Source organism: Pseudomonas sp. BF-RE-21 (assembly GCF_019947305.1).
GTDB lineage: Bacteria > Pseudomonadota > Gammaproteobacteria > Pseudomonadales > Pseudomonadaceae > Aquipseudomonas > Aquipseudomonas migulae.
Window position 1 is genome coordinate 57,672 of the sequence record NZ_JAGYGF010000006.1, and the last position, 57,671, is coordinate 115,342.

General features: G+C 55.5%; 50 protein-coding genes and 5 pseudogenes (2 of these 55 cut by a window edge). 22 read left to right on the plus strand and 33 right to left on the minus strand.

The annotated features are described in order from the left end of the window. The 15 genes and pseudogenes from KGB25_RS06650 to KGB25_RS06720 all read right to left on the minus strand — a co-directional run. Positions 1-560 carry the 5' portion of a GntR family transcriptional regulator gene (locus KGB25_RS06650; protein WP_032828923.1) on the minus strand. The gene continues 154 nt to the left of window position 1, outside the view, so the window shows 560 of its 714 coding nt (coding positions 1-560); it begins with the start codon at positions 558-560; its stop codon lies off the left edge, out of view. Between the two features lie 212 nt (positions 561-772). Then, entirely contained in the window at positions 773-1,741 is a 969-nt protein-coding gene (gene araH / locus KGB25_RS06655) for an L-arabinose ABC transporter permease AraH (protein WP_032828927.1), read from the minus strand. Between the two features lie 12 nt (positions 1,742-1,753). Further along, positions 1,754-3,298, minus strand: coding sequence for an L-arabinose ABC transporter ATP-binding protein AraG (araG, locus tag KGB25_RS06660; protein ID WP_008040877.1), 1,545 nt, complete (start codon positions 3,296-3,298; stop codon positions 1,754-1,756). Between the two features lie 65 nt (positions 3,299-3,363). After that, entirely contained in the window at positions 3,364-4,368 is a 1,005-nt protein-coding gene (locus KGB25_RS06665) for a substrate-binding domain-containing protein (RefSeq protein ID WP_008031628.1), read from the minus strand. Between the two features lie 125 nt (positions 4,369-4,493). Next, the gene (locus KGB25_RS06670; RefSeq protein ID WP_008031626.1) at positions 4,494-5,312 is read right to left on the minus strand and encodes an SDR family oxidoreductase; all 819 of its coding nucleotides are present in this window, start codon (positions 5,310-5,312) and stop codon (positions 4,494-4,496) included. 199 nt (positions 5,313-5,511) lie between these two features. Further along, complete coding sequence (locus tag KGB25_RS06675) at positions 5,512-6,387, minus strand: SMP-30/gluconolactonase/LRE family protein (protein WP_223434641.1); 876 nt, start codon at positions 6,385-6,387, stop codon at positions 5,512-5,514. Positions 6,388-6,518: 131 nt separating this feature from the next. Continuing rightward, entirely contained in the window at positions 6,519-7,235 is a 717-nt protein-coding gene (locus KGB25_RS06680) for a FadR/GntR family transcriptional regulator (RefSeq protein WP_223434642.1), read from the minus strand. 200 nt (positions 7,236-7,435) lie between these two features. Further along, positions 7,436-7,996, minus strand: a complete 561-nt coding sequence (locus KGB25_RS06685; protein WP_008040881.1) for a DUF1285 domain-containing protein — start codon at positions 7,994-7,996, stop codon at positions 7,436-7,438. A 16-nt stretch (positions 7,997-8,012) separates the two neighbouring features. Continuing rightward, complete coding sequence (locus KGB25_RS06690; RefSeq protein WP_008040882.1) at positions 8,013-8,621, minus strand: DUF4823 domain-containing protein; 609 nt, start codon at positions 8,619-8,621, stop codon at positions 8,013-8,015. A gap of 169 nt (positions 8,622-8,790) precedes the next feature. Beyond that, a complete protein-coding gene (locus KGB25_RS06695) occupies positions 8,791-9,759 on the minus strand; it encodes a GTP 3',8-cyclase MoaA (protein ID WP_150631722.1) in 969 nt (322 codons plus the stop codon). 138 nt (positions 9,760-9,897) lie between these two features. Beyond that, positions 9,898-10,536: a TetR/AcrR family transcriptional regulator gene (locus KGB25_RS06700; protein ID WP_008031613.1), complete on the minus strand. Its 639-nt coding sequence runs from the start codon at positions 10,534-10,536 to the stop codon at positions 9,898-9,900. 342 nt (positions 10,537-10,878) lie between these two features. Then, a complete protein-coding gene (locus KGB25_RS06705; RefSeq protein WP_008040884.1) occupies positions 10,879-11,664 on the minus strand; it encodes a TatD family hydrolase in 786 nt (261 codons plus the stop codon). Between the two features lie 15 nt (positions 11,665-11,679). Further along, on the minus strand, positions 11,680-12,036 hold the full coding sequence (locus tag KGB25_RS06710) for a PilZ domain-containing protein (protein WP_192227904.1): 357 nt from the start codon (positions 12,034-12,036) through the stop codon (positions 11,680-11,682). A 42-nt stretch (positions 12,037-12,078) separates the two neighbouring features. Beyond that, entirely contained in the window at positions 12,079-13,065 is a 987-nt protein-coding gene (locus tag KGB25_RS06715; RefSeq protein WP_008031605.1) for a DNA polymerase III subunit delta', read from the minus strand. Continuing rightward, positions 13,058-13,396, minus strand: a pseudogene (locus tag KGB25_RS06720) (dTMP kinase); the annotation flags it as partial. The gene KGB25_RS06715 and the pseudogene KGB25_RS06720, both read right to left, overlap by 8 nt. A gap of 116 nt (positions 13,397-13,512) precedes the next feature. Here KGB25_RS06720 and KGB25_RS06725 point away from each other — a divergent pair. The 8 genes from KGB25_RS06725 to KGB25_RS06760 all read left to right on the plus strand — a co-directional run bounded on the left by KGB25_RS06725 (position 13,513) and on the right by KGB25_RS06760 (position 24,241). Then, positions 13,513-14,346: a deoxynucleotide monophosphate kinase gene (locus KGB25_RS06725; RefSeq protein ID WP_223434643.1), complete on the plus strand. Its 834-nt coding sequence runs from the start codon at positions 13,513-13,515 to the stop codon at positions 14,344-14,346. Further along, positions 14,347-16,572 (plus strand): hypothetical protein, encoded by a 2,226-nt coding sequence (locus tag KGB25_RS06730; RefSeq protein WP_223434644.1) that lies wholly within the window; start codon positions 14,347-14,349, stop codon positions 16,570-16,572. Beyond that, positions 16,565-18,757, plus strand: coding sequence for a tyrosine-type recombinase/integrase (locus KGB25_RS06735; RefSeq protein ID WP_223434645.1), 2,193 nt, complete (start codon positions 16,565-16,567; stop codon positions 18,755-18,757). Before KGB25_RS06730 ends, KGB25_RS06735 begins: the two co-directional genes overlap by 8 nt. Further along, complete coding sequence (locus tag KGB25_RS06740) at positions 18,750-19,793, plus strand: hypothetical protein (protein WP_223434646.1); 1,044 nt, start codon at positions 18,750-18,752, stop codon at positions 19,791-19,793. Before KGB25_RS06735 ends, KGB25_RS06740 begins: the two co-directional genes overlap by 8 nt. Before the next feature lie 32 nt (positions 19,794-19,825). Continuing rightward, positions 19,826-21,172, plus strand: coding sequence for a site-specific integrase (locus KGB25_RS06745; RefSeq protein ID WP_223434647.1), 1,347 nt, complete (start codon positions 19,826-19,828; stop codon positions 21,170-21,172). Between the two features lie 244 nt (positions 21,173-21,416). Beyond that, entirely contained in the window at positions 21,417-21,701 is a 285-nt protein-coding gene (locus KGB25_RS06750; RefSeq protein WP_093216022.1) for a hypothetical protein, read from the plus strand. 450 nt (positions 21,702-22,151) lie between these two features. Beyond that, on the plus strand, positions 22,152-23,711 hold the full coding sequence (locus tag KGB25_RS06755; protein WP_223434648.1) for a hypothetical protein: 1,560 nt from the start codon (positions 22,152-22,154) through the stop codon (positions 23,709-23,711). A gap of 146 nt (positions 23,712-23,857) precedes the next feature. After that, positions 23,858-24,241, plus strand: coding sequence for a hypothetical protein (locus tag KGB25_RS06760; protein ID WP_223434649.1), 384 nt, complete (start codon positions 23,858-23,860; stop codon positions 24,239-24,241). A 514-nt stretch (positions 24,242-24,755) separates the two neighbouring features. On the opposite strand, the gene KGB25_RS06765 is transcribed toward KGB25_RS06760, so the two are convergent. From KGB25_RS06765 to KGB25_RS30515, 4 genes and pseudogenes are all read right to left on the minus strand, one after another. Next, positions 24,756-25,505, minus strand: a complete 750-nt coding sequence (locus tag KGB25_RS06765) for a hypothetical protein (protein WP_223434650.1) — start codon at positions 25,503-25,505, stop codon at positions 24,756-24,758. 86 nt (positions 25,506-25,591) lie between these two features. Beyond that, on the minus strand, positions 25,592-26,035 hold the full coding sequence (locus tag KGB25_RS06770) for a hypothetical protein (RefSeq protein WP_223434651.1): 444 nt from the start codon (positions 26,033-26,035) through the stop codon (positions 25,592-25,594). Positions 26,036-26,396: 361 nt separating this feature from the next. Beyond that, positions 26,397-26,600 (minus strand): annotated as a pseudogene (locus tag KGB25_RS30510) (ABC transporter permease); the annotation flags it as partial. A gap of 53 nt (positions 26,601-26,653) precedes the next feature. Next, positions 26,654-26,719: pseudogene (locus tag KGB25_RS30515) on the minus strand (hypothetical protein); the annotation flags it as partial. Between the two features lie 268 nt (positions 26,720-26,987). On the opposite strand from KGB25_RS30515, the gene KGB25_RS06780 reads away from it, so the two are divergent. After that, positions 26,988-27,179 carry an MbcA/ParS/Xre antitoxin family protein gene (locus KGB25_RS06780; protein ID WP_093216014.1) on the plus strand — a complete coding sequence of 64 codons (192 nt, stop codon included), beginning with the start codon at positions 26,988-26,990 and terminating at the stop codon, positions 27,177-27,179. A gap of 662 nt (positions 27,180-27,841) precedes the next feature. Here the strand turns inward: KGB25_RS06780 and KGB25_RS06785 are convergent. After that, on the minus strand, positions 27,842-30,085 hold the full coding sequence (locus KGB25_RS06785) for a methyl-accepting chemotaxis protein (protein ID WP_411740522.1): 2,244 nt from the start codon (positions 30,083-30,085) through the stop codon (positions 27,842-27,844). Between the two features lie 814 nt (positions 30,086-30,899). After that, a complete protein-coding gene (locus KGB25_RS06790) occupies positions 30,900-31,187 on the minus strand; it encodes a hypothetical protein (RefSeq protein WP_223434652.1) in 288 nt (95 codons plus the stop codon). A gap of 270 nt (positions 31,188-31,457) precedes the next feature. Here KGB25_RS06790 and KGB25_RS06795 point away from each other — a divergent pair. Continuing rightward, positions 31,458-32,111, plus strand: a pseudogene (locus tag KGB25_RS06795) (type VI secretion protein); the annotation flags it as partial. A 160-nt stretch (positions 32,112-32,271) separates the two neighbouring features. Here KGB25_RS06795 and KGB25_RS06800 read toward each other — a convergent pair. The 3 genes from KGB25_RS06800 to KGB25_RS06810 all read right to left on the minus strand — a co-directional run bounded on the left by KGB25_RS06800 (position 32,272) and on the right by KGB25_RS06810 (position 35,288). After that, positions 32,272-33,342: an aldo/keto reductase gene (locus KGB25_RS06800; protein WP_223434653.1), complete on the minus strand. Its 1,071-nt coding sequence runs from the start codon at positions 33,340-33,342 to the stop codon at positions 32,272-32,274. A 138-nt stretch (positions 33,343-33,480) separates the two neighbouring features. After that, positions 33,481-33,867, minus strand: a complete 387-nt coding sequence (locus KGB25_RS06805; RefSeq protein WP_223434654.1) for a carboxymuconolactone decarboxylase family protein — start codon at positions 33,865-33,867, stop codon at positions 33,481-33,483. Next, positions 33,864-35,288, minus strand: coding sequence for an aldehyde dehydrogenase family protein (locus KGB25_RS06810; protein ID WP_223434655.1), 1,425 nt, complete (start codon positions 35,286-35,288; stop codon positions 33,864-33,866). Before KGB25_RS06810 ends, KGB25_RS06805 begins: the two co-directional genes overlap by 4 nt. 100 nt (positions 35,289-35,388) lie before the next feature. On the opposite strand from KGB25_RS06810, the gene KGB25_RS06815 reads away from it, so the two are divergent. Continuing rightward, positions 35,389-36,327, plus strand: a complete 939-nt coding sequence (locus KGB25_RS06815) for a LysR family transcriptional regulator (protein ID WP_223434656.1) — start codon at positions 35,389-35,391, stop codon at positions 36,325-36,327. 11 nt (positions 36,328-36,338) lie between these two features. On the opposite strand, the gene KGB25_RS06820 is transcribed toward KGB25_RS06815, so the two are convergent. Next, positions 36,339-36,779, minus strand: a complete 441-nt coding sequence (locus KGB25_RS06820; protein WP_223434657.1) for an RrF2 family transcriptional regulator — start codon at positions 36,777-36,779, stop codon at positions 36,339-36,341. A gap of 96 nt (positions 36,780-36,875) precedes the next feature. On the opposite strand from KGB25_RS06820, the gene KGB25_RS06825 reads away from it, so the two are divergent. Then, positions 36,876-37,349: a nuclear transport factor 2 family protein gene (locus tag KGB25_RS06825; protein WP_223434658.1), complete on the plus strand. Its 474-nt coding sequence runs from the start codon at positions 36,876-36,878 to the stop codon at positions 37,347-37,349. 10 nt (positions 37,350-37,359) lie between these two features. Next, positions 37,360-38,286 (plus strand): NADP-dependent oxidoreductase, encoded by a 927-nt coding sequence (locus tag KGB25_RS06830; protein ID WP_223434659.1) that lies wholly within the window; start codon positions 37,360-37,362, stop codon positions 38,284-38,286. 462 nt (positions 38,287-38,748) lie between these two features. Here KGB25_RS06830 and zapE read toward each other — a convergent pair whose 3' ends face one another. The 8 genes and pseudogenes from zapE to KGB25_RS06865 all read right to left on the minus strand — a co-directional run bounded on the left by zapE (position 38,749) and on the right by KGB25_RS06865 (position 48,926). Next, positions 38,749-39,771, minus strand: coding sequence for a cell division protein ZapE (zapE, locus tag KGB25_RS06835; RefSeq protein WP_223434705.1), 1,023 nt, complete (start codon positions 39,769-39,771; stop codon positions 38,749-38,751). A 241-nt stretch (positions 39,772-40,012) separates the two neighbouring features. Beyond that, complete coding sequence (locus tag KGB25_RS30520; protein WP_411740523.1) at positions 40,013-40,876, minus strand: methyl-accepting chemotaxis protein; 864 nt, start codon at positions 40,874-40,876, stop codon at positions 40,013-40,015. After that, positions 40,868-41,635, minus strand: a pseudogene (locus KGB25_RS30525) (MCP four helix bundle domain-containing protein); the annotation flags it as partial. The pseudogene KGB25_RS30525 and the gene KGB25_RS30520, both read right to left, overlap by 9 nt. 390 nt (positions 41,636-42,025) lie before the next feature. Continuing rightward, positions 42,026-43,156, minus strand: a complete 1,131-nt coding sequence (locus tag KGB25_RS30445; protein ID WP_317850741.1) for a methyl-accepting chemotaxis protein — start codon at positions 43,154-43,156, stop codon at positions 42,026-42,028. Between the two features lie 29 nt (positions 43,157-43,185). Then, positions 43,186-44,787 (minus strand): GMC family oxidoreductase, encoded by a 1,602-nt coding sequence (locus tag KGB25_RS06850; protein WP_223434661.1) that lies wholly within the window; start codon positions 44,785-44,787, stop codon positions 43,186-43,188. Between the two features lie 21 nt (positions 44,788-44,808). Further along, the gene (locus tag KGB25_RS06855) at positions 44,809-46,284 is read right to left on the minus strand and encodes an aldehyde dehydrogenase (RefSeq protein WP_223434662.1); all 1,476 of its coding nucleotides are present in this window, start codon (positions 46,282-46,284) and stop codon (positions 44,809-44,811) included. Positions 46,285-46,313: 29 nt separating this feature from the next. Beyond that, positions 46,314-47,501: an OmpP1/FadL family transporter gene (locus KGB25_RS06860; RefSeq protein WP_223434663.1), complete on the minus strand. Its 1,188-nt coding sequence runs from the start codon at positions 47,499-47,501 to the stop codon at positions 46,314-46,316. Positions 47,502-47,981: 480 nt separating this feature from the next. Beyond that, a complete protein-coding gene (locus KGB25_RS06865) occupies positions 47,982-48,926 on the minus strand; it encodes a LysR family transcriptional regulator (protein WP_223434664.1) in 945 nt (314 codons plus the stop codon). A gap of 296 nt (positions 48,927-49,222) precedes the next feature. Here KGB25_RS06865 and KGB25_RS06870 point away from each other — a divergent pair, with 296 nt between their 5' ends. The 9 genes from KGB25_RS06870 to KGB25_RS06910 form a co-directional block, all read left to right on the plus strand. Further along, positions 49,223-50,560, plus strand: coding sequence for a Rieske 2Fe-2S domain-containing protein (locus tag KGB25_RS06870; protein ID WP_223434665.1), 1,338 nt, complete (start codon positions 49,223-49,225; stop codon positions 50,558-50,560). Then, a complete protein-coding gene (locus tag KGB25_RS06875; RefSeq protein ID WP_223434666.1) occupies positions 50,553-51,509 on the plus strand; it encodes a PDR/VanB family oxidoreductase in 957 nt (318 codons plus the stop codon). The genes KGB25_RS06870 and KGB25_RS06875 overlap by 8 nt, the downstream gene beginning before the upstream one ends. Positions 51,510-51,631: 122 nt before the next feature. Then, positions 51,632-52,525 (plus strand): transporter, encoded by an 894-nt coding sequence (locus tag KGB25_RS06880; protein ID WP_223434667.1) that lies wholly within the window; start codon positions 51,632-51,634, stop codon positions 52,523-52,525. Positions 52,526-52,551: 26 nt separating this feature from the next. Then, positions 52,552-53,286, plus strand: coding sequence for a 4-oxalmesaconate hydratase (gene galB / locus KGB25_RS06885; RefSeq protein WP_223434668.1), 735 nt, complete (start codon positions 52,552-52,554; stop codon positions 53,284-53,286). Next, positions 53,283-53,993 (plus strand): 4-carboxy-4-hydroxy-2-oxoadipate aldolase/oxaloacetate decarboxylase, encoded by a 711-nt coding sequence (locus tag KGB25_RS06890; RefSeq protein WP_223434669.1) that lies wholly within the window; start codon positions 53,283-53,285, stop codon positions 53,991-53,993. The genes galB and KGB25_RS06890 overlap by 4 nt, the downstream gene beginning before the upstream one ends. A 518-nt stretch (positions 53,994-54,511) precedes the next feature. After that, complete coding sequence (locus KGB25_RS06895; protein ID WP_223434707.1) at positions 54,512-55,642, plus strand: 4-oxalomesaconate tautomerase; 1,131 nt, start codon at positions 54,512-54,514, stop codon at positions 55,640-55,642. A gap of 46 nt (positions 55,643-55,688) precedes the next feature. Then, positions 55,689-56,594 (plus strand): amidohydrolase family protein, encoded by a 906-nt coding sequence (locus KGB25_RS06900; protein WP_223434670.1) that lies wholly within the window; start codon positions 55,689-55,691, stop codon positions 56,592-56,594. A 52-nt stretch (positions 56,595-56,646) separates the two neighbouring features. Continuing rightward, positions 56,647-57,048 (plus strand): protocatechuate 4,5-dioxygenase subunit alpha, encoded by a 402-nt coding sequence (ligA, locus tag KGB25_RS06905; protein ID WP_223434671.1) that lies wholly within the window; start codon positions 56,647-56,649, stop codon positions 57,046-57,048. Continuing rightward, positions 57,041-57,671 carry the 5' portion of a class III extradiol dioxygenase subunit beta gene (locus KGB25_RS06910; protein ID WP_223434672.1) on the plus strand. The gene runs 209 nt beyond the window's last position, so the window shows 631 of its 840 coding nt (coding positions 1-631); its start codon is at positions 57,041-57,043; its stop codon lies off the right edge, out of view. The genes ligA and KGB25_RS06910 overlap by 8 nt, the downstream gene beginning before the upstream one ends.

Consider the following 57,671-nt stretch of genomic DNA (forward strand, 5'->3'; position numbering starts at 1 on the left):
TCGGCGTTCAAGGGTTCGGCGCCGATCCATTGATCGCCGCGCTCGCCGATGTAGCCGTACGCGGCCAGGGTGATGGTCAGGGAATTGTCGATCAGGCCGACACGCGGCAGGCTTTCCAGGCCTCCGGTGGCGGGCATCAATGAGCGTTCGAGGGAAACCAGCTTGCCGTCGGTGGAACGACGGCGGCGGTCGAGGGTGATGAATTGGTCAGTGCCGAAACGCGGCAGCAGGTCGGGGCGAGTCACCGCCTCGAGCCGCAGCACTTCGGTATTGATCAGCGCCCCGCTGTCGGCCAGCGCCTGCGCCCAACCGCTGCGCTGATCGAGCACCACCCCGTCGAACGTGACGATGGAACCGACACCGCTTTGCGTAGCGATGTAGTTGCGCCGTTTCAATTCGGCCAGGGCTTCACGCAGCGTACCTCGGCTGACTTTGAATTCTTGAGCCAACTGATGCTCGCCCGGCAACTGAAAACCGTCCTCCATGAGGCCGCTTTCAATGCGCCGGATGAGTTCGTCGACCACCCGTTGTTTCTTGTCAAATCGTACCTGTCTAATCATGTACAAATTGATACCTGAAACGACTTGTAACAGGCAAGACATATTTAGGGGGGGTGACGGAAGGATGCGGTCGCGAGGTGAATCAGGTACATCGCCTTCGCGGGCAAGCCTCGCTCCTACAGGTTATATGTCAGTCGCGTAATCCATGCACGACACATAACCTGTAGGAGCGAGGCTTGCCCGCGAAGGGGCCAGCACAGACAACAAAAATCTCAGCGTTGTTTCAGACGGTCGATAACCACAGCCAGCAGCAAAATCGAACCGCGAATCACGTACTGATAAAACGTATCGATGTTCTTCAGGTTCATCGCATTCTCGATGATCGCCAGAATCAACACCCCGGCGATCACATGCCGGATCATGCCGATCCCGCCACTGAGCGAAACCCCGCCAAGCACACACGCCGAGATCACCGTCAGCTCGAAACCCTGGCCGATCATCGGCTGGCCGGAAGTCATCCGCGACGCCAGAATCACCCCGGCCAACGCCCCGATCACACCGTGCACGGCGAAGATGATGATCTTGGTCCGGTCAACGTTGACCCCGGCCAGCAGCGCCGCTTCCTGGTTGCCGCCGATGGCCATGGTGTTGCGCCCGTAGGTGGTGTAATTCAGCAACCAGCCGAAAAACAGGAAGCAGGCAATGGTGATCAGGATCGGCACCGGCACGCCAAACAACTGGCCGTTACCGAAGACGAAGAACGACTCCTGCGACACACCCACCGCTTTGCCATTGGCAAAAATGTAGGCCAGACCGCGAACGATCTGCATAGTCGCCAACGTAGTGATCAATGCATTGACCCGCAGCTTGGCGATCACGATCCCGTTGATCAGCCCGACGATCAAGCCCATGAACAGCGCCGCCACCACACCGAGAAAAACGCTGTCGGTGTCACGCATCACCACCGCCGCGACCACGCCGGCACAGGCAATCACCGAGCCCACCGACAAGTCGAAATGCCCCGACGCCAGGCAATACAACATGGTGCACGCGGCTATCCCGGTGGTGGAAATCGCCAGGCCCAGGCCGCGCATGTTCAGCGGCGAAAGGAAGTTGTCGATCAGCAAGGTGCAGAGCACAAAGATCCCGACGGCCGCGAGCAGCATCACCCAGTCATCGAGAAAGCGCCGCAGGTCCAGAGGTTTGCGCTGGGTGGGCAGAGCGTTGTTTTGGGTTGTCATCATAGTCACCTCTCAGTTCGCCACGCCGTCAGCACGGTGGCGCGGCAAAGCCAGTTGCAGCAGGTTGGATTCGTTGGCCTCGTCACGGGACAGTTCGCCGCGCATCGCGCCTTCGCAGAGCACCAGGATGCGGTCGGAAATACCCATCACTTCCATCAGGTCGCTGGACACCACGATCACCGCGATGCCGCTTTCAGCCAGGTTATGGATGATCTGGTAAATCTCGGCCTTGGCGCCGATGTCGATGCCGCGAGTCGGTTCATCCAGAAGCAGCACTTTCATCGGCATCGACAGCCAGCGGCCGAGAATCGCCTTCTGCTGATTGCCGCCGGACAGGTACATGATTTTCTGCGCCGCGCTGGGCGTCTTCACTTTCAGCGCCTTGATCTGCTTGTCGGCGTTGTCCTTCTCCCACAGGCCGCGCAACAGGCAACCGAAGGTGGAATGGGCGCCGCGCGCGCTGATGTTGATGTTCTCGGCAACGCTGGAGAGCGGCATGATGCCCTCCTTCTTGCGGTCCTCGGGACACAGCAGAATGCCGGCGGCAATCGCATCGCGGGGTGAACGCAGTTTCAGTTCATGACCGCGCAATTCCAGGCGCCCCGCGGTGTTGCGCTCAAGGCCGCTGAGCATGCGGAACAGCTCGGTTCGCCCTGCCCCCACCAGGCCGAACAGCCCGAGAATTTCGCCTTTGTGCGCATCGAAACTCACCGGCTCACGCAAGCCCGGCCCGAGCAGACCGTCGACCCTCAACGCCACCGCGCCACGCTTGCGCGGGCGGTAATCGTAGATGTCCTGAATGTCGCGCCCGACCATGCACGTGACCAATTGATCGTGGGTCAGCTCGCTCATGTCCTCGAAGGTGCGCACGTAGCGGCCGTCCTTGAACACCGTCACCGCGTTGCAGATGCGGAACACTTCTTCCATGCGATGGGAGACGTAAAGCACCACTTTGCCTTCGTCGCGCAGGCGCCCGATGATCGCCATCAAGCGATCGATCTCCCGCGCCGAGAGGCTACTGGTCGGTTCGTCGAACGCGATCACATGCGCGCCACGGGACAATGCCTTGGCGATTTCCACCAGTTGCCGTTGACCGAGGGACAGGCGCCCGACCTTCTCCTGCGGATCGATTTCATCGGCCAGGCCCTTGAGGCAGGCCAGCGCTTGTTGTCGCAGTGCGTTGCGATTGATCAGGCCGAAACTGGCAGGCAAATGACCGAGGAACAGGTTTTCCGCCACGGTCATTTCCGGCACCAGGTGCAGTTCCTGATGGATCACCGCCACCTTGTTGCCGATGCTGTCGGCGGTGGATTTGAAGACCATCGTTCGCTCGCCGATCTGCAGGTCGCCGCTGTTCGGCGTGTAGGCGCCGCCGAGGATTTTCAGCAGGGTCGATTTGCCGGCGCCGTTCTCACCCATCAAGGCATGAACCTGACCCGGATGGGCGACGAAGCTGATGCCGTCCAATGCCTTTACCCCGGGAAAGGTCTTGCCGATCCCGTTGAAGCGCAGGCTGCCGCCGGCGCTGTCGTGTTGTGTCTGTACTTGCGCGTGCATAAAACACCTCATCACACAGATCAGGCAGCCCCGTCGCCAGGGCCGCCGATGAAATCAACCGCGCCTCAGTTCCAGAGGCCGATCTTTTCCAGTTCCTGCTTGAAGTTGTCGCGCGTGATCAGGGTCACGTCGTCCATGGCGGTGTACTTCGCCGGCTCTTTGCCGGTGGTGACCCACTCGAACATCATGCTGGCGGTGTTGTAACCCTCGATGTGCGGGCTTGGCAGCATCGAGCCGAAGAAGCCGCTGTTGGGCTTTTTCAGTTCGCCGATGGCGTCGGTGCCGTTGATGCCGATGCCGATCACGTTGGCCGCAGCAAAACCGGCGCTCTCGGTGGCGCGTACGCCGCCCAGTACGGTGTTGTCGTTCATGCCGCCGATGATCAGGTTTTTCGCCGCGCCCGGCAGTTTCACCAGCGCCGAGTTGGTGGCGTCCATGCTGCCCGGCACGTCGAGGGTTTTCAGGGCCGAGAACAGGATGTGGTCTTTTGGCATGCCGGCGTCTTCCAGCGCTTTGACTGAACCGTCGGTGCGCTTCTTGCCGGTGTCGAGTTCGTTGTAGGTGTTGATGACCGCGTAGGTGTCTTTCCAGTCCCAGTTGCGTTTTTTCGCTTCGGCGGCCATCGCCGCGCCCTGCTTCTGGCCGACTTCGAACGCCGCCATGCCGAGGTACGGAACGTCTTCCATGAACTTGCCGCTGGCATCGACGAAGCGGTCATCCACGGCAATCACTTTCAAACCGTTGAGTTTGGCTTTGGCCATGATCGCCGGGCCGAGGGACACGTCCGGCGGGCAAATCACGAAGCCCTTGGCGCCGTTGGCAGCCAGGCTGTCGATGGCGGACAGGGTTTTCTCGCCGTCCGGCACGGCGATCTTGATGACCTTGAAGCCTTTCTCTTTACCGGCCTTTTCGGCGAAGGCCCATTCGGTCTGGAACCAGGGCTCTTCCGCCTGCTTGACCAGAAAACCGATCTTCACTTCCTCGGCCGCCAGCAAGCTGCTGCTGAGGCTGACCGCGGTGACCGCCAAAGCGGCACAGCACAGGGAACGGATCCCACGACGACGATTCATAAGCTGACTCCTTGTTATTTTTTTTGAGCGTTATTTTTCAAAGCCGGTGCAAACGTTGTAGCAAATAGTCATATCGTATGATGATTGGATTTCAGGCGTAATTCCGCACCTGCCCCCCCGGTTATTCAGTCGTGGTACATCACCGAGCGCCCACCATCGATGGTGATGCACGAGGCGTTGATGAACGGTGCTTCATCGCTGGCCAGGAAGACTGCCGTCATCGCCACTTCAATCGGCTGGCCAATGCGCCGCGGCGGATGCAGATCGAAAGCGCGCTGACGTTCGGCCTGCGGGTCGGCAAAACCGTTCCAGTAATCGACGTTCAATTGGGTTTCGATGTAGCCCGGTGCAATGGCGTTGACGCGAATGCCTTTCGGCGCGTATTCGATGCCCAGTGCGCGGGTCAGGCCGAGCAAACCGTGCTTGGCCACCGGGTACGGGAAGCAGCCAGGAATGATGTGCGTGGAATGGGTCGAGGCGATGTTGATGATGCTGCCGATGCCCTGCTCGATCATCTGCGGCAGCACCGCCTTGCAACCGAACCAGGCGCCATCGAGGTCGATGGCGAAGCAGCGGCGCCAGTCTTCTTCGGTCATTTCCAGCGGATCGCGGAACACGTTGACGCCGGCGCAGTTGACCAGCACGTCGATGCGGCCATGCAACTCGACGGCCCTTTTTGCCATCGCGTGCAGGTCTTGTTGATTGGATACGTCAACCTTGATCGCCTGAACATCGAAGCCTTGGGCGCGCCAATGCGCTGCGACGCTTTCGACTTTCTCGCCCTGGATGTCGCTGATGATCAGCCTGGCTTGCTGGCAAGCGAAGGCCGCAACAATCGCCTCGCCGATGCCCTGAGCGGCGCCGGTCAGCAGCACGACCTTGTTTTTCAGGCGCTCACCCTTCGGCGGCTCGGGCACTGGAGGCAGGGAGAGCGCTTCAGCCATGGATCAGCACTCCCTTTCGCGGGCACGACAAAAACCGGGCATCTGTCGATGTCCGGCCAAAAAACGTGTTGGAAAATCGCTGCATCACTTCACCTGTTTTGTTTTTTTAAGTGTGAGTGCGTGTAACTGATTGGAGCCGACTATAAACCCGACCGCCAAATAATCTCAATATATAATTTTACATCCCATATTTTGGGATCTAACCGGCAAATCTCGTGCAGGGCTTTCCGGGTATATCGACTCGGATCGACAACACCGCGCCATCCAGCGGATGGTTGAGCGGGCTTGCAGCGCTGGTGATGTAGAGGGTTTTCAGGTCCGCGCCGCCGAAGACACAACTGGTCGGGCGGCTGACTGGCAATTCGATGATGCGATCGACATACCCATCCGGTGTCAGCCGGATCAGGCAGCTGCCGTCCCAGCGCGCGTTCCAGATATAACCTCTGGCATCCATCGCCGAGCCGTCGGGGCCGCCACGTTGATGCGGGCCGAACCAGACCAGCGCGGGATCGAGGCCGCCGTCGGTGCGGATGAAATGCTGGTAGAGCGTGCCATCCAGGCTGTCGGCGAAATAAAGCGTGGTGGCGTCATCGCTCCACAACAACGTGTTGGGAATGCCCAAACCGCGCAGCAGCGGCGTGACCCGGGCATCGCGGTCGATACGAAACAAGCCGCCGGAACGCCGCACAACGGGCAGGTCTTCGCCATTTTCGCCGATGTTGTTTTGCATGGTGCCGAGCCAGAGTCGCCCCTGGGCATCGCAACGGGCTTCGTTGCCGCGATTGCCCGGCTGCGGGTCCGCGACGCAGAACAAGGTCAGCCGTGGCTCAAGGCCTGGTGAATCCAGGTCGAGCCGATACACGCCACTGCTCAACGTCACCAGCGCATCGCCGCTTTCGCAGGGAATGAAAGCCGACACGTGCTCGGGCATCTGCCAGATCTGCACGTTGGCACCGATCAGGCGCAGCGCCTGTTTACCGGCGATATCCACCCAATAGAGGGCTTGCGTCGGCGCATCCCAGAACGGGCCTTCGCCGAGGCGTGCCCGGTGTCCGGTGACTGCGGTCCATTCCATGAAACCTCCTGCGTTGTTCTTGTTTTATGTGGGAGCGGGCTTGCTCGCGAAGAGGTCGTGTCAGACGACATTGACGTTGAATGACACACCGCCTTCGCGGGCAAGCCCGCTCCCACAGGGGATTAGTGTGATCAGCCGGCTTTTTTGTCGGCCATGACTTTTGGGTAGAAACGTTTGATGGCCAGGTCGGCGTTGTCGATCAGCGTCATGCAAGCCCACACACCGCGCGCCGCGTCGCGGGCGGCGATGGCGTCGGCCATGTCTTTGTGAATCGGCAGCGTGCGGCGCAGTTCGTCCGGATCGGCGGCGGAGACTTCAAAAGACACCGCCAACAACGCGCCGAGGGCCGGGACCATTTGTTCGATGAATTGATTGTGGCTGGCCGCGAGGATGCACTCATGGAAAAACTGGTCGGCGCGGTTGTAATCGATGCCGCTGTGCACCGCGCGCTCCAGCGCGTTATAGGCCTGAAGCACCGCCTGCACCTGCTCGACGGTCGCTCGCTCGCAGGCCCAGCGCACGGCCATCGGCTCGATGGTGCGGCGTAAATCGAGGAGGTCGTCGACGAAGTTTTCCGGCAGGCCGCTGCGGGACAGCCAGCCGACGACTTGCGGATCGAAGAGGTTCCAGCGCCGCACCGGCAATACCCGCGTGCCGACCTTCGGCCCGACTTCGAGCATGCCTTTGGCGACCAGGGTTTTGATGGCTTCGCGGATGACGGTGCGGCTGACGCCGAGCTGCTCGCCCAGGTCGGCCTCAACCTTGAGGGTGTCGCCGGGTTTTACCTGGCCCGCCGCAATCCAGCAACCCAGCCAATCGACCGTCGATGCGTGAAAACTGCTGGACATGGGCACCTCGATGCTGGGACGGCACAATGCCGTTCGCGATGGTTGCCCACGCTAATCATCATACGATTGGGTGTCAATTTGATTTTGAAGCTGAGTAGCGAGATCGCGTAATCGTTCTTCGCGGGCAAGCCTCGCTCCTACAGGTGCCGGCGAACTCTGTAGGAGCGAGGCTTGCCCGCGAAGGCGTCAGCACTGACGACTCAAGGCTCGAGGCCGATGGGGAAGAAGATGCCGCCGCTCCATACGCCCAGCCAACGCTGCCCATCGATTTCACGAGTCACCGCCAGCTCCACCAATTGGTAAAACACATTGCGATGAATCAGCGCTTCGAGATTGGTGCGCACATGCACGTAAGGCGCAGGCTCCTGTGTCACCGGGTCAATCACCACGCGGATCGCATGGTCGGCACCGGCCTCGGCGGTTTCATCCACATGGGTGGTGAAGCGCAAGACCTGGGCTTCACCCTCGCCTTCAACATCCACGGCAATCGCCACGAACGGAGCATCGTCAACCTTGATGCCGACTTTCTCGACCGGGGTGATGAGGAAATAATCATCGCCGTCGCGGCGAATGATGGTGGAGAACAGTTTGACCATCGGCTTGCGCCCGATCGGCGTGCCCAGGTAATACCAGGTGCCGTCGCGGGCGATGCGCATGTCGATGTCGCCGCAGAAGTCGGGGTTCCACAAGTGGACCGGTGGCAAGCCTTGGGTCTTGGGGATTTGCCCCAACAGGTCGTTGGCTTTTTGCGGGCCACTCATGGCGTTCTCCTTGGAATTACTGGTCGCTGAACCCCAGCAGGCTGCGCGCGTATTGCCGCAGCGGCGGGCCCATCAGGTCTTCTGGCTTTTTGTCGTAGAACGTCAGTAAACCGCCACGACTCTTGATACGTGCAGTATCAATCAAATACTGGGTGCTGGTCTCGATCAACATGATCTGAATCACGCCAGAGTCGATACCGAGACGATCCACGGCTTCCTGATCGAGCCATTCGTCCGTGTTGCCAATACGGTCGTCAGTCTTGGCGAAACGGGTGTAGAGCAGGTAATGCGCACCGACCGCACGGGCTTCGCCCATGGCCTGGTCGAGGCCTTCCGGCGTGCGTGCACGACGGACCATCGGGAAGTATTCGATAAAACCGTCGAAGGCGACTTCGGCGATCACGTTAGGTCGCGGGTAGACCGCACTGCCCGGCGGCACAAAGGCGCCTTGGGCGATATAGACGAACGAATCCGGCTGAATGCGCAGGTTGTGCACGCGGCGGCTGTCGCTGTGGTCAAGCAGCCCCACGTCGCTCATGTGGTAGCGAGCTTCTTCAGCCATATCGCTGACATTCATGCAGCCACCAAGCGCCAAAACGGCCAGCAGCAAAACCAGGCTACGCATCCTACCCTCCAGAGGCCGGTGACGGAAAACCGGCGAATGGCCATGGGATGCAGCTTCCGCGCCAGCTCCAGAACGTCGTTGCCTGTTCGAACGCATTCGCGGGCAAGCCTCGCTCCTACAGGTTAACGCCGATCTTGTAGGAGCGAGGCTTGCCCGCGAAGAGGCCGGTTCAGCCGCCAATAATCTTCATGACGGTCGCACCACCGGAAAACGCCACTTCCTGCTTGTCACCCAAGGCCTTCACCAAGAGTCGCTGCAACGCCGGCAATGCCTGATGACGCGGTTTGTCCAGCAGATCGCCGACATAGTGACGATTGCTCGACGACAGGCAGCCATGCAGCCACCCGGTTGAAGACAGGCGCAGCCGCGAACAGGTTCGACAGAACGGAACGCTTTCGTTGGCGATTACCCCGAAATAGCCCTGCCCCGGAATCTCGTAGCGCACCGCCGTGGCGTCAACCGGCGCATCGGCCTGGAGATACTCATAGCGATCACCGATCAGGCTCAGCAGTTGCTGAAGGCTGACGAATTGTTGCAGGAATGCGTTGTTGTCGCTGGCCAGGTGGCCCATGCGCATCAGCTCGATGAAGCGCAACTCGTAACCGCGTTCCAGGCAATAATCGAGCAGCGGCATCACCTGATCGAGGTTCTGCCCGCGCAACGGCACCATGTTGACCTTGATCTTCATGCCGGCGGCGCTGGCCTGGTCCATGCCATCGAGCACAGTCGCCAGATCGCCGCCGCGAGCAATGCTGCGGAATGCGCCGGCATCCAGGGTATCGAGGGAAACGTTGATGCGACGAATGCCGGCATCGACCAGCAGGGGCAGTTTTTTCGCCAGCAATTGACCATTGGTGGTCAGGCTGATGTCTTGCAGGCCCATCTGCCCGACAGCGGTCATGAAGGCTTCGAGTTTGGGGCTGACCAACGGCTCACCGCCGGTGATGCGCAGCCGTTCGATCCCCGCCGCCTCGATCAAGTAGGCAACGCCGCGTGCCATGGCCTCAGCCGACAGTTCATCCTGTGCAGCGACCAGCCGCTTGCCGTTAGGCACGCAGTAGGTACACGCGTAATTGCAGGCGGAGGTCAGGCTGATTCGCAGATTACGAAAACGCCTGCCTTGACGGTCAACGATCATGGTCACTCCGGCACAAGGAATTCGGACGACGTAAAACTTGACTCACAAATCAAGTTTTAGCAAGTCCCATGCCTGAGTATATTACTGAGGTACTGCGCCATATAGCGAAATCATGGCGCAATAAGGCAACTGAATGACTCAGCTACTCGGCGTGTCGGTGTCGCGCTTGCGCTTGTTGCCCATGCGCACGCCGATGTCCATCAGGAACTGGAAGAAGCCTTCCTGATCTTCCAGCACATTGCTCCAGAACGGCGAGTGATACAGCGCCACGGCGCCGTGCACCAGCGCCCAGGATGCGCAGTAATGGAAGTAAGGCGGTACGTCTTCGAGCTTGCCTTCGCTGATCCGGCCCTTGATCAGCAGGGTCAGGCGTTCGAAGTTCGAGGCGCGAATCTTGTGCAGCTCCTCGATCATCTCCGGCACCTGGTTGCCCTTGACCACCTTTTCTTCCAGGCGATCGAACAAGCGGTAACGTTGCGGATCGCGCATGCGGAATTCGAAGTAGGCCCGGGACAGCGCTTCCTTGTCCTTGTCGACATCGGCCGAATGCAACAGCTCGTTCAAATCGCGCTCGTAATCGAGCATCAGGCGCAGGTAGATCTCCGCCTTGGATTTGAAGTGCTTGTAGATTGTGCCTTTGCCGATACCGACGGCATCAGCAATCATCTCGACGGTGACACTGTCTTCACCTTGGTCGAGGAACAGCTTGAGCGCGGTATCGAGAATTTCTTGCTCACGGCGACGAAATTCACGGACCTTACGAGGTTCTTTATGCATAAGAAAAGGTCTGTCGGGGTCAAAATTCGAAGCCGCGTATTATGCCTAACTTGCGGCAAAATGCACGGATCATCCTTCCATATCTGTGTTTCTAGATGAATTCTGTCAGCACCAGCTTTTAATGAGAACTCTTCCGAAGCGCCTGTATTCCAAAATTGTTTAAAAACCTGGGCCGGTAAACTGGACTCAGCGCAATACTGATCAATACTTCAACTGTCGGCGGGGCATCTCCCCCAAGTGCCGCGTCGATATTGGTACCAACGGACCGCGTACCATTGTTTTACTCCTAATGGTCTTAACCCGGATTCACCCCCCAGAACCCGGGTTTTTTTTGCCTGCGATTTAACCTTTCACATGCGCCAGCGGGAACAGTCGCTTGAAGTTCTCGGTCGTCTGCGCGGCAAATCGCTCGTAGGATTCACCGCGTAGCATTGCCAGAAACTCTGCCACTTCCCGCACATATTGCGGCAGGTTCGGCTTGCCGCGATAAGGGATCGGCGCCAGGTACGGCGAGTCGGTTTCCACCAGCAATCGGTCGGCAGGCACTTTACTGGCCACGTCACGCAGCGCATCGGCGTTGCGGAAAGTGACGATGCCAGACAAGGAAATGTAATAACCCATGTCCAGCGCCGCTTTGGCCATGTCCCAATCTTCGGTAAAGCAATGCAAAACGCCGGCCTGGGGCAAAGCAGCTTCGCGCAGCAGGTTCAGCGTGTCCGCCCGGGCACCGCGCGTGTGAATGATCACCGGTTTGCCGGTCTGCTGCGCGGCTTGCAGGTGCAGGCGAAACGATTCCTGCTGCAACTCCGCCGCTTCGGGCTCGTAGTGATAATCCAGGCCGGTTTCACCAATCGCGACCACACGCGGGTGATTGAGCTCCTGCAGCAGCCAGTCCAGCGCTGGCGCAGCGCCCGGTTGCACGTCCAACGGGTGCACGCCGACCGAACAGTCGACATCGTCATAACGTTCGGCCAGGGCTTTGACGTCGGCGGCGTTGTCGACACTGACGCCGATACACAGAAAGTGCCCTACCCCGCGCTGGCGGGCCGCGTCGAGTGCGGCATCCAGCGAGCCGTCATGGGCGGCGAGGTCAAGGCGATCAAGGTGACAATGGGAATCTACGAGCATAAAAAGGGCTGCAACTTACATCGTATGAGTGGGACGGTCGGACTTCAGGGCTCCGGCCAGGTGGGTTTCGATTCGACTGCGCGCGGTGTCATCACCGTCGTTGAACTGCACGCCGACGCCAGCGGCCCGGTTGCCTTGCGCGCCTTTGGGGGTGATCCAGGCAACCTTGCCGGCGACCGGAATTTTCTCCGGCTCGTCCATCAGGTTCAGCAGCATGAATACCTCATCGCCCAACTTGTAGCTCTTGTTGGTCGGGATAAACAGGCCACCGTTCTTGATGAAGGGCATGTAGGCCGCGTAGAGCACGGAGCTGTCCTTGATGGTCAGGGACAAAATGCCGTTGCGCGGCCCCGGATTGACAGCTTCATTCATGCTGACCTCCACTGCTGATGTTCAGAGGATAGGCCCAGTCGGTCACTTCTGGGTAGGCAATGACGCCCATTGCACCAGCAGCGCTTCAAGCAACAGCACCCGATTGAGGTTGGCCTTGCTCATGACTTTCTGACGCTGGGCGAGGATCCAGTCCTGAATGTTCAGGACTTTGTCCTGAGCGCTTTTCTGCGCCAGATATTGAATCACCTTGCGCATATCGGCCAATCCCAGCCCGTCTTCATCCTGAGTCAGCTGATACCGCAGGATCAGGCTCGACCAGTCGCAGAACCAGTCAAACAGCAATAACAGCGGAATCGCGTTCCAGCCTTCGGCCAGTTGTGTCGGCGATTGCTGCTGCTTGAGCAACTTCTTCACACCGTCGACCACCAACGCCCGCTGCTCGCGCACGCCCTGGGCCTGCAAATTCACCGCCGCCAGCGGTGAGCCGGCGGCGAGGGTCAGCAGTTCGACACGCTCTTCTTCCGAGCTGTCCGGTAACGCCTTGGCCAGCCACGCAAGGCTCATGGCCTCGCTTGGCAGTGGACAGGCTTGCTGCACGCAGCGGCTTTTGATGGTGGGCAACAGTCGACTGGTCTGGTGACTGACCAGTAACAGCACCGTGTCGCCGGACGGCTCTTCAAGGCTTTTGAGCAAGGCGTTGGCGGCGTTGATGTTCATCGACTCGACCGGCTCGATCAACACCACTTTGCGCCCGCCCATCTGCGCAGTCTGGACCACGAAGCTGACCAGCTCACGAACCTGATCGACCTTGATCGCCTTGTCGGCTTCTTCCGGTTCGAGGATGTAGTTGTCAGGGTGGCTGCCGGCTTTGAGCAGCAGGCAGGATTTGCATTCGCCGCAAGCGTCCTGCGCGGTCGGGCGCTGGCACAGCAGGCTGGCCATCAGGCGCTCGGCCAGCGCTCGCTTGCCGATCCCGGCCGGGCCGTGCAGCAGATAGGCGTGCGCATGTTGTTTGCGACCTGCCAACTGCTGCCAGAGGCTGTCCTGCCACGGATAGGCTTCAGCCACGGGTCAGCTCCAGTAGACGCGGCAACAAGGCGTCCAGCGACTGTTGAACCTGCGCCAGCGGCTGGGCAGCGTCGACCAGCACATATCGCGCCGGGTCGGCTTCAGCGCGTTTGAGGAACGCACTGCGCACCGCATCGAAAAACGTCCGGCCTTCGAGCTCAAAGCGATCCAGACGACCGCGAGCGCTGGCGCGGGCCAGCCCCACTTCCACCGGCAGATCGAAAATCAGCGTCATGTCCGGGCGCAGTTCGCCCTGAACGAAGCTTTCCAGCGTAGCGATGCGTTCCAGCGACAAACCGCGACCGCCGCCCTGATAGGCGTAGGTCGAGTCTTGTTTTCCGTTTGTTGTGAATGTAAACGTCAAAGGGATACAATCCTTTTTACAGAACGTAAACGCGCTTAAAAGCCCCGAGGTAGAGGGCTTGAGCAAAAAATCAGGAGTCCACCGTGAGAACAATCATTGGCCTCGCAGCCCTAGCCAGATCAGGAAAAGACACCGTAGCATCAATGCTTCTGACCTACCCGGGGGTAGCCGCCTTTGCTTTAGCCGACCCTCTCAAGGTTGGTTGCCAAGCCCTTTTCGGTTTGACCGATGAGGAGGCTTGGCAGGACGACATGAAAGAGAAGGCCATTGAACTATGGGGCCGCTCGCCAAGAGAGTTCTTTCAAACGGTTGGAACTGAATGGTTGCGCAATCATAACCCAGACCACTGGCTGATGAGAGCAGACCGAGAAATCAACCCACCAGCGGGGGTGAAGGACGCCTCCTTCCCAGCCAACCTTACCTCCCCGGATGCCCCTTTCGCCTTAGCCGCCCAAGCCTTTTTCGACTTCACTGACGACCAAGTCTGGAACCCCACCAGCTTAGCTATAAAAGATGAGTACTGGGGACTGGCCCCAAGCGAAGCCATTGAGCTTTTGAAACACCACGCCTACACCCTCTTCCCTGATTACGATCAGAGACGAGCCGCTCGCCCAGTGATGCTGCTCAAGCACAGGGGGCAACTTACGCAAGACGCTCGAACAATCATTATCAAAGACATCCGCTTTGAGAATGAGGCGTCGTTCCTGCGCGCTCATCAAGGTTCAATCTGGCATATCACGCGCCCCGATCTTCAGAAGGTGAATGCGCATTCCTCAGAGTTAGGTATCGACCAGGCTACCGACGATGTTCGGCTGCTGAACAGCGGCACCCTTGATGACCTGAGGGCACTGGTGGAAAGTGCCTGGGAGGCACATAAAGCAAAGCAATCAAATCAAACATACAAAGGCGGTGTTTAAATGACTGCCTTTGACCATAGCATTACCGAAGTTGAATCGATTAACGGAATGCGTATCGATTGCCGTTACTTGATGAGCCCGAACTACATTCCGGCCACCAATGTTTGCAGGTCGTTGCATTGGTTGTTCCTGCTTTATGCTCCCGATCGCACTCATCCGAATGGATACTTACTCCGATCCGGAATTGAGCATTTTCTTGATTACATGGCGATGCACAACCTCGCCAATCCTGAGCCTTTGCAAATAAAAAAGTACACCGACATCAACGCGGAAGTATTTAGTGGCTTCGTTAATTATATACGTGACAAAAATATCCCGGTCGCGTGCGCCGAGAAATTGAAAGCAGCCATGACGGTGGTTCCCAAGGATACCGGGAAACTTCCACTCATTGCGCTCCCGATCGTGGCGATGGATAGAAAAAACGGAACACCGCCGCTGAATTCTGACGGGTTTGAATCTTTTGAGCTGGCCATCACCACGCACATTATCGCGGTGTTTAAAAAGCTCATGTTTCGCGCACAAGTAGAAAAAGCCGAACCCTACGATGCCGCAACGGTTATGGAGGAAGTACGTCCAACGCCAACCAAGGAATGGCTGTTCAAATGGCAAAAGAATGAGTTCAAAAAGAAGAAAAGAGCTAAAAAGGAAAGCTATCACAGTCGTTTCAGAAAATGCCTTGATCCGGAAATCAAGGCGCTGACTGATGACGCAGAGGGTATCAGCAAATTCATCGAAATCTACCATCGCGACAACCCCAACGCTGGAGCCCCCCAAAAAACACAAGAAGATCAAGAAGCGCAACAAGAACAAAAAGAACAGGAAGAAGCCTCAGTAGAAGGCAAGGGTTTTGCTAACTGGAAGGTCGATTACGCTCGGATCGTAAAGACGTTCATCGTCCATGATTTCCCGTTCAAGTTCAGCTCAGACGAGCTTTACAACAAATATCGCCAGGCCACAGTGACCACTGTCCCCGAAGATTGCGACGACATCATCGCGATTTTGTTGCACCGACTGACGTGGGCAAATAGAAGCACCAATGGAGCGCAACTCCTCAAGTTCGACGAAGTGCTAGGGCTTTATTACCCGATCATCACGGACATGACAGCAGTCCTTATGTTCATGATGTTTCAGTCTGGATGGAACAAAGAAACCGCTTTGGCGCTCGACCAAGACAATTTCGAGCACCTGCTAACGGGGACTATCGAGGAAGCGATCAAAGTCGTCTTTTCGGAAAAGCATCGTTCCCAGGGCGCAGGTAAACCCTTCGATGCCCCAAAACGGATCAACATGCCTACCCGCAATGATGATCCGTTCAGCTTCTATAACCTCATCCAACTGGCCATCGAGCTCTCAAGCCCACTCGCCGATTACCCATTCGACGTCATTTCTGTTCTTGCGCCGGAAGAGAGAATGAATCCGATGTTTCTATTCATCCGGCCGTGGGGTGAATGGGTCAAGGGTGGACGTCACACTTCAATTGCACACCCCAAGACCTTCCCGGTGGGTGTTCAACAGTTCCTCAAACAGTACGAGGTCATCGATGACGGCAAGCGACTGACCTCGGCAATCGAACTTACGCGACGCTTCAGGCCTACCTGGCTTCTCTACAAGAAAAAGCACCATCCAATCACCTTGCTCTCCATGACGATGGGGCATAAAGACCGAGAGACCACTGACATCTTCTATGACAGTTCAAGCGCCGCTCACTATGAGCGTTTGAAACGGTTGCGCTCGGAACTGGAAGAAGTGGTCAAACTGCTACGCACACGGCAGTTTAAAGGACTCTTGGGCAAACAGGCTCAGGCAGAGGCTTCGGCGAACCTCAAGATCTTTCACATCCCGGGTAAACCGCGAGCGCTGTGGGGGTGTGCCAACCAAACGAAACCCGACTGGGTGGGCTCGGACATCATCGTAAGCACGGGCCGCAAATGTTTTGCCATCAAAGAATGCATTTTTTGCAGCCAATTTCGTGTGTTTGAAGACTCACTCCCATTCCTGATGGAGCGCGCGTCACACCTGGAAGAGTTGTTGGGCGATGCCGAGGAATCGGGCTTCAGCTCACGGCTGAGCAAAGAGCTGGAGGTTCTTCAGTTCATTCTGGATGAGTGGGGAGATGAGAACGAGATTACGACCGCAGCACGATACCGCCGCCGGGAGTCGCCACTCTTGCCACGAGACCTGAACATCCTGGAAATCATTTTCGAGAGTGAGGAATACAATGTCTAACGTTAATACAACCTCAGCTTTCGAAACCATTGAAACGGCTGAAAACCTCTCCGATATTGATCCTCTGAACGGATTTGCACCGTCCACCCATGATACTGACGACTTCATCGGTGATGAGGTTGACCAGGAAGAGGACAAGAACACGTCCCAGAAAGAAGACACTGATGATGGAGAGGAAAGTGAATCCGAGGCAGAGCACCTGCTCCAGGAAATGGAAGCCGACTACTCAGAGTCCGAGCTTGAGGAGTTGGAAGCTTTGCAGGAGGAATTCAAGTCCCCCGTTGCCACGCCTTCAGTGACCTTGGGGAGCAAATTGGTAGTCACAGGCGGCAAATTTCCTGTCGCCAAAGGCTCGAACTATAGAGACGCCATCTGGTATTTCCCACATGGCAAACATAGCTTTCCAAACAATGTGCGTTTTGATCGCAAGGTACCCGGATCGAATGAGCTGAAACGCGCACTCATCTATCACGTGATCCCAGAATTCTCGCCCTTCAGCTACATCCGTTCGTACTCGACGACAAAATCATGGGGCAACGAATACAAGATCCTGGAACAGTACATTTTTTCGGCCAACAGGCTGACCGCCGAGCCTCATCATCTTCGAATGATCTCTTTGCCATTGATCCTCCGGGCATTTGAGGCCGCCAAAGAAAGTGAGGCCAAACACCATTATTTTGCGCTGTTCAAGCTGATCAGGCTCTGGATCAACCTCTCGGAGCACCAACTGATCCCTGAAGAGCTTCGATTGGATATCGCTCTTGAAAAAATCGACATCCCGGAGCGGCGTCAGGAGGTAGTGAAATCGCGCTTCCAGGGCACCTTGGATAGCTGGGTCTCCTATTCCGAAGAGGACCTTGAGATTCTGATCGACTACTCAATGTTTTGGGTTGAGGGGGTCATGCCAGAACTGAAGAAGCTCAAGGACTACCTGGTAGAAAGCAAATTCATTCATCTGGCAGACAAGCTCGTCACTCGTCGAGAGCGATTTGAAGAGCTAGAGCAACTCATGACCATCACAGTCAAAGAAAAGACCGTGATGCGCCCCAGCATTCGCAAATTTGCCAAGGAAGGTGTCGATTACTACTCGTACACCTGGATCGAAGGTTACGCCGATGTGCTCGATGGCATTCGTAACGCGATTTTCATTCTGCTGGCGTTGGTGACAGGGGCCAGGAAATCGGAGCTCGCGGTGATGAGCTTCGCGGATTTTGAAATTGATGGCAATGGTGATTACTGGCTCAAAATTACCCGCTGGAAAACGGCTGCCAGTCCAACGCACGGTGAAGATGACAGACTGCCGATCCCCAAATTTATCGGCGACTTGGTCATGCAATACCAGGACCTGCGAAGTATTGAGCCGTTTGTCAAACAAGGCTTTTTGTTCCAGGCGCAGAAATCCAACAAGACCGTGAAGAAAGCGACCCCTGCGCTGATCAATTACATCATCATTCAACTGAAAAACGAACTGCCTATTGATCGCTTGCATTGCCATCGCTTTCGCAAAACCATCGCAGAAATCCTGATCAATCGGGATGAACGGAACATCGATATCATCCGCGCGCTCTTTGGGCATAAGAGCTACGCGATGACCATGCGCTACATCGCGCGCAATCCGTTGATGGTTCGCAGTGTTGCAATTGCCATTGAGCAAAACTACACCAGGGAATTTCATGAAATCGTCGCGGGAATCCGATTCGGCGCTCATTCGGGTGACGCAGCCAAGCGTATCTATCAGCAAATCCTGAAGCGTCCCGATGAATTCAGCGGCAAGCAGCTCAAGGTGTCGCTGATGGCCTATATCAGCCATCTGCTTTCCGCCGGCGAGCCCATTTTCATCCGCCGAACTGCAGTCGGTACCTACTGCTTGACTGGGGAGCATTTCACCCGCGAAACCCTGCCCCCTTGTTTGCATGGTAAGCATGTGGAAGGTGAGTTGATCATGCCCGATCCCTCTAATTGCCAGATGGATTGCAAAAAAATCGTTGTCTTGGCCTCTGCCAAACAAGCGCTGAGCGACAACGTTACGTTTTATACAACCGTTCTGGAAAACTCGACCGGCAAGTTGAGTTCTACGGCGGAACGCGAACTGCAGCGCAGGATTCAGGCAACACAAATTCACCTAAATAACCTTAACGCTGCTGGCCACTCCAGTCCTCAGTTGATCGAGGCGCGCAATGTCTGAGCAGCAGACCACTCAAACTGGCGTACATCCAGACACGCTTGAACAAGGCAGCGGCGCCCAGCGCCGCAAGCTCTTGATCGAGATCATTGTGGAACATCACCTTTCCGGAAACCGTTCAAAGCTTAAGCTCAAGGATGTGGCAGACCGGGCTGGCATCAGCCGCCAGGCACTTGACCGTTACTACGGCGATCTAAAACCGTACATCGCCGGCAAGCGTGATGTCGCCGATCTGGTCAACGGTAACGAACTCCGGTCACAAGTGCAGACCAAGACAGCCGTCAACGAGGTTGAGGCCAAGTATACCGAGCAAATTGAACGTCTTAAGGCTGAACACGAGAAGACGCTTCAGAAGGAATTGGACAGGCACATCACCTCGCTCATGAACAGCGATATTGTGCTATTGGAAAGTGACCAAATACGCATCTCGCTCGAGAGACAGACACTTCACAATGCCGACTTGCTGAGCCAGATTCAAAGGTTGGAACTCAAGTTAGCCTTGGGTGTGGACGCCAACTCGTCGTTTGCAAAAGAAACCGAGTCATCGAAGAACACTAAGCTTGTATTCGACTTGGATATTGAAGCGCTTTGCATTGACTATCAACGCGGGAAAAACTTCGACACGTTCGAGGATCAGAAAAATGTCGAGCTAAGAAAAATTCGCGACAAGTTGAGTAAATATGCAAACACATCAGGCGTCCGTGTTATTTTCTTCTCCGACCGGTACATCTCACGATTCAAATCATTTGCCGATCAGTACATAAGCCTACCAAAGGAAGTCAGCCTGATCGTCAGACTGCCGCTGTTCAGTCGCAGTGAGATTATTGCTTTTACAAGGCATATTCCAAACACATTCAAAACAAGCATTTACATTCCACACTTTTCCGGCTCGGAAAGTGAAAAAAAGCTACAAAGACTTGGAATCTACAAATCATTACTGCCACCCGAGGAGGTCAAAGGCGCGGACAACGCCGACCAGCCTGCCATCGCATGGGGATTTGATGAAGTTAACTTCTTTAAAATAAATCCTGGCAGTTAATTCAATCGGGCCTTGCACACGGATAATCCATAATGCTGACGATAAAATCAAAAGAGATCACTTACAACAGTGCTGAGGTATTGATGGAAGTCTCGCATTGCATCCTCATTGCAGGGCAAGACGGAAAAAACATCTTGCTCTCGCACCCTAATATATTTTTGCATTCAGAAACGCGTGCCTCTATAAAAACGTCAAAGCGCTATGCCAGTATCATTTCCATGTTTTATCGCTTTTTATCCACTCAGGAAAAAATGAAGAACAAAGCACTGGGCCTGTATCACGTGTTGGCTGACAATAGAGACATCAAGCTTTGGCAAGTCCAGCGTCAAATTGATCGTGTAGAAGCACAATCACTCCGCCCTTCGTCAGAGACCATTTATGAGGATGCCAAAATTTTGCTGGTGTATTTCAAGTGGCTCAATGACCGTGGCTATCTGACCAACGTCCATATCACCTTGAAAACATGGCGTGCAAATTTTCGTAGTAGGCGCATGCTCAACTATGTGCAACTTATGGCCAGGAGCAAGATTGATGCGAGCAACATTCGTGTCTTGGACAAAAAAAATCGCCAAAAAAGATCTAACTTCCTAATCACTGATCCTGAAATAAAACTCCTACTTGAAAACTATTCCGACCCTGTCTATGCGGCCATGTTCAACTTGGCACTTGGCACTGCGATGCGCCCGATGGACTTGGTAAAGTTTCCTTATATCGGCAATAAAGACAACAAACATATCTCGCCCTATTCAGAAATGGACAAACATCGGATAACAACATCTTATACCGTGTATAAGAGCAAGGGAAACAAAGACCGTGAAATCACCATCCATATGGCAGATTTAAAGTCCCTTGAAGAAAATTACATTATCCCTTATTACACCACCAGAAAACTGCTCTACAAAGAACGGTATGGACATGCCTGCCCACCGGGCGTCTTGTTCCTGAACAAAAAGGGAGAGCCAATCGATGAAAACATGATTGCATCCCGTACGAACTATACAAAAAACAAAATCATCAAAACTCATCCCGAGTTCCGGGCGCACTTGGCATTTTATCAGAGCCGTCATTGGTGGCCAACGCAACACATCATTGCGACTTTTGGTGACAGGCTACTGACGGAATCGCTGGATGCCTTGTATCTTGCGACCGCGCAAGTCCTTACTGCGCAGATGGGTCACGACGATGTCCAGACCACCTATAAATATTACGTCGATATGGCACGCCTCATCATGCTGCTTCACAAGGGGCGCTCATTTGACCTCGTCACATCACCTGCTCAAACGGTCAGAGATTTTATGAACGGTCTAAAAATGCCCGAAGATGTTTTAGCCAACGAGGAAATTGAATCAATCGACGAAGAGGAGCAGATGGCAGGTTAGGAATCGCAGCGCCCTTGGCTTTCGCAAATCTAGCGCAAGGGTTCGGGGCGGGGATTGCGTGCGCCAAGTCAACAGAGCTTGGCTTGAGGATTCTCAAACGGTGCTTCGCGCAAGCGTTCCCTGCATCAGTCGCATTTTTTCCATCAAAATTAATGAATAGCGAGTGTATGCACACAAAGTGGACTCTCGTTTCGCCTTCGCTTAATCTCGGTCACGCCACCCTCGATTCAACAAGGAGCAATCAATGGCTGTCTTTATGGTGACCTGGAACATCAACAAAGAGCGCGGTAATTACGCTCAAGCTCGACAGGCCTTCATTCAGCATTTGGATCGCTATCCAAACGTAAGCGATCCGGGCCTTGAAACGGTTCGATGGGTTAGCAGCACCGCTACGGCGAACCAGATATCTGACGACCTTCGCGCCAGACTGGATGCCAATGACCGCATTTTCGTCACTAAGTTGAACAACGGGGAGCATCAGGGCTGGCTTAGCAAGATTGTCTGGGAATGGATCAATGCACGCCTTTGACACTGCCCGCGCCCCTCGTATCGCTGGCATTTCAAAGGACGATCCAGGAGCGGGCTGTCTCCTCGGGCATCGGTCAACGCCGAACGCTAAAGCTGCGGGCTACGCTTAGACCCTATCCATTCCCGACATACTGCTCTCCCGCCGCTTCCCGCGGAACAACCTAGTGATTAGCACCGCACCAGCGGATCACCCTCCCTCGCTTCCATCACTACTGAAATCGATCTCTCAAACACATCACATCATTTCAAAAAGCGGATAGTCCATAGCTGGTGCCCAGCATTCTTGGCTGAACATCCAGTATTCTTAAGAGGGGGATTATGCGTCGCAACTTCACTCTCAAGCGTTGTCTTCGTAAGCAAGGAACTCACGTAAGCAAGCTAAGTCACGCGCCGCCGCGAGAGGTGATGAGCTTCCGCCAATCAGTGAACAGATCAGAAGTTAGAGGAATGTATGGGCGATATCGGAGCAGGTGGTGAGCACTTTTTCATGGCTTTTTGCTCCGTCGATGGAGTGACCGCAAACAAAAGCAATGCTGACAAACACGGATGGGACGTTTTCGTCGAGGTCGAACAGGAAACGAGCGAGCTTACACAGCTAACGCTCCATGAGCCCATCATTGCAGGTAAAGTCCAAGTAAAGTCCACCCGCACCACTTCATTGAAAGTCGATGTCACCCTGTCCAACCTGAGAAAAATGGCCACCAGCCCACTTCCCTCCTTCTATGTCCTGATGGATTTTTCTCAGGGGCTGTACTCCCCAAGGGCATTCATACGTCACGTAGATGAATCTCTGATTCGTGAAATTTTGGAGAGGGTGAACACTCATATCATCGCGGGTAAAGCAGAAAAACTGCACAAGCTCACCCTACGCATTGATTTCGGGCTAGGCCGCGAAATGAGGCTCAGTGAACCCAGCACATTCAAGTCAGAAGTCCTTCGTGCGGTCGGACGCTCATCAGCTGAATACACTGACAAGAAGCTGACCTTTTTGAAAACTGTTGGCTTTGAGGATGGCGGTCACGTGATGCATTTCCAGCTTGAGGGCATGGAAAATCTAACCGCATTAGTGAACGCTAGCCTAGGAATGGGCGGATCTGTTCAATTGCAGAATTTGCAGTTTTCCACACGAAGGTTTGGCCAGGTAGACCCTGGTAGTGGTCGAGAATTATCTACAGGGGTAATGGAGATTACACCGGCTGCGCCAACTGCTCGTGGCACGCTGACCTTCCGAGACCTCTCTACCGGCGCGAGCGCGCAAGTGAACGCTTCCGCCTACGCCAGCCCAATGCATGCTTGGCTTCCCGAGCATCTGAAAATCTTGAGATTCGACTGCGGTCCCTTCGACTGGCTAATGAATGAGAACGGCTCAAGCGCTCAGTTCACCTCGACGATTGATCCGGACTTGCCCGCAAATCTGGATGAGCTTTCTAATTTCTTCCAGATTGTTTGCTTGCTGCATTCGCCCAAAAACCTCTCTATAGACATGGATTTCCAAGGCAAACAAAGCTCCGTCACCGTCAAAAACGGCATAGGCTTACCCAGCTATTTGCCAGCACTAGAAACCGCCGATTTGCTGCTCAAAATTAAAAGCTATTTCGGGGATCGGGGACTGTTGATGGTGTCTGTGACAGAGCTGATGCGCAGTCATCGAGAGATCAGGGGACTCTGGGCTTTCTTGAGCAGCGCGGCTGGGGCACATCTTAATTTCAGATTCGACGAGGCTCATGAGCCGTTCAAAGCCGCCTGCTTGACGCCACTTGCCGTAACGGTTGGCGGGAAATGCTATTTAGCTCTCCTTTCAATGTTCGGAGACATGAGTCGGTTGGACAACGGTCGATACACCGTTGCGACAACCGGTTTCGATGTCCTCTATAAAACTGTGTTACGCGAAGAAGAGGTAAATGGGGAGAAAATTCTTCGTCAATTTGAGCGGATCATTGCAAACTATAAGCATTCCCTTCCTGTTGTGAACCTAGTGACCGCGATGCTGGATCACAGCCTGACGCGTTGACCCTGATGGGATTCATCGGAATTTCGTCATTCCCTCTATACGACCGGAAGAGTCCAAAAAAACAGGCCTTGATTTGGCTTGCAGGATAATGGCTAACGTCCAAGATGAGCGGGTGGCACCATTAATCGAGCTCTTCTGGAGAAAACATGTCGCTAAACACGCTAAATCCTTGGGAATACCCTGCTTTGGCATCTGAACGGGCAATGGGACTGCTTTGGCTACTGCTAGCTGCAATGACAATTGTCGCCGGTCTCACTGCGTCAGATGTGTTTTATGGCACGACAGACCACGAAGGTCCGATAAGTCTCGGCTTCAAGCTGTGGGTCATCGCAATATCTTTTAAGGTGCTGGGAACGTTAGCCCCCCTTACGCGGATCACTCAGCGCTGGCATCTACGTCGGCTACGTCAGGAATCTAAGCGCAAAGGACTAACACTGCGTGTAAAACCGACCTACCGTGCAGCATTGGTTGCAGGGGGAGTTCTCATGGCTGCTTCCCAGGCGATTACTTTGTTTTTGGAACACTCATGACCCATTGATGATCTCAGCGAGGTTTGCTCAGGTGCAAGACCGATAAACTGCTTGAGGTGCGCACCTCCTCTGAAGGATTCGCCGCCCCGCACGGTTGGCAGGATGAGACATGATACCGCCAACGGTTTCTCAGCAAATCGTCGCTATTGCGTGTCCATAGGAGTCAATGCCCGTGATTTGCCTGGATGATTGTGTAGCAGGGTGAAAGCCCAGATTGTCCACGCACCTCAATGGCCATGAGGCCCGAACATTTCCCATATATTGACATAGGGGTCGATTCCCCTTATCATAAAGGGACTAAATACATTAGTTTTCTCTACCTCTTACTAACACAGTAACCTTGCACCGTAGAGAAGACGATTGTCATGGACGGCCATCTGGAGAGTGCCAACCACTTCGTAAGTTGTGGAGAGAGCAACAATTCGGAGAAGCTGCCTGATTTGTGATTTAGAAAGAACAAATTTATATGGGGTATTAAACCGCAAGGATTTAATACTCCATATAAAACTAAACTTTAGAAGAAGTCATTGGAGAACATATTTAAATGTGTTCTCCCCTCTCCTCGCCTAACTTGATGATGACCTCCGTGGCAATCTAGAAATGCGCCTTCCACCCAAGTGTCATCTCCCTCCCCCATTGAAACGTTGTAGTGATGCTCCTCGCTGAGTTTGACACCAAATCTGAAGCTATTTAGAGCGGTGCACATCTCAACGTGTGGACTTGCTGTATCGACTTTAGAATGCACCTCATGACCTAGATCGAAGAACCGCTTCGAATCGTCGACACAATATTTATTCGGGTAGTTTGTCTGACGACGAGGTCGTACCAGCCGCTTGCGCATCAGCTGCATTTGAGCCTGGATGAAGTTAAGCATCTCATTCGCATCTTTGACATTAAACCCTTGGATCATGCCATTCACGAAATCAGCAAAAAGCTGAGAATGAAAGTTGTTAACCGGCAGCCGCCATACCCCCTGATCTGCTTGTACCGCGCTTTTTACTGATCGGAAAAATTTAACGGCCTTCACCACATCCCGTGCTACAACATTCTGGGGGCTAGCGATCTGACTTGGAGATAACTCAAAAACGCAAGTGAACGCCACAATTTTCATCTGCCGGCTGACCACCGCCTCCAGACCTTGTTCTAGTAAAAGAATGCATCCTTCAAGCCTCCCCCTATCATGAAGCAACTCGCCCATCACCAGCGCCCTAAGCTCATCCTCACGTTTGGCGATGACTTCGCATTTGATGCCATTCTTGGTCATGTACTCGTAGTCATTCACAACGTCGGGGTGCGAGGATATGAACTCCCGAAGCTCGGGTCTTCGAGAGACGTAGTAGACCCTGATGCTCATTTTTCGAACATCAATTGAGTCAGAATTTCCACAGGGATGATTACTTTCTTTATATCTTCCGATGGAAGCTTGGCTACCAATGCAAGGAAATCCCTTACCACCTTTTCATTCGAATCAACGACATCGGTCGGACGCTGAGCAGTAACCGCTTTAGGAGCAGGTGCTCCACGACTGAATTCAAACGTTTCATGCTTGGGAATAAGGCCCACCAATGCGAGTACGCTTGGGTTTGCGACGACTTTAAAGCCAACGCCATCGTCACGTGCTGCCTCGGCGAGAAAGCGTTTCAACGATACCTCGCCTACAATTTCCTTGTAGGAGACATGTTTCTCAGCGCGCCATAGCGTCGGTATGTTGCTGAGCAGCAATGGCCGTTGCTCCTCGCCCCACTGAACTGCCACTTTTTCCGAAACAAACTCAATAAACTCAGCTTTCGTCACCACAATCGACCCCACAGTCCTTTAGAAAACCCATACCGCAAATGCGCGGCGTTTTGTTTTGCAGTTACGATATGTAGATGGTCATGGACGACACACCTCAAGCAGACGCGCGCCACTACAATGCCATTGTCCTCCCATATTACCGAAACGCCGTTCAATCGCCTATTCTGCTATTTTCAAAGCGTGGCTGTCTGAACGATGCAGTGATGGATACGGCTGTCACTTTCCGACCAGAGAGCCAGTAATACCAAAACTTCCATCAGTATCGGCAGGCAGCAGGCAACGGGCGCCAGCCGGTTTTTGTTAACATGCGAGTACCTACGTAGTGGCAAGGCCTAAAACGCGCTCAATATTTTGAAGATCAGGCAAACGCCCACCAGCGATGCAGCCCGCGCGCAAACGAATCCAGCGCCCCCCCTCCTGCACGCCAATCAACAACACCATCGCCATCACAACGAATACGTCAACCGGTCCCGGGTACTCACAATGAAACACCCAACCCCGCATTGCCCCTGAGCATTTCGCACGGCACCAGGACGATCCACTAAATCCCGATGTACAGGCGCGCCTCGAGCACAGTGTTCAATAAGATCGGCAGATCGCAGCGAAGGTCAGCTAGAACTGGATCGGCTAGTCACCCACGCCCATCAGCATTACCACCCCCGGCATCCATGACAGCGGCGAGAATCGCGGTTTCCCTGGGACGGCTCAGCTTTTCCCCTAATGGTTGCTTTTTTATTATTTTCGTAGCGTATGATTGTGGGGAAAACAGCTTCAACCACAGAAGTTTCAGTAGATTGAACAACCAGACTTGGCTCGTGTTCGTTTCTTTGCTCTCGATGAACATTGAGCGAGGCATCAAAGCGTTTCGTAGCTACTGTTCCAACGCCCGACGCCTACCACAACTGTAGGCTAAACGGCACACACGCCAGCAAACCTGCGAGTGCAAACAATGGATTCTGTTGAGTCAATTCAGCGTCAAGCCGAGCGGGTCTTCGGCAACGAAAATAAGGCTAACGCCTGGTTAAATCAGCCGAAAGTCGCCTTCGGCGATAACACACCACTGCAAGCCATTCAAAATAGAGGGGGATACGAACTCGTAAAGGCGGAGCTTGAAAAAATCAGCCAAGGATATGTGTGTTAATGCGCTCACTTCCTTCTACGCTCATGATGGGTTTTGACAATCAATCCCCATTGCGAAGCCCTCCCTCGTCATGCCGAAGAATTTAAGCCAACGTCGGGTGACCCTCGTGTAAACGCACGTTTACGTGATGCATCACCTGACCCCAAAAAAGCACTCGCGTCACATCTCGAAGATTTGAGCATCTAAGCGAATCTATGGAGACTATCAACACTCTCACCTAATCCATAACTAAGCGAGAGGTGTTTGGCGATCACAGATCCCCAAGAAGGTAAAATTTGGCAACTTGCCGCTGCGACATTGGGCGTTGAAAGCCTGACGCACTTGGTTGTAGATTTCTTGGGCAGCTATGTGAAATCCCGTCCAGTGGATATCCGCGTTTATCTACATCGCGAATGGGTAGGGGTTGATGCGATACAGGCACTCCTAGCCGCCCTACGCCTGGCCGCAAAACGATCCCAATTATTCGTGCCGTCGCATTGTCCAATGGTCTTCGTCACCATCTGTTGCGCGGTATCGTTCGCGCCCTGCCACCGAATCTATTAAGTGACGAATTGTTGGAGTGGAGGCTGCAGCTCGACGTCGGAGTATAAGTCTCAGATCATTTACAAAAAAAGAACTTGTTGCGGGCTACTTCCATAATTAGCCCGCCCTCATCTGCCTTCTCAAGCAGCCGCCACCCTTCCATTACTGTTGCTGCTCACCTCAAACTGCCCCACTAGTTTTTGCAGTTTATTGGCATTGAGCCTCACGGTCTCGGCACTGCCTTGCAACACCACCACCGTCTGACGCATTTCTGCGGAAGACTGGTCGACCTGTTTGATCGTCTTGCCGTAATCGAGGCTGCGTTTGTTGAGCTGCTGAATAATCGCAAACATACTTTCCACCGCTTGGTGCAATTGTACGTTTTCCGAGGAGGCATCTTCGGCCAGGCGCAGGCTGTTATCGACGTCCTTGACGCCTTCCTTCATGAAGCTGACGGCGGTTTGCGTTTCGTTCTGCAAGCCCTCGACCATCTGCCGAATATCGTCGGCAGCCCGAGAGGTGCGTGAGGCGAGACTGCGCACCTCATCGGCAACCACCGCAAAACCTCGCCCATGTTCACCCGCGCGCGCGGCCTCGATGGCGGCATTGAGTGCCAGCAGATTGGTCTGGTTGGTGATGTCGCTGATCAGGCCGGTAATGTTGCCGATCTGCGTCATACGGCTGTCGAGCAACTGCACGCTGGAAGAAGAGCGCTCGACCACATCCCGAATCGACTGGGTGCCTGCCTGCACAGCGAGAAACTGCTCACGGGCACGGGTGACGACTTCGTCCATTGCCTGCTTCATTTGCTCGGCGCTAGCAGAGGCTTGCTGGATTTCGCCCAATTGGTCCTCAACGATAATCATCATGTGATGCACCGCTTCGGCTACCTCAGCCGAAGTCACGCCAGCTTCCTGGCTGCGGCCCAGCATCATCTGGTTGGTCGCACCGACCGTGCGACTGGCCTTCACCACTTGCCCGACAACCGAGTCCAGATTATCAATGAAGCTGTTGATCCAGCGCCCCATGTCACCGGTCTCATCGTTGGCCATTCGTGTGGTGTCCAGACGTTGACGAAGGTTGCCCTCGCCCTCGGCGATGGTCCTGATCACCCCCGTCATCTCGCTCAACCTTGTCGCAAGCCGTTTAGGCCCCAACAGGCTGAACAGCACCGTGGCGCCGACCATGCCCAGAACCTCGACGGCGTCGATCATCCCCTGTGCCAGGCCGCTGTAATGCTGGACCGTGTAATTGCAGGCAAAGAGCCCTGTCATGGTTGCGAGATAAGGTTTCATCAAGCCATAGCTGAGTGAGCGTCGGCGGTAAACCTCCTCCAGATCGGCCTCACACATCATTCCCCAGCGATCAGGTGATCCTGGCAGCTGGAACGTAACCCCCTTGCCGACCACCGGAATGTGCCGATAGTCCGAATAACCGGGATAGGTCACGAACAGATTGGAACCCATGCGGATGGTTTCGCGCACACCTGGGTGCAACTCCTGGGTCGCCGGGTCAGTGAAGCGCAGTTCCAGCTCGGTGTGCCGTTGAATCTGCACAGTCTTATAGGGCGTGTGCACACCATTTTTCAGATTCTCGCCGTGGGTAAACGTACCGTCCTCGAAACGTGAACGTGACAATGCGGTGCCCGGTGCGATCGCCGGATCAAAGCGTGATTGCGCCATGAACAAATAGTTATCGCCCGATTCGGAATAGATGTGCCCGGCCTCGCGCTGGATAAGATCGCCCAACACATCGTTTGGCACGCGTCCGCAGAGGCAACCAAGGACTTTTCCATCCACCTTCAAAGGTTGATAGAACATCAACGTGACTTCATCGTGAAAGCGTGAGGTCGATGGACCGATTTGCAAGGTCAATGGATCGCGGTAAGGACCGTGAAGAAACGGCGCCTTCAACCCTTCGGCTAAGGCACGGGGTTTCTCAAGCTGATTTCTACCGCGTCCGCTCCAGGTGGAGGCGATGACGACGCCGTCGACGCCAACGACAAACAACTCGGAAAAATCTTCGGCCTGGCTGAGCTTTTCCATCAGCGAACCATTGTCGATATGAGTAAAATCCCGGCCGAGATTTTCCGCCAGTTCAGCGAGGTGTTCCCATTGCTCGCGCGTCCAGTTGTGTAGCAACTGCGCACGAGTTTGCGCAATGGCTTCAAAGGTTTGTTCGATCACCGGGTAAGCCGACTGGTTGAGGCGGCATGACCAACCCATCGCAATTTTTCCAGTCTTGCCGAACCAGGGTAACCAGTGCTTCTCGCTAGAACATAACTGCATGACCTTACTTGAAAGCGACATTTGCCTCTCCAACCGCGACATTCGGATGGCGAATTGACAGCAAATACCAAGCCAAGTCGTAAGCAGCCTAACCATTTGCACTGATCGAAGGAGATTCTACACTCGACAGCATTTTGTTTGGTTGAGTCCGTAAGACCGCGTGCTTCAACTCAGTGCGCCCAGCGCCACATGCTCTGAAAAAGCGCTGATTTCGGACTGGGTGACAGCTCGCTTGGGACTAGCTGTTTCGAGAGTCCGGTAAACTTGGAATTGCCGGGATGCCGCTATCGCCCTAAAAGCTGCCGCGATGTCGTTTAATCGTTTTCCGCCTGGGCCTATTCTGTCCACGCAAGGAGGTGGAAACAGCGTTGGCGTGCTCCCTTCGTTATCGATACGGGCCGTGATGCGAAACCAAATTGCACTCTATTGGACCACCCATTTGCGTTGCGTCCTGACTACTTGTTTGCATTCGCTCTGCCGAGTTGAGTCGACTTGATCGCGTCTACCGAGCGGACAATGGAGTCCAGGCGCGCCCGCCCCTCCGGCACTAAGATCTTACCAACGTGAGAATAGCGCTGATGATTATATGATCAACATCAGATCACCACTCAGACCTCAAGACCCGCCTTCTTAAGTTCAGCTACATCCATTACTTCAAATAAAAGTCCAATTCCTGATGGCGAATTCTGTCAGCGTTATAACCCCACTCCATGATCATGTCATGACTAGTGTCGGAGGGGAGAGACGTTTCATAGACAAGCTATAAATAAGGACGACCCTTATACTTCCAGTTGTACTTACTTTTAAACACTCTCACCCGCAGATCTGTCAATTTTTTTATGAGCGCCGACATTAAAACCTTTAGGGGAATTTGAGCATTATAGTTTAGCACCTCGCCGCTATCAAACCCTCACTCCCTCTCCTTAAGGACCCAATAGTCAAACGAGTATAAATTTTCTCCATCGGCTTTCGACAAATCCGACGTTTCAAATTTTTGAGTTCCCAACACAATCTGACACGTATCTAAAAATGTTTTCAATACATCTTGGTCACGTACTTCCATATGCCCATCAGAATGAAAAACATTCACATAAAGATTTAAGAATAATTTCAGATACCGCAACGAGGCTTTGTGAGAACACATAATATCTGGCAACGACGGAATTACAGCCATAGCCAGCGTAAAAATCTCTGGCATGCGATCTCTTATCACTGCACCTTCCCTTCGCAAGCTCCAGCAAAAACTCAATACTTTTAGTTTTTCCATCGCCATTAATTAACGATATGGCTTGCCAAAAAACAGGAAGAGACACGTATATTTTTTCTGTTTTCAAATCGACCGCATAAAGAATCACGTGGGTTCTTTAACTCAATTCAGCCCAATAGAGGAGCGTGCTCTCCTTAATGCCGCTCACGACAGGCACACCGTCTTTTTTAACGTCCTTGAAATGAGTGAGCATCTGGTGGGCCTGGCACGCCAAAGCAGCGCGGCGACGCCTTCATCAACAAGGTGCTGCGCCAGACCAGCAAGGCCGGGGTGAAGCTCGGCAAGGCTGCTGACAAGGTCGGTCAACGGCCAATGCTCGGCGTTTGAAGATCAAGCCGGGGCTGTTGAATTTGGCTAAAGCCGGGCCACGCTCGACCGCCGCGCACCTACGCTACATCGAGCGCGAAGGCGTCGATCGCCAGGGTGTGGGCCGGGTCACGCCTACGGCCCGGCGACCGACGCGGTGGACACTGCCGCCTTCGAGGAACGCGGGCGCGAGGATCGGCACCAGTTCTGTTTCATTGTCTCGCCGGAGGATGCCGAGCAGCTCGACGACCTGCGCACCTATACCCGGCACCTGATGGCGCGGATGGAGGCCGATGTGGGCACATGGCTGGAGTGGGTGGCGGTGGATCACTGGAACAAGGACAACCCGCATACGCACGTCGTCCTGCGCGGCACGAACGACACCGGCAAAGACCTCATCATCTCCCGCGACTACATCGCCGAGGGAATGCGTCACCGGGCGTCGAGTTGGCGACCGAATGGCTAGGACCGCGTACCGAGCTGGAGATCCAGCGCGCCATGCAGCGCGAAGTCGATCAGGAGCGGTGGACGGGCCTGGATCGTGTCTTGCACACTAGGCCGTGGACGGCTTAGTGCAAACAACGAGTACGACTTTGCTGGATCGACAGGGGATCTGGGCTAGAAGCGGTATAGCTGTGCTGGAGTTACGATCTACGGCGCGGACAAAAAGGAAACTCATCCCTGTGCTCTGTCGGGATCACGCGCGCGATTATTTCTTGTTCCCGACATGCACGGCATGGACAGGAGCGTAGCGCTGCCCGACTATCCGTTCCGGCGCGAAGAGGCTGCTGATATAGGTGATTTCGTCCGGGCTAAGGGCGACATTGGTCGCGGCCAGGTTTTCCTCAACATAAACGGCACGTTTCGTTCCGGGGATCGGAACGATGTCGAACGGTTGCAGCAGAAGCCAGGCAAGGGCTAATTGCCCCGATCGGCATCCCTTGCTTGCGGCGATGGCCTTGAGAGTTTCGACGGGCACGAGATTTGTTGCGAGGTTTTCCGGTTCGAATCGAGGGTTGGAGGCGCGGAAATCGGCTGCAGCGAAGCTTGCCCCGACCTGAATCACCCCCGTCAGAGACGAACGCCCCAGCGGGCTGAATGGCACGAATGTGATGCCGAACTCGCGGCAGGTTGGCAGGATTTCCGCTTCAACGCCACGCTCCCAAAGCGAGTATTCCGACTGAAGCGCGGTCAGCGGATGAACCCCATGCGCGCGGCGCAGTTGTTCAACCGACGCCTCGCTCAGGCCTATCGCCCGCACTTTGCCCTGCTCGACCAGACGGGCCATCGCCCCAACAGTTTCTTCGACGGGAATCTTGGGATCAATCCGATAGCAGTAATACAGGTCGATGGTCTCGACTCTCAGCCGCCGTAAGCTGGCCTCGCAGGCCTTTGTGACGTAGTCGGGACGGCCGTCAATGACGACATCCTTGCCGTCTTCACTGAGTCGAGCGGAGAATTTCGTGGCGAGAACCACCTCGTCGCGCCGGCCGGCGATGGCCTCGCCGATTAGTTGCTCATTGTGGCCGAACCCGCGGATTTCGGCGCCCAGGTTGACATCCGCAGCTCCATATATGTCTGATGCGTCCAGAAAATCGACGCCAAGATCGAGAGCGGCGCGGATCGTCGCGACCGACTGTGCATCGTCCGCCGGACCGTAAAATTGCGACATGCCCATGCATCCGAGACCGATAGGGCGTACGGCCAGCTCGGAATGACCCAGACGGACCCGCGCCGACCCCTCGATTGCGTCAGGCAAGTTATTGTCGTTGTTGCTCATCCGTCATCTCCATTGAAGGGGGGTACTTGGTCGCGGCGAGCAAAGGTGTACCGCTGGCTCTCGCTGCATGACCATGACTCCACCCGGCACAGGCTGTTCGATACCCATGCGGGAGGGAGCGGACCATTCGAACGGTGGTTACCGCTGATCGTCAGCGAGTTTTTCCAGTGCGGAAAATGCCTTCGCGGCGCTCCACGCGGCTGGAAAGCCCGCATAGGGAGCCGTCTGCACGATGGCCTCCTCGATCTCGGTCTGGGTCAGGCCATTCGTCAGGCCGACGCGAAGATGGTTCTGTAACTCCGCGGTCTGGCGCAGGGCGATCAGCACGGCGATCGTAACAAGGCTGCGCTGCTTGCGATCCAGCCCACCCCGTCCCCACACCTTGCCGAAGACGAACTCCAGCGACAGATCGGCGATGACAGCCTCCGCGCCGATCCCCTGAGCTATATCCTGCATTTCCGCCGCTCTGTCCGCCCCTCTCAATTCGGCGTAGATGCGGGTGCCTTCCGCATGTTCCGCCTTCATCCCGAGACCGCACCAAGGAGGGCCTTCGGCTCAAGATAGGCCTGGAGTCCGAAGACGCCATACTCTCGGCCAATGCCCGATTGCTTGAACCCGCCAAATGGCACCGCAGGATCGTGCGGGGCGCCATTTATGACGACACGCCCTGCCTCGATCTGGCTCGCCACCGCCCCTGCCCGATCCGGGTCGGAGGAGATGACATAGGCTTGCAACCCGTAGGGCGTGTCGTTGGCAATCGAAATAGCCTCTGCCTCATCTTCATAGGTCAGCAGGCACAAAACCGGGCCGAAAATCTCCTCCCTGGAGATCGTCATGTCATTGGTGACGTTGGCGAAGATGGTCGGCTTCACGAAGTAGCCGCCGAGACCATCGGGATGGCCTTCACCACCGGCAACGATGGTGGCGCCTGCCTCGACGCCGAGCCGAATGTAGCGCTGAACCCGCTCATACTGAGCCTGACTCACCATCGGCCCAATGGTCGTACTGGCGTCGCGCGGGTTGCCTGCCCTTATTTTCTCGAGGGCGATCTGTATCGCTGCTATCGCCTCATCAAGCCGCGAGGCCGGTAGGAGAATACGGGTGCCGGCAATGCAGGCCTGACCGCTGTTTGCGAAGCCGGCCTCCAGCGCCATGGGAATCGCCTTGGCGAAGTCGGCGTCGTCAAGGATGACCGTGGGCGACTTGCCACCGAGTTCCAAGGTCACGCGCTTTAGCGTGTCGGCGGCGCTGCGGAGGATCGACTTGCCAACCGCAGTGGAGCCGGTGAAGGAGATTTTCGATATGTCGGGGTTTGCGGTGATTTCTGCGCCCACAACATCGCCCCGTCCATTGACGATGTTGAACAGGCCGGCAGGCGCGCTTGCCTCATGCAGCGCTTCAAGTACGACCTGTGTCTGAGCCGCACTCATTTCGCTGGGCTTAATGACCGCTGTGCATCCAGCTGCCAGCGCGTAGGCGAGTTTGTTGCAGATGAAGCCGGCGTTGCTGTTCCATGGCGTGATCAGCCCGACCACGCCGACGGGTTCCATGATGACATCCGCCGTGCCTATCCGTTGCGTGAGGTTGAAACCTTCTAGAGTGCGCGCCGCCTCCATGAAGCTGCTCGATGCGTGAGCGGCCATCCAGGTCGATCGGGAGATTGGTGCGCCGTATTCCAAAATGATCGCGTCCAGCAGCGCGCCCTTCTTGGCTTCCATTGCGTCGTGAAGACGATGCAGCAAGGAAATACGATCCGCCTTCGTACTCCGCGACCACGCCGGAAAGGCGCGTTTTGCTGCGGCAATAGCGGCTTTCGCATCATCCACATCTCCCAGCCTAACGCGGCCGAATGCTTCTCCCGTCACTGGGTTGTGCAGATCAAATAGCTCGATTCCGTGCGGCACGACGAAGCGGCCGTCGATGTAGACGTGACTGAACTCTTGCATCTCTATATCCCCTTGCGTTGCACTAACACAAAATATAGCGTTTACCAATAATCATGAAAATCCGTATTATTCTTCATGAAGTGATGCAGGAATATGGATAATGCGCAAAATTGGAATCGTGGAACTTGAGGCGGCGATGGCGGTGGCAAGGCGGAAAAGCTTTCGCGCCGCGTCTGCCGATCTTGGCGTTTCGCCAACCGCTCTCAGTCAGACGATCGCAGGGCTCGAAGCGAGGCTAGGCGTCCGGCTGTTCAACCGAACGACGCGCAGCGTCTCCCTGACCAGCGCGGGCGAGCAATTTCTTGCCGATATCGAACCGGCTTTAGCCGCGATCAATCAGGCAGTTGAGACGGTCAATAGTCGTCGAGCCGAGCCGGTCGGGTCACTACGGATCAATAGTTCCGTTGGAGCCGCCCGTCGCATTCTTTCTCCAATCATCTTGGAGTTCATCCGTCTTTATCCCGAGATGCAGGTGGACCTGGTGACAGAGGACCGCCCGATCGATATCGTCGCTGAGGGTTTCGATGTGGGTGTTAGACCGGGCGATACGGTGCCTGCAGACATGATTGCTGTTCATCTAGAGCCAATGCAGGGATTTGCCGTGGTGGGATCCCCAGCCTATTTCGAGGGCAAGGCTCCGCCTGAGACGCCTCAGGACCTCCTGCACCACACTTGCATCCGCGCGAGAAACCCCAGCGGTAGCATGTATCGCTGGGAGTTTGAGCAAGATGGTCGGGGCATCACGCTTGATGTACCTGGTCAACTCACGCTTGACGATGCAGGCTTGATGCTGGAGGCCGTACTGGCAGGGGTGGGCTTGGCCTACATGGCCGAATGGTGGGTCGGCGAGAGCGTTCGCGAAGGGAAGCTTCGCCGTGTTCTGGACAGCTTCACCCCCTCGTCACCTGGGCTTTGCCTCTATTATCCAAGCCGCCGATATCAACCCGCTGGGCTGCGTGCCCTGATCTCGTTCATTGAAGAAGGGCGCCGCAAGAGCCTATCTGACCATATCGTTTCCGTATCTCAGCATGGCCGGTAGCGACTCTCTTTCTAAACGCGCTCCGTATCGAGGGTGCGAAGTTCCAAGAGGGCATCGGCCAGCGTCCGCCTATCCAACAGGCGCACCACCGACTCATCTACCTCGCCGGCCAAGTTCCCAAAGAATTGTTCGACATTGCAAGTAACGAGGCATCGATGAGGGATATCGCTACGTCCGGTCCATGCCCTCTTGTCCCCCAGAGAGGCCTTATAGATTTCGCCGAGTGTGATCGCGGCAGCGTCGACGCTTAGGCTCACTCCCCCACCTCGCCCCATGGTCGAACGAACAAGACCCGCCTGGATCAGGGGCACCAACAATCGCCTGACAAAGGTTGGATTGGAGTCGACCCCCTCGGCCAACTGAGCGGAACTCAATAGTTCAATGCCTTCGGTCTGAGCCAGAGCCAGGCTGAGCATCATCTGCAGCGTGGTCGGGAAACGGACATCGATCACAGTCTTCTCCTAGTACATTCGATATGTATCTTTTATTGTTGCATATAAAGATAAATATATCTAACATAGGCTCACATTTTCTCAAGGAGAGCTTCCATGTCCGATGAACGTGCAATTCAGGAGGTGCTGGCGCGATACGTCCGGGCCGCCGACAACCGAGACGGAGCGGCAATGAGCAACATCTTCCTGCCCGAAGGCAAGGTCGAGATGTTCTACAACAATGCAGGCACCCCCGAACTTCTTGGCCAGTTGGTCGGGCCGGAAGCTATTGGCGCAGCCGTTACCACGATGATGAAGCCGCATCCGCCGCGAGGGTGGAGCCATCACACCACCCATGACCCGATCATCGAAGTCAATGGCGATGCCGGGACGCTCGACGCCCAGTTTGTGGTGTTCAACGTCGTCGGTGCAGAAAAGCCTGAAGGCGGTTGGCCGGAAGGGGCTTCTGGCGCGCAAGGAACCATCGTCCCGATCGAGACGGGCTACTACCGGCCAATCCTGAAGAGAGTCGATGGGCATTGGATGATCGCGCACCACCGCATCTATCTCGATCTCCCGATGGCCTTTTAGGCGAAACAATATGAAAGGTGTTTTTTATAACCGCTTCGGCGGATCCGGGGTCCTCGAGTACGGTGAACTGCCGGAGCCGAAGCTGTCGCAGAACGCCGTGATGGTCCGGGTGAAGGCCGCGGCCATCAACCCGGCCGACATCGCGCTGCAGGCCGGTTTGGGCGAGAGCCTAATGGAGACTTGGTTTCCGGTCGTACCCGGATGGGATGTCGCCGGCGTCGTCGAGCGCGTAGGAGCCGGCGTGGTCGAATTCCGGCCAGGCGATGAAGTCATCGCCTATATGCATCAGGAAATCCTGCATAGCGGCACCTATGCTGAGCTTGTGAGCGTGCCGGTGGAACGCTTATGGCGAAAGCCAAAGAACGCTTCATGGAGCGAAGCGGCCGGACTGCCACTTGCCGGCCTGACGGCCTATCGCGCGGTGATTGATACACTGCGCGTGTCCGATGTGGACATCGTTCTCGTGCTCGGTGCCTCAGGAGGCGTCGGCTCGCTGGCGACCCAATTGGCGTTGGCGTCAGGCGCTACCGTCATTGGAAGCGCCTCTGCCCCACACCAAACCTATGTGAAGTCGATCGGCGCGGAACCCGTCATGTCCGGCGACTACGTTGCTGAACAGGTCAGAAAGCACGCTCCCGCAGGGGTGACGGCCATCGTGGATTGCGCCGGCCACGGCGCGTTGGCGAAGGCCATGGTTGCAGCGGCTCCGGGCGCGAGAATCTGCTCAATAGCGGATGGCGGCCCCGGGGTAACAACTGTGTTCGCCCGACCAGACACCGGGATTCTCGCTCGGCTTGTTGATCTTGTTGAAGCCGGGTCCCTCCGGGTGACGATTGCGACATCGTTTGCCTTGGCTGATGCTGCAATCGCTCAAGACGCGCTGAAGGCAAGGACCTACGGACCAGGAAAGATCGTCCTCGTTCCTGATGCCGCCTAGTGGGATCGGGCGTTACCGGACCTTGCTCGTGGGAGAGTCCACATCGAGAGCGACGATCACGCCGGCGGGAATTGCCGAATATGGGGCTGGTGATAAGTCAAACATTAAGATTTTGGATGGAGTGATGGTGTTAAAGCCAGTCCGCGATACGACTGCCATATCCTAATGTTTGAAGATTCAATCTAAACTAACCGATCGGGTGATCGCGGTAACCGAATGCGGTTCATAGCCAGGCGAGCGAGCGAAGTGAGAATACCCACTTACATCGACCTGACCGACACCACCTCCACAAACCTGAATTTTTTCTGGCAGTCTTAGTAGCTTCATGCTCTGCAACTAGAGAGCTCAGCATATAGGCCTCATGTACCATCTTTTGCATCTTGCCTTCAAATTCATCTCCCATCACTATGGCTGTTTTGCGGCTTACGGCGATCCATCGCTCGGGGTGCGTAATCGACAGTATCAAAGATTTACCCGGTCCATGCTTTCTGGTTCGAGTATCTGTAATTGCTGCAGCCGACTGCATGTCCGCGAGTAATCCAAAAGCGCGGTGGCAGTCAACAATGCCTGCGGACCTTCCTCGGTGATCAGAAATAACTCAATACCGCTGTCGTAGAGAATGTCGATTAAATTGAGAAAGCGCTGCTGAACGTCGATGCCCTCATCATCAAGGGTCGGTACGGCGGTGATGGCCAATCGTTTGAAGGTGCGGCTCAGCCAGAGAAAGTCGGCGCTGGAATGGGGCACGCGGCACAAGTCCTCAAAATCCAACCAAGCGGTTGCTTGCTGCCGCGCCCGCAGTTTCATGGGGCGATGATTTACCTCCACCAGCACGTTGCGCTCAGCCGACCAGTCGAATTTCAGTCGTCGCTCAACCCAGTCCGCCTGGGTATCAGCCGCGACCTGCGCCACCCCTCCCCAAACGTTGCCGCCCTCGGCGTTCAGCCGGTAATCTTTGCCACCGTCCAGATGATAGATGTTAAAGCGGCGGTCGATCATCTCGATGGTCGGCTTGAAGCGATCCCGGTAAAGAGGGTTCGGACACAGCGCTTGGGGAGCATAGTTGGAAGTGGCAACCATTCCGACCCCCTGATCTATCAGTTGCGCCAGAAGACGACCAAGTAACATCGCGTCACCAATGTCATGCACGTGAAACTCATCAAAACATAACAGTTTAGTGTCCGCTGCGATCTCGCTGGCGATAAGAACCAACGGATCGCGCTGACCAGTGATCTGTTTAAGACGCTCCAGAACGCCTTGCAAAAAGGCGTGAAAGTGCACGCGTCGCTTAGCCTCGAGCGGAGCAGCAGCGAAGAAGGCATCCATTACGAAACTCTTACCGCGCCCGACACCACCCCACAGATATACTCCATCTTTCGGAGCCGGTAACCAAACCCGCCTTTCACGTAGCCAATTTCCCAGCCACTTGTCGAGAAGTTTGATGGCGGCCCGCTGAGACGGGTCAGCGCAATAACCGCGAGCCATGAGCCGCGTCTCTATGTCCTGTTCGACTTGCGACACGATAAGTTCGCCTCCTCTTTGACGCTGCGTTGTAGAGTTTCACAAATCAACGAATACGAACTCCACTCTCCATGAAAGTAATTCAAAGCGGCATGCTGGCTAGCTTAGAGAGCCGCTTGAGTACGGACTCTCAAAGAGAGTTGTCTGCGAGGGCTGTAGTAATAGAACAACCCGAATCATTTACTCGTAAATTGATGTTTGACGCTCAGATCGAAAAGCGCTCTACGAGCCCGTGCATGTCGGCCGCCAGCCGGGAAAGCTCGGTACTGGCCACGGAGGTCTGCTGCGCTCCCGTGGCGCTGTGCACGGACAAATCGCGAATACTCGTCAGATTACGATCCACTGCATGCGCCACTTCGGCCTGCTCTTCAGAGCTCGCGGCAATGTGCATGTTCATCTCATTGATCTGGTAGATAGCATTGGAAATTTCCGTCAGAGCCGCTCCCGCCTCATGGGCGATCAACAGGGTTCCCTGAGCTTCCAGACAGCTATCTTGCATCGCATGAGTAACCTGCTCGGTACCCAAGCGGATACGCTCGATGATCTTCGCGATTTCGCCGGTCGATTGCTGGGTGCGGCCCGCCAGGGCCCGGACTTCATCCGCCACCACCGCAAATCCGCGGCCCTGCTCTCCGGCCCGCGCCGCTTCAATTGCAGCGTTCAGCGCCAGCAGGTTGGTCTGTTCCGCAATGGTGCGGATGACCTCGAGCATCTGGCTGATATCCTGAGATTGCGTGGCAAGATGCTGCACATCGTTGCTGGTGCTCTGGACGGTGGTGCTCAGTTTTTCAATGGCGGCAATGGTGTGCTTCACCTGATCCGAACCGGTGTGGCTCGATGCCCCCGACGAGCGTGCTGCCACAGAGGCTGAAGCCGCATTACGGGCCACGCCTACCACCGCGACCGCCATCTGGTTCATCGCGGTGGCGGCCTGTTCTATTTCCTGGTTCTGTCGAAGCAGGCCGCGGCTGGACTCGCCGGTCACCGCACTCATTTCTTCGGCAGCCGATGCCAACTGGGTCGAAGAGTCACCGATCAGGCGGATCGTATCGCGCAAGCTGTCCTGCATTGCCTTTGCCGATTTGAGCAACATTGAAATCTCGTCCTTACCTCCGATCGCAATATCGCTACGCAAGTTGCCACGAGCGATCGTGTCGTTGATCGACGACGCATATTTCAGCGGTAGGACAATACTGCGCGTAAAAAAATAAGCCAAGGCTAAAGTGACCAGCACGGCGACAAGTATCATTGCGATGATGAACTTAAAGCCGTTGTCATACGTTTGCGCGGAATCGATGCCAGAGCGGCTCACCTCATCGAGGTCCAGTTGTATCAATTGATCAAGAGCCTGCTGCATTTGCCTGGAAAGCGCCACGTGCTCGTCCAGCAGAGCCAGGCTCTCGGCGTTACGGTCTTGCTGGCTGTAGTCGATGCAGATGTCCGCCAGGCGACTCAGGCGCTGAATGCCATCGCTGACCACCTTGTACAGTTGCTGGCCATGGTCGTCAGTGACAAACGCGCCGTACTCCTGTGTTTGCGTGAGCAGTGTCGCACGCAAATCCCGGATGTTCTGGATGACGGTGTTCTTACTCTGCGCGTTGGGCTGGCCAGCAAGCCGTCGGCTTTCAAGCATCAGTTTCAGCACCGTGGCGTCGATCCGGTCGGCGGCGATGACGCTGGCCATCGAATGTTCTTCAACATCGATGGCGATGGTACGGATGGCGTGCAAGTTCCATAACGAAACCACACCCAGGACAATCAACAGCGAGGTAATAACGGCAAAACACAGCGCGGCACGAATTGAAACTTTCATATTTCTAAGCAACATCACATTCCCCTATAGGTAGAACTCCTCCACATAACTTCAATACCAGTGCCGTGATAGAGTCCTCAGCCAAAAAACAATCGACTAGACGAAGCAAACCCAGAGGGTCGTTAACATTATTAGTTAGTTCGTACCGCCTTTTATCCATCGAATTAATGCAGTTCTGGAAAACAACGACTATGTTTCAACGCGGAATGAAGCAGGCGGCGCCTGAGGTCCATCACGATTTCCGGGGGGCGCGCGCCGTGTGGAGGGTCTATTACTTGAAGACAAAGTAATAGAAGAGCCAATAGCTTCATGAATATCCCAAAAGCTGCGCGAAACCTTGCCCGATCAACATGCGATTCCCCCAACCGTTCTATAAACCAAGTGCAACCCGCTCTTTGGCGGTTTTCAATTCACTGAAGAAATATCCACTTCGAGTTGCTGTGATGCTTGCGCCAGACTTTGGATGGACAGATTGTTGCTGCGAGACTTTCGCGCCATCATCTCTACCCGCGACGCTATTTCACCCGCCGCTTGGGTCTGGTTACCCAGCTCCTGAGAAATCTCTTCGACGAGGATGGCTGAACGGTGAGCACCTTCGCGGATATGGTCCATGGCGAGTCCCGCTTCCTTTGCCAGTGCGACCCCCTCATTCGCTCGCGTTACGGCTGCCTGCATACTGTCAACGACCTGCGTTGTATGGGTTCTGATGCGGTCGATCATGTCAGTCACTTCCTGGGTGGATTGCGCAGTCCTGGCCGCTAAATTACGAACCTCGTCGGCGACGACGGCAAACCCGCGACCGGCGCTACCTGCACGCGCTGCTTCAATGGCAGCATTCAATGCCAACAGGTTTGTCTGTTCGGCGATACCTCTGATTACTTGAATAATCGAATGCACTTCCTCGGAAGAATGTCCAAGGGCGACAATTCGGTTTGAAGACTGATTGACTGCCTGGACAATGCCTTCGACCCCTGCGATGACATTGGCGATCACCTCGCTTCCGTTATAGGCCAGTTGCTCCGACTGATTCGAAAGGCTCTTCGCGTTGTTAGCCTGCCCGGCAACAAGACTGATAGCGGTACCCAAGGAGTCCAGTGCCTGTGCCATTGTCACAGCGCCAGTCGCCTGGGCGCCGGTGCTATCAGCGATCGACAGGACCTGGTCATTCAATGAACGGGCCGATACCTGCAATGTTTGATCCTGTTCACAGCGTTGCATGCACCTCGCTCGCCAATTCACTTGGACATCCTGCAGCAAACTGACAAGGCGCCACTCGGCGCCGTGGTTTGCAGCAACGGGCTCCGGCCTGAAATCACCGTCGCCCATCGTCTGGGCCACGGCGACGGCGTGTTCACAAACCGCTAACAGCTTCGTCAGATACCGGTTCACCTCCCATGACATCACCAGCAATCCAATGGCCAGTACGGTGAAACCCCACCGGGCAAAACGCACGTCAGTGCTTAATGCACCGAATACGGCGACAGCCATCAGCGCCAGTGTCACAGCAGCCAGAACTCGCTTCGTTCGTATACTCATTCGAGATTTCCTGCGAGAGCGATGTACGTTCAGAACTGCTCGTTGGCCATCATCAGGGTGATGGCCCGGTCCGCCACGGCCATCACCGGTGCATTGGTGTTGGCACTGATGATGTTAGGCATCATCGAGGCATCAATAACTCGTAACCCCGACACACCTCTCACCCGCAGGTCGCCGTGAAGCACGCTCATAGGGTCATGATCTGCGCCCATTTTGCAGGTGCCTACGGGGTGGTAATTGCTCTCGGTGGTGCGTTTTAGGTACTCCAACAATGCTTCGTCCGTCTGCACTTCGATGCCCGGCTGAATCTCTTTGCGGATAATGCTGGCCAGTGGTTCTGTCGCAGCGATCGAACGCATGTATTTGAGCGCTTGCAGGAGGCGCGAACAGTCGCTGGGATCGCTTAGCCAGTTAGGATTGATTAACGGATCATCGCCAGGATGAGCCGAGCGTAAACGGACGGTGCCACGGGACAGCGGCTTGACCAGGTTGGCCATCAGGGTGAAACCATGGGTTATATTTTCTTCACTCTCCATGGGCCACATCACGCCGACGCCGTATATCTGCAAGTCGGGGTCCGACAGCGGATCCTGCAAGTTGACGAAGGCCATCGTTTCGGCGCCGTTCGAGGAAATTGGGCCGTCGTGAAACGCAAAATAACGCAGCGCGTTACGTATCGCCGGCCATCCTTTGTCCTCACCGTAATAACCATAGGCGCCGTTGGTGGTCATCGACAGCAATGCGGTGTTGTGGTCTTGCAGATTCTCCCCGACCCCCGGTAAATCAACTCGCACGTCGATACCATGCTGGCTCAGATGCTTGGCAGGACCGATGCCCGACAACATAAGCAGTTTTGGTGTGGCGAAAGCGCCGGCGGCCAAGAGCACTTCGCCGCTGACATGGGCCTGGTGCACTGATTGCTTGAGCTGATACTCGACACCCACGGCTCGATCATTGTCGAACAGGATCTTGTTGACGCGAGCGCCGGTTATGACCGTCAGCAACGGGTTGTCCAGGATCGGCTTAACAAATGCCGTCGATGCGCTGCTGCGCTCCCCGCGCCAGGTAGATGTCTGCAGGTAACCGACGCCGTACAGATCCCCGGCATTGAAATCGGACCTGAACGGCAGTCCCGCCCGCTGCATCGTGCGCACAAAAATATCGGCGGCTTCCACTCGGTAACGTGGATCCGAGACTTTCAATGGCCCCTCGGCGCCGTGTGCTTCGTTATCGAAACGCTGGTTGCCTTCCTGACGCTTGAAATAGGGCAACAACAGGTCCCAGCCCCACTGCGGTTGTCCGAGTGCCGTGTTCCAGCGTTCGTAATCCTGGCGCGAGCCGCGAGTGTAGGCCATGGCATTGACGGAGCTGCCACCGCCCATGACATTACCTTGCGGCACACGCACCACACGCCCGTTCATTCGTAGCTGCGGTTCGGATTCATACTGCTTGACGTAGGGACTTCCTTCGAAAAGCATCTTGAACGTCGCGGCTGGCATTTTCAGAAGCATGCTTTTGTCCACCGCTCCCTGTTCGAGCAATAACACTCGCTTGCCGTGGTCCACGACAAGGCGGTTTGCCGCGACGCAGCCGGAGCTGCCCCCACCGACAATGATGTAGTCGTATTTCATGTGATACCTGCGGTAAGGGGCTCAAACGCCGGGGAAGTAAATCGCTTGGGATTCGAGAAAAGCGTCCAGGCCTTCAGGACCGCCTTCACGTCCCATACCTGATTGCTTGAACCCGCCAAAAGGAACGTTGGGCGCCATCTGCAGACCATTAATGGTGACGTTTCCGGTCTTGACCTGGCGCGCAAAGGCGGCAGCCCGCTCGGTGGACGCGCTGAACACGCTCCCGCTGAGACCGAAATCGCTGTCGTTGGCCAGGCGCAGAGCGTGAGCTTCGTCCTCGTAGGCGAGGATCACTACCACCGGACCAAAGATCTCCTGGCGTGCAATCGTCATTTCAGGCGTCACGTCGACGAACACCGTTGGCTGAATGAAGAAACCCATTTCCCGTCCTTCGACCCGCGCACCGCCTGTGACGATTCGCGCACCTTCCTCCAACCCGGTCTGGATATAGGTCAATACGCGCTCATATTGAGTCGCACCAGCCACCGGCCCCACATGAGTCGTGTCGTCCCAAGGGTCGCCGATCGTCAGGCCGGCAACCGCCTGTGTATAGGCGGTGACGAATTCATCATGGCGCGACCGAGGCACCAGTAGCCGGGTTTGAGCGAAACAAATCTGTCCGGAAAACGGCATGCTGAAATGGGCAAGAACCCCGACAGTCGTTTGCAGGTCGGCGTCATCCAGCATGATGGCGGCGGACTTACCGCCCAGCTCCAGAGTGAAACGCGCCATGCGCTGGATACAAACGTTCGCGATGTCTTTGCCTACCACAGTGCTGCCGGTAAAGCTGACCTTGTCGACCCCGGCTGATGCTACAAGGTAGGCACCTTCCTCACGATCTGCTGTGACGACATTGATCACGCCGTGCGGAATTCCCGCCTCTTCAGCGCATTCGGCCAACACCAAGGCATCGAAAGGTGATTCCGGCGGTGACTTGATAATCACGGTACACCCCGCTGCGAGTGCGGCGCCCAGCTTGTACGTCAGGATAGGTAGCTGCGCGTTCCAAGGCGCAATCAGCGCGACGACTCCCACCGGATGACGGACAACGCTGGCCTGGCCTTGGTACGTATCGCGAACCTGGGTGAATTCGAAAGTGTCAGCCAACTGCGCGTAGTAGTCGAGCATGGTTGGACCGAAACCGGAAAAAAGGCCTGCAAAACCCACTGGCGCACCGACCTGTGCGGTCCAGAGTCGCGTGAGCAGGGGTAAGCGATCGTTAACGATCTCTGCAAACTGCCGCAAATGAGTTGCCCGCTGCGGACCTGTCATGCGCGCCCACGGTCCCACATCGAACGCTTGCCGCGCTGCCGCGACAGCTTGGTCGATGTCGGAAAAATTGGCCAAAGGTACATCGCACAGTGGCGCTTCGGTAGAAGGATCGATCAGCACGCGGCGCTGGACTCCGTGCACTGGCAACCATTTACCTGCGATGAAAAAACACGAACGAACGTTATCCGACAGTTCTTTTTTAAAGTCGAAGATGGGCTGTTTCATGGCAACTCCCGGTAAGTAGCGATGGTTGATCAGAATTTGTAGCCATAGCCCATTACGACGTAGCCGTACTTGACGTCGATGGTTGACCCGTCGCTTTTGCCGGTGCCGGTCACGTGCTCGCTGAGGTCTTTAACTAATCCAAAGGTTGCCTCACCGTGATCGCCTACCGTGCGTGTCACGCCAGCGCTGTAGGATTTGTGCAGTAGCCCTGGAATCAGAATGTTGGCAACGAGGGAATCGCTGGCGAACTGACGGTTGGCGTAGTTGATGCCCGTACGGACGGTCCACTGTTCATCGAGTTGATAGGCCAGCCCCAGGCGCATGTTGTGCTGATCACGCCAGCCGAAGGTTTGATCGCTGTTGAGTGCTTCAACCCCAGACCAGCGGATCAACCGGTAATCGAAGGCTACGGTCAACTGGCTGGTGGGTCGCCAGGCCAACCCGGCGCCGAGAATTTCAGGGCTGTCGAGCTTGCCGTCCGAGACCGCCAACAGGTCATCCTTATATCCGTCGAAGCTGGTGGCTTTTTGTTTGCTGGTATACGAGACACCCAATGTCAGAGGGGCGACGGGGGTCCACAGGGCACCTAGGCGAAAACCATAGCTCCAGGCGCCTTGGGTACCATGGTCGGGCAAGATGGCTGGACCGGCTGGCGTTGGCAGAGCAGTGCCACGGACTAAAAGTGACTGGTACGCCGCGGTAACTGAAACACCCAGCGCAAAGTTGTCAGTAACTTTATACGCTAACGTTGGCGCCACACCGGCCTGTTTGAGCATCGCCTGAAACCGTGGCAAACCTTGGTTCTGAAACAGTGGGCCATCGTAGTCCCAGCCCACGCCTGCACCGATGGAAGACACACCCAAGCTCAACTTCGGTGAAAGGTCGTAGTTGAATCCAAACTCCGGGATGGGCACTGTTTTGTGGCCACGCAGACGATTGTCCGGGGAGCCATAAGTAGCCTCGTTACTGCCGATGAATAGCTGAATGTCGCCGTCAACTCGATTGCCTACATACGCCATGCCGGCCGGGTTGGAAGCGGCGGCCATGGAGTCCTGTGGCAATGCAATTGACGCACCGCCCATCGTTACACTTTTCAACCCTTGGCCATCGGTATATAGACCATTGGAAGCATGCGTCATGTCCGGAGCGCCTAGTGCCAACCCCCCCATGCAACCTGCCAAAGTCCGGACGACGTAGTGCCTGAACGTAGTGCTCATGATCCCTCTCTTTTGTTTTTATGGTGAGGCGACAGCAAAGTGACTAAGCCGAGAACCGGATAGTCATTAGTGTAAATTTTCAGGGCGCCAACATGCCGTAATTACCCCCTGGTTAGTTGACACTTTGGTGGTTCATTCATGCTGAATCGAAGCCTGACAAGGCCTCCGTTGCGACTTAGCCAATACTTAATTAATTGGCCACGGGAGGAAAAAGGTATACGACCTCAGGCAATAGCAAGTCGAAGACTAAATGCTCGGCGGGAGAGATAGCGCGATCGGAAAACAGTCCGCGAGAAGTTTCACCCTGCATGGGAAAGTAGAGGCTTGAAGTCTGAGTCATTATTGGCGCTCGCAATCATCGCTTCTTATTGGTCAGAACGTAACGGCATGTAACCGTCGTCCTGTGAAGCGATGGTAGAGAGGCCAATGGACACCAGCAATGCGATCTGGCGCATGACTGTTATCGAATAAAAGCATCGATCAGGTGGGCAGCATCAGTGAGCGTACGGCAATCGACCGTTGCCGGATTTCTTCACGAATGATTGAGTCGATAAGCCCCAATGCTTGCTGGGTTAACAGGTTACATGGCCGATGAGTGGAAGTGGCCAACCAAAGGCTGGTGGCCAGTTCTGGCTCTATCGCCCGAACACTAAGAAGTTTATCGAGGTGACAGTTATCGTCACCGATGGCGTTCATTGGCAGGACTGCGTGGCCGTGTCCCCGCCGCACCAGCTCATGGATGGCCGGAATGCTCTCTATCTCGTAACGCACTTTGATTTTTCGCTCTACCGTCGCTAGGGACTGCTCAAGCAAGAGACGAATATTGTTCGGCCGTCCCGGGATGATGAATTGCAGCTCGGCGAGCGCTTCAAGGCTGATAGAACCACCAATCGTGACATCGTCGTCAGGGGTGCGCGGTGAGATCAGAAACAGCGGCTCTTCAGCTAGAGGCAGGAGATCCACATTCGCCGTAGGCATGGTGTTATAGACCACTCCGCAATCGAGTCGACCAATACCCAACCACTCGAGAATATGAGTCGACAACCCCTCCACCAAGCACAGTGTCACGCCTGGAAACTGTTCACGGAACGCCTCCACCAACGGAACCGTAGCGGTGCGCCCCAAACTGGGTGGCCAGCCCAAAACCAAACGCCCTTCGGCGACATTGCGGTGTTGATCAATGTCGGCTCGCGCCAGATCGATTTGCCGAAGAATGCCTCGCGAATGTTTGAGCAACCGGGTGCCCGCCGCCGTGAGCGTAACGCCACGACCTGTGCGCTCGAACAGTGACGCGCGCAGTTCGATTTCCAACTGGCGGATCTGACGGCTCAGTGCCGGTTGAGCGATATCGAGAAAAGCCGATGCCTTACTGAAACTACCCAGTTCCGCGACCTGACTGAAATATTCAAGCTGCTTGATGTCCATTCCAATCCCGTTTTTTTAGTTGTGAGGGTTGGCTGATTGTGCCGTTGCATTACTTATCAGAATGCACCCCAGCGGCTCGTATCACAACTGCAGCACCACCGAGCAGGGTTATCGAAATTTTGCATAGCTGTTTTTGCATAGCTGCTAGTGGCGGTGCGTTATTGATCGACTCCGCCGCCAACCCTCACTGTTGACACCAGCTTATGACTAATGAGCCTCCAATAAAAACGTAACCGTCCGCCTGCGCAGGTTCATTCCTCCCGGTAGTTCGGTACTTCAAAAACAGGATTTAAAAGATGGACCAGACAAGCCTGATCCCTGTGGTTCAAGACAGTATTCCAAATGAGCGCGGCCCTGGACGCTACCAATATCTGACTCGCACCAACCGCGGAACACCGGCCGGCGAACTCCTGCGCCGCTACTGGCAGCCCATTGCCCTGGCTGATGCCGTACCACCCGGCTCAGCGCCTTTCCCTGTGCGGATCATGGGCGAAGACCTGGTGCTGTTTCGCGATGATAAAGGTGAAGTAGGGCTGATCAATCGCAAGTGTGCGCACCGCTGCGCAGACCTGGCTTTGGGTCGTATCGAAGATGGCGGTCTGCGCTGTCCATATCACGGCTGGCTGTTCGACGGTAAAGGCAAATGCCTTGATCAACCGGCGGAACATTCCCCAAACGCCAAGGACAAGGTACGCACTCATTCCTATCCGCTGCATGAAGCGGCCGGTGCGTTCTGGGCCTACATGGGGCCTGGCGAGCCGCCGCTTTTTCCTAACTACCCGGCGCTCGCGGGCGGCGATGAACACCGTTATACCTGCCGTTGGCGCGGTGATTGCAACTGGCTGCAAGCCAGTGAAGGCAACATTGACCCGGTGCATACCTCCTATCTGCATCAGGTGAATCTGACCGACGAAACCATGCAAGCGCGCTGGGGTGTATTTTCAAACAAAGCACGTCCGATCATCAGCATCGAAGACACCCGGTTCGGTGTTCGTCTTTATACCAAGCGCGCCATTGGCGAAACCCGCGACACCTCAATCCGAATCACAAATTACGTCATGCCTAACGCCTGCGCGGTCGGTGGATTCGAAGGTTATCTGGGGGACGGCGGTCTCACGATGTTGTGGGACGTACCAATCGACGATCATGCGCACTGGCGTTGGGAATTCATCTATCACCGCAGCGGGCAACTCGATAAAGAAAGTCTGGAGAAGCAATACCAGGCAGAGAAAGATGAACACGACCGCATGCTGCGCGCCGATGACCCGCTCTTTATGCAAGATCGCGATTCGATGAAAGAAGCTGCCTACCTGGGCATGGGCGAATGTTTCTCTGTGCACGATATTGCAATTACCCAATCCCAAGGCGTCATCCACGATCATACCCAAGAGCATTTGGGCGCAACGGACGTGGCGATCATGCGCGCACGCCGGATGCTTGACGAGGGCGCCCGCGATGTACTCGAAGGCAAGGATCCACGCGGCGTGGTGCGCACGGTCGAAGAAAACAACTTCAAAGACATGGTAGTGATCACTGGCGTCATTGATCCTAATACCAGCCAGGAATCGTTCTGCACGCTCCACTCCGAGGATCACCTGTTCGCCCCTGAAAGCAGCGGAGGTCGTGATGTTTGAGGTCACCCTTACCCGCAAAGAGCTTGAAGCCGAAAATATTTTTCTGTTCGAGTTCCAGCATCCTGATGGCAGGGCTTTGCCACCGTTCACGGCGGGCTCGCACATCGACGTGCAAGTCCGACCGGGGCTGATTCGTCAATACTCGCTCTGCAATCATCCGGATGAACGCCATCGTTATCAGTTGGGTGTCTTGCAAACCGCAGACTCCCGCGGCGGCTCCAAAGGCATGCATGAGGATTTGCACGTTGGTCAAACGGTGTGGATCAGCGAGCCGCGCAACCTGTTCGAGCTGGAACCGGAGGCCGATCATTCCCTGTTATTCGCTGGCGGTATCGGCATCACTCCCATCCTCAGCATGGCTGAAGTCTTGAATGATCGGGGACAGTCGTTTTCCCTCTTCTACTTCGCTCGTAGCGCCGCCAGCGCTGCATTCGTGAAGCGAGTCGAAGCGTCGTCCTACAGCAGCAGCAGCCAATGCCAATTCGATGTCGATGATGGTCAAGCGCGTCTGGATGTCAGGGAGTTGCTCAGTCATCCGCAGCCGCACAAGCACCTCTATATTTGCGGCCCCGGCGGGTTCATGGACTTCGTTCTCGGCATCGCACGCGAACTGCATTGGCCAGAGGCAAATCTGCACCGCGAGTATTTCAGCGCGCCCGCTAGCGGCGAAGAACAAAGCAGTGATCAGTTTGAGATCCAAGTGGCAAGCACCGGCCAGGTTCTTGAGGTTGGCCCCCAGCAAACGGTAACGGATGTGTTGCTGGCGGTGGGCATCGAGATTCCGGTTTCCTGTCAGCAGGGCATCTGCGGCACATGTGTGACGAAGGTGCTGGATGGGGTTCCTGATCATCGGGACTACTACCTGAGTGATCGCGAAAAAACCTCAAACGACCAATTCACGCCTTGCTGCTCACGCGCCAAAAGCAAGCGGTTGGTTCTCGACCTTTAACCCGGAGCTGGCGAGTGACCACGCTCGCTCGCCGGCTCTGCCTTTTATTGATGGTCTGACTCGTAGCAATCACCAGAATAACGATCGTGTATTCCGAACAAAAACAACAACGGAGACAACGCATGATTTCATTACCTCGCTGTATACGCAACGCCGCCATTCCAGTCGGCGCATTCGCTTCGCTTGGCTGTTTTACGGAAGCGTGGGCGCTGGACGTCTCACCCGGTGCTTACCTGCCCGCCCCGGCCGGTAGCAGCATCGCAATGCTGTATCTGGGAGGTGGGCGGGCAACTGAATACCACCCGGAAAAAGGCCCGACCGTGGACCACGACACTCAACTGGATACCCGGACCGGACTGATTCGGCTCTTCCACATGATTGATGTCGACCAGACGAGAGTTCAGGTGCAACTCGGACTGCCTTTCGGCTCACAAAAACTAAAAGTGAGCGGCAACCATGTCGGCGATGATTCAGGCCTGGCCGACCCATTCGTGGCGGTGACAGCGTGGCCCCTCAACGACACGGTGAATAAACGTTATCTGGGGATCACCGGCTATCTGTTCTTGCCTCAGGGCAGCTATGACAATGACAGCAAAGTCAACATGGGCAACAACCGCTATTCCGCCGCCCTGCAAGCCGGCTATGTACATAGCTTCGGTGCCTGGCGCGCTGAGCTGACCGGCGACGTCAGTTGGTACGGCGACAATACGGAATCAACGCCAGTCAATCGCACACTTAAGCAAGATCCCGTGTACACCCTACAGCCGTGGCTCAGTTACACCTTCGCCAACAAGGTCACCACTTCGGTCGGGCTGACCCGAACCTGGGGTGGCGATTCGACCCTGGACGGCGTTGATACCGGCAGACGTTCAGATTCGACCCGCGCGCGCGCCGGATTGGGCTACTGGATTAGACCAGACGTGCAATTGTATTCGGAGCTCACTCGCGACCTCCAAGTGGATGGCGGATACAAGTTCGATTACTCAGGTTTTGTGCGTATTGGCTACTTCTTCTGATTATTGAAAGACAAAGGAACTCCGACATGTCAAACGAACAAAAATCCGCACTGGTGGTGAGCGCGCACTCGGCTGATTTTGTCTGGCGCGCCGCTGGCGCCATCGCTCTGCATACCCAGCAAGGCTACAAGGTTCACATTGTGTGCCTGTCCTTTGGCGAAAGGGGTGAGTCGGCAAAAATGTGGCGCAAAGGTGAAATGACCGAAGACAAGGTCAAGGTCGGACGTCGGGCCGAAGCCCAGGCAGCAGCGGACATCCTTGGCGCCACTATCGAGTTTTTCGACATTGGTGATTATCCAATGAGAGCGGACAAAGAAGTGCTGTTCCGCCTAGCTGATGTGTTTCGTCGGGTGCAGCCGGCATTTGCATTGAGCCACTCTCTCAAGGACCCCTACAACTACGACCACCCTTTGGCGACGCACCTCACCCAGGAAGCGCGCATCATTGCCCAAGCCGAGGGATATCGCCCAGGGGAAAAAATCGTTGGTGCGCCGCCGGTTTACAGCTTCGAACCGCATCAGCCGGAACAGTGCGAGTGGAAACCCGACGTACTGCTGGACATCACGCCCGTGTGGGATAAAAAACTGGCCGCTATCAAATGCATGGCCGGACAGGAGCATCTCTGGGAGTACTACACCCGGGTCGCTTTACAGCGTGGCGTTCAGGCCAAGCGGAATATCGGAATCACGGCCCAGCGTGACATCATTTATGCCGAGGGCTATCAGAGCGTCTTCCCACGTGTAACAGGAGACTTGTCATGAGCGGGGTCGCAATTCGAAATTTACCGCGATTCTCCCAGCAAATCGGCGAGGAACTGGCGGTATTGGGGGTGGCTACAGTCCATGAGGCTCAGGGCCGTAGCGGGTTGCTGCAGACCTACATGCATCCAATCTACAAGGGCGCGGCGATTGCTGGCCCGGCGGTGACTGTCCTTGCTCAACCCGGCGATAACTGGATGCTGCATGTGGCGGTGGAAATGTGCAAACCTGGAGACATCCTGGTGGTGGGCTGCACCTCGGAAAACCATGACGGTATGTTTGGTGACCTTCTTGCGACCTCACTCATGGCCAGGGGCGTGCGGGGCTTGATCATAGATGCAGGCTGTAGAGACGTGTCCACGCTAACCGCAATGGGTTTCCCTGTCTGGTCGCGATCGATCAGTGCCAAGGGCACGATCAAGGCTACCTTGGGGTCGGTCAATATTCCAATCGTCTGCGCTGGCGCTTACATCGTTGCTGGCGACGCAATCGTGGCTGACGATGACGGTGTTGTCGTAGTGCCCCATTCAAACGTGGAGAAAGTGCTCGCCGCAGCCAAGCAACGTGAAGCACTGGAGATTGGCAAGCGTAATCGGCTGGCCAGCGGTGAGCTTGGGCTGGACATCTATGATATGCGCCCAACCTTGCAGGCACATGGACTCGTCTATTACGACGACCTGCTTCAATACCAAGATAAAAACGCTGGCTAAAATACGCTTGTTAAACCGACCCTGGTTAATGCTGGGGTCGCGTTAAATAATTAAACTGAATTAGCACTCATTGTAAGTGGGCTTGCTTGCCTATTAAGTTTATCTAAGAGATTTTGCTAATAACCTCATTTAATTGGGCGCTCCCGAGAAACTGGAGTACACAAAGGGTTCCTGGCCGCGCAGGCTGTTATTGCCGACAACATCGCCGGCTTGGATCAGTCGATTTACTCCAAATAGCAGTTTGACAATCACCGACACTTCGGACTGGCGTTTTGACTCGACGTGCAATGGGAGCTCGCACGACCAGATCTATATGGAGCAGCTAATGCCATTCATACCGCGACGACTCGTGCGCTCAATGCTAGTAGCAAATTGAGCGATGCTTTTATTCGATAACAGTCATATACCGGATCGCATTGCTGGACTTGGTAGGGCTACCTATCATGATTTAACGGGACGGCGGTAATTAAACACCTCTGCATCCTGACTAATAAGAAGCGACGATTGCGAGCACAATGATGACTCAGACTTCGATCCCTTGCCTTTTCATGCGTGGAGGTACTTCACGCGGTCCTTTTTTCGATCGGGCTGATCTGCCGGTCGATATCTCTACCCGCGATCGTGTCCTACTCGCCATCATGGGTTCCCCCGACCGTCGACAGATCGATGGCTTGGGTGGCGCCCATCCGCTGACGAGCAAAGTGGGCATTGTTGGTATCAGTAATGTTCCGGGTGTGAATCTGGAGTTTCTCTTTGCACAACTCCAGCCCGACAGCGATCGAGTCGATACCACGGCCAATTGCGGCAACATGCTCGCTGCCGTGGTGCCGTTTGCCCTGGAGCGCGGATTGGTTAAAGCCCAAAGCGATGTGACGACATTGCGTGTGCTCACACTCAATACCGGAATGCAGTGTGACATCACCGTACAGACGCCGAGTTCAGGTGACGCGCGTCACGTCGAATATGCGGGTGCCACACGCATCGATGGTGTACCGGGGCAGGCTGCTCCAATCGGTATCAACTTTCTTGAAACCGCCGGATCGGTCTGTTCAGGTTTACTGCCTACCGGCAATCGGCGCGATCGGATCATGTTGCCGGACGGCTTCTCCTTGGACGTGACTTGCATTGACAATGGCATGCCAATGGTCCTCATTCCCGCCAGCGCGCTAGGGCGCACAGGTTCAGAACCAACTTCAATGCTTAACGCCGACGACGAGCTCAAGACCCAGCTTGAAGCTTTGCGACTGGTGTGCGGCGACTTGATGGGGCTGGGTGATGTCAGCGCGCGCAACTACCCAAAAATGTGTCTGATTGCCTCCCCGCTGCAAGGCGGCAGCATCGTCACTCGCTGCTTTATTCCCCATGTATGCCACGACGCTATCGGTGTGCTGGCCGCTGTCACCGTCGCCACCGCCTGCGTCCTTACCGGCACGGTAGCTGACGGACTGGCCGAGGTGCACGGAGGGCTCAAACAGACCGTCAGCGTGGAACACCCGACTGGCGAATTCACTCTGGAACTAGGCCTTGAATCTTCCTCCGACGGTCGCGACCCCACGGTGACGAGTGCCACCCTGTTGCGAACCGCTCGGCTGTTGATGCGCGGTGAAGTCTTCATCCCGCAGGCCGTCTGGCCTGGATTCACGGACTGACTCCAGTCTTAAAAAACGCAGCGTTCCACCTCAATCGAGAGTAATCATGACTAGCGATATCACCCCCGGCTGGCTTAATTTTCACCCCGATCCAAGTAAGCCGTCCTTCCAATTGCCTCCGGGCGCCGTGGATGCTCACTGTCATGTGTTCGGTCCCGCGGCCAGTTTTCCCTTCGCACCAGAAAGAAAATACACACCGTGCGACGCGTCCAAAGAACAGCTATTCGCCTTGCATCGACGCCTCGGATTTGACCGTAGCGTGATCGTGCAGGCCACCTGCCATGGCAGTGACAATCGAGCTTTGGTCGACGCTTTGCTGCACTCCGGCGGTCGGGCTCGCGGTGTCGTTACGCTCAAGAACAACGTAACCGACGAAGAGTTGCGTGAGCTTCATAACGCAGGTGTGAGGGGCGTGCGGTTCAACTTCGTCAAGCGACTGGTGGACTTCACCCCTCGTGAAGAATTACAGGCTATTGCGCAGCGTATCGCGCCATTAGGCTGGCATGTGGTGGTGTATTTCGAGGCGCAGGACTTAACTGAGCTTTGGGATTTCTTCGTTGGTCTACCACTGCCAGTGGTGGTCGACCACATGGGTCGCCCTGACGTCAGTGAAAACGTTGACGGACCATCATTCGGCCTGTTCCTGCGCTTGCTCGACGAGCACTCAAATATCTGGACCAAAGTCAGTTGCCCGGAGCGTTTGAGTTTCAGCGGCCCTGCGGCCTTGAATGGCGAATCACATCCATATCGCGATGCCATTCCTTTTGCCCGAAAGGTCGTCGAAACGTTCCCTGACAGGGTGCTTTGGGGGACGGATTGGCCCCATCCCAATCTCAAGGATCACATGCCTGATGACGGATTGCTGGTGGATGTCATCCCACGCATAGCGATCACCGCCGAGCTGCAACGCAAACTGCTGGTCGACAACCCGACACGATTGTATTGGGCCTGATTCATCGGCGAAACCAGCCTATTAAACCCTGATTTTTCTTATCGGAGCCGCTATGAACCGGCCAAAAGACTACGACGACATACCCGGCACTTATGTGTTCGACGGTAGCCACCATCGTAAGGGCTATGCGCTGAACATGTTCTGCAAGTCCCTGGACCTGGCTGAAAACCGTGAGTCGTTTCGCCGCGACCCATTGGGTTATCTGCGGCGTCACCCGATGACCGAACAACAACACGCCGCGGTGATGAAGCGCGAATGGCTGGAGATGTTGAGGTTGGGTGGGAACATTTATTACACATTCAAATTGGCCATTTTCGATGGCCTGAGCATGCAGCAAGCAGGTGCAGCCATGTCCGGCAACGGAATGTCCCTCGAGGCGTTCCAGAAAATGATGCTCGATGGCGGTCGCTCCATCGTTGGCAATCGCAGCAAGAAGGAGCAAATGCATGGCTGACTTAATTGGCGGGATAGGTACATCTCATGTGCCGGCCATTGGCGCGGCAATCGACCATGGCAAGACCGGCGAACCCTATTGGAAACCCTTGTTCGACGGAGTCGAACCTGCACGCGCGTGGATTGCCGAGCACAAGCCGGACGTTTGTATCGTCGTCTACAACGATCATGCTTCGCAGTTCGATCTGTCGCTGATCCCGACCTTTGCCCTTGGCATGGGAACGACGTTCGATATTCACGATGAAGGCTATGGGCCACGGCCTGTGCCGCAAGTGCAAGGTGATCCTGACTTTGCCTGGCACCTCGCCGAGTCGCTGATTCTCGACGAGTTTGACATGACTCTGGTGACTGACATGACCGTCGACCACGGGTTGACGGTGCCGTTGTCGTTGGCCTACGGGCAGCCTGACGTATGGCCGTGCAAGGTGATCCCTTTGTGCGTGAACGTCATTCAATACCCTCCCCCAACGGGTAACCGCTGTTTCCAATTGGGCAGGGCATTGCGTCGTGCCATCGACAGTTACGACAAAGACATCAAAGTCGCTATCTTCGGCACGGGGGGCATGTCCCATCAGCTTCAGGGCGAACGGGCGGGGTTGACCAACCGGGAGTATGACCTCAAGT

What these genes read in the sequence shown, in the direction of transcription:
- KGB25_RS06785 (WP_411740522.1), bottom strand. Translation starts at nt 30,085, where the DNA reads ATGGTTAGGCTGCTTACGACTTGGCTTGGTATTTGCTGTCAATTCGCC.
- KGB25_RS06780 (WP_093216014.1), top strand. Translation starts at nt 26,988, where the DNA reads ATGGATTCTGTTGAGTCAATTCAGCGTCAAGCCGAGCGGGTCTTCGGC.
- KGB25_RS06730 (WP_223434644.1), top strand. Translation starts at nt 14,347, where the DNA reads ATGACTGCCTTTGACCATAGCATTACCGAAGTTGAATCGATTAACGGA.
- KGB25_RS06900 (WP_223434670.1), top strand. Translation starts at nt 55,689, where the DNA reads ATGACTAGCGATATCACCCCCGGCTGGCTTAATTTTCACCCCGATCCA.
- KGB25_RS06680 (WP_223434642.1), bottom strand. Translation starts at nt 7,235, where the DNA reads ATGTCCAGCAGTTTTCACGCATCGACGGTCGATTGGCTGGGTTGCTGG.
- KGB25_RS06810 (WP_223434655.1), bottom strand. Translation starts at nt 35,288, where the DNA reads ATGCAAGAGTTCAGTCACGTCTACATCGACGGCCGCTTCGTCGTGCCG.
- KGB25_RS06850 (WP_223434661.1), bottom strand. Translation starts at nt 44,787, where the DNA reads ATGAAATACGACTACATCATTGTCGGTGGGGGCAGCTCCGGCTGCGTC.
- KGB25_RS06695 (WP_150631722.1), bottom strand. Translation starts at nt 9,759, where the DNA reads ATGATCGTTGACCGTCAAGGCAGGCGTTTTCGTAATCTGCGAATCAGC.
- araG (WP_008040877.1), bottom strand. Translation starts at nt 3,298, where the DNA reads ATGCACGCGCAAGTACAGACACAACACGACAGCGCCGGCGGCAGCCTG.
- KGB25_RS30520 (WP_411740523.1), bottom strand. Translation starts at nt 40,876, where the DNA reads ATGCAGGACAGCTTGCGCGATACGATCCGCCTGATCGGTGACTCTTCG.
- KGB25_RS06895 (WP_223434707.1), top strand. Translation starts at nt 54,512, where the DNA reads ATGACTCAGACTTCGATCCCTTGCCTTTTCATGCGTGGAGGTACTTCA.
- KGB25_RS06675 (WP_223434641.1), bottom strand. Translation starts at nt 6,387, where the DNA reads ATGGAATGGACCGCAGTCACCGGACACCGGGCACGCCTCGGCGAAGGC.
- KGB25_RS06670 (WP_008031626.1), bottom strand. Translation starts at nt 5,312, where the DNA reads ATGGCTGAAGCGCTCTCCCTGCCTCCAGTGCCCGAGCCGCCGAAGGGT.
- KGB25_RS06700 (WP_008031613.1), bottom strand. Translation starts at nt 10,536, where the DNA reads ATGCATAAAGAACCTCGTAAGGTCCGTGAATTTCGTCGCCGTGAGCAA.
- KGB25_RS06690 (WP_008040882.1), bottom strand. Translation starts at nt 8,621, where the DNA reads ATGCGTAGCCTGGTTTTGCTGCTGGCCGTTTTGGCGCTTGGTGGCTGC.
- KGB25_RS06880 (WP_223434667.1), top strand. Translation starts at nt 51,632, where the DNA reads ATGATTTCATTACCTCGCTGTATACGCAACGCCGCCATTCCAGTCGGC.
- KGB25_RS06815 (WP_223434656.1), top strand. Translation starts at nt 35,389, where the DNA reads ATGCGCAAAATTGGAATCGTGGAACTTGAGGCGGCGATGGCGGTGGCA.
- KGB25_RS06755 (WP_223434648.1), top strand. Translation starts at nt 22,152, where the DNA reads ATGGGCGATATCGGAGCAGGTGGTGAGCACTTTTTCATGGCTTTTTGC.
- KGB25_RS06870 (WP_223434665.1), top strand. Translation starts at nt 49,223, where the DNA reads ATGGACCAGACAAGCCTGATCCCTGTGGTTCAAGACAGTATTCCAAAT.
- KGB25_RS06665 (WP_008031628.1), bottom strand. Translation starts at nt 4,368, where the DNA reads ATGAATCGTCGTCGTGGGATCCGTTCCCTGTGCTGTGCCGCTTTGGCG.
- ligA (WP_223434671.1), top strand. Translation starts at nt 56,647, where the DNA reads ATGAACCGGCCAAAAGACTACGACGACATACCCGGCACTTATGTGTTC.
- KGB25_RS06855 (WP_223434662.1), bottom strand. Translation starts at nt 46,284, where the DNA reads ATGAAACAGCCCATCTTCGACTTTAAAAAAGAACTGTCGGATAACGTT.
- KGB25_RS06710 (WP_192227904.1), bottom strand. Translation starts at nt 12,036, where the DNA reads ATGAATGAAGCTGTCAATCCGGGGCCGCGCAACGGCATTTTGTCCCTG.
- KGB25_RS06750 (WP_093216022.1), top strand. Translation starts at nt 21,417, where the DNA reads ATGGCTGTCTTTATGGTGACCTGGAACATCAACAAAGAGCGCGGTAAT.
- KGB25_RS06875 (WP_223434666.1), top strand. Translation starts at nt 50,553, where the DNA reads ATGTTTGAGGTCACCCTTACCCGCAAAGAGCTTGAAGCCGAAAATATT.
- araH (WP_032828927.1), bottom strand. Translation starts at nt 1,741, where the DNA reads ATGACAACCCAAAACAACGCTCTGCCCACCCAGCGCAAACCTCTGGAC.
- KGB25_RS06800 (WP_223434653.1), bottom strand. Translation starts at nt 33,342, where the DNA reads ATGAGCAACAACGACAATAACTTGCCTGACGCAATCGAGGGGTCGGCG.
- KGB25_RS06760 (WP_223434649.1), top strand. Translation starts at nt 23,858, where the DNA reads ATGTCGCTAAACACGCTAAATCCTTGGGAATACCCTGCTTTGGCATCT.
- KGB25_RS06890 (WP_223434669.1), top strand. Translation starts at nt 53,283, where the DNA reads ATGAGCGGGGTCGCAATTCGAAATTTACCGCGATTCTCCCAGCAAATC.
- KGB25_RS06705 (WP_008040884.1), bottom strand. Translation starts at nt 11,664, where the DNA reads ATGCTCGTAGATTCCCATTGTCACCTTGATCGCCTTGACCTCGCCGCC.
- KGB25_RS06685 (WP_008040881.1), bottom strand. Translation starts at nt 7,996, where the DNA reads ATGAGTGGCCCGCAAAAAGCCAACGACCTGTTGGGGCAAATCCCCAAG.
- galB (WP_223434668.1), top strand. Translation starts at nt 52,552, where the DNA reads ATGTCAAACGAACAAAAATCCGCACTGGTGGTGAGCGCGCACTCGGCT.
- KGB25_RS06790 (WP_223434652.1), bottom strand. Translation starts at nt 31,187, where the DNA reads ATGCCAGAGATTTTTACGCTGGCTATGGCTGTAATTCCGTCGTTGCCA.
- KGB25_RS06830 (WP_223434659.1), top strand. Translation starts at nt 37,360, where the DNA reads ATGAAAGGTGTTTTTTATAACCGCTTCGGCGGATCCGGGGTCCTCGAG.
- KGB25_RS30445 (WP_317850741.1), bottom strand. Translation starts at nt 43,156, where the DNA reads ATGAGTATACGAACGAAGCGAGTTCTGGCTGCTGTGACACTGGCGCTG.
- KGB25_RS06825 (WP_223434658.1), top strand. Translation starts at nt 36,876, where the DNA reads ATGTCCGATGAACGTGCAATTCAGGAGGTGCTGGCGCGATACGTCCGG.
- KGB25_RS06745 (WP_223434647.1), top strand. Translation starts at nt 19,826, where the DNA reads ATGCTGACGATAAAATCAAAAGAGATCACTTACAACAGTGCTGAGGTA.
- KGB25_RS06805 (WP_223434654.1), bottom strand. Translation starts at nt 33,867, where the DNA reads ATGAAGGCGGAACATGCGGAAGGCACCCGCATCTACGCCGAATTGAGA.
- KGB25_RS06860 (WP_223434663.1), bottom strand. Translation starts at nt 47,501, where the DNA reads ATGAGCACTACGTTCAGGCACTACGTCGTCCGGACTTTGGCAGGTTGC.
- KGB25_RS06740 (WP_223434646.1), top strand. Translation starts at nt 18,750, where the DNA reads ATGTCTGAGCAGCAGACCACTCAAACTGGCGTACATCCAGACACGCTT.
- KGB25_RS06865 (WP_223434664.1), bottom strand. Translation starts at nt 48,926, where the DNA reads ATGGACATCAAGCAGCTTGAATATTTCAGTCAGGTCGCGGAACTGGGT.
- KGB25_RS06765 (WP_223434650.1), bottom strand. Translation starts at nt 25,505, where the DNA reads ATGACCAAGAATGGCATCAAATGCGAAGTCATCGCCAAACGTGAGGAT.
- KGB25_RS06735 (WP_223434645.1), top strand. Translation starts at nt 16,565, where the DNA reads ATGTCTAACGTTAATACAACCTCAGCTTTCGAAACCATTGAAACGGCT.
- zapE (WP_223434705.1), bottom strand. Translation starts at nt 39,771, where the DNA reads ATGGCTCGCGGTTATTGCGCTGACCCGTCTCAGCGGGCCGCCATCAAA.